Origin of the sequence: Serratia sp. MMO-28, assembly GCF_037199905.1 — a bacterium.
In the GTDB taxonomy this organism is placed as follows: Bacteria; Pseudomonadota; Gammaproteobacteria; order Enterobacterales; family Enterobacteriaceae; genus Chania; species Chania oryzae.
The window spans coordinates 1-53,043 of sequence record NZ_JBBCVB010000032.1; the positions used below are offsets into that span (position 1 = coordinate 1).

Below are 53,043 nucleotides of genomic sequence, written 5' to 3' on the forward strand. Positions count from 1 at the left end.
GCAGCTGCAGGGGCGCTGGCCACCGGCGCGGCTTCCTCCGGTTCTGCAGCTGCAGGTGCGCTGGCCACCGGCGCGGCTTCCTCCGGTTCAGCAACTGCAGGAGCGCTGGCCACCGGCGCAGCATCTTCAGGAACTACGGCAGCGCTGTTCGTCGGGGTGAGATTAACGTCAGTAATGTTCGGGTTATCAGTCGGCATAGTGTCTACCCTGTTAATTTGATTAATGGCCCCTTCTACCTGCGATCTGACTTGTTCCAGCCCTTCAGAAACATGCAAATCGTTGTAGTCAGTAAGCCCCTCTTTCGGGTTGCTGAAGACAGGGACCAGAACATGGCCGGCAGTCAGCTCTGCAGCTTCTGTCGCTTTATCAAGTCCAACGTTTTCGTCTTTATAAATGTCATTGTCAGCAAGGAAGTAATGAGTGCTGTTTGGAAAGGTGTCTTTAAGGTGGCCAGCAACTTCAACCATGTTGCCGGCATTAACCGTCATGATCACAGGCTGATTGATAGCTTCGCTGATACTGGCAGCGGTCGCATATCCCTCGGCATAAAGCAGGTTGTCACCATCCTTCAGTTGACCACCCACAACGAAAAAACTCCCCCATGCCTGGCCGTCTTTTTCAAGGTGTTTACTACCGTCGGACCAGATGCGCTCAAGGGTCCTGAACTCGCCATCAGCATTAAACAGGGGGATCACAACGTTGCCCCGCTCATCAGCTTTAAGGCCGTTAGCGGCAATGACCTGTTTGTTTTTCAGGTATGCCAGATCTCCCGTGGCATCCGGAAGCCGGTTATATTCTTCCATCAACCGGTTAGCGGTCTGATCAAACTTATCCGCCTGCGCTGCAGCTCTTTGTTCACGCCTTGCCGCAGCATCAGCACGGAGCATGGCCATTTGTTCAGGGTTAGGGGCTGCGCCGGTAGATACCCATTTCTGAATTTCACCACCGTTCTTATAGTCCCTGTACCACCCTGCAGGTCGGCCATCCAGGAAGGCGGCATACACCCCCTTTTTTGAACCGGCTTTACCATCCACGGTATCGACATAATGCTTCTGGCCATCGAACTCTATGGGGTCTTTGATAATGGCACCGCGCTCTTCAAGCCACGCCGTAAATTCATCTTCAATGGACTGAATATCCAGGGGGGGTTCTTCGATCACCTTATTGGGGTCAAAAATCCACTCTTTCAGCCGGCTCAGGTTGGCCCCCGGCTGTGCATACCACACCTTTTCTTCCTTCACGTAGTCCAGAGCATTACTGCCATCAGCCAGTTTGCCGGCCGCACGAATTGCACGTTGGCGATCGTCAAAGGGAATACTCAGACGGGTTCTTTCAGTTGCAATTTCAGGTTTCGCCATACTGTCTACCCCTGTAGGTATGTTTTATCGCTGAGAGCGCCGGTACCACCACGGACGCCCGGTAAGTTTTTTCCCGCGGATAACCCGGAGAATGACCTGGTACAGCACCGGTAACGTGTAGCCCATCATGGCCAGCAGAACGTAAAAGAGAACCACACAGGTGCAGATAACAAAGGTTTTTACTGACGGGAACGGAAACCAGATGAAGTACACAAGAAACGAGATAACAGGCACACCAAAAACCGTCAGTGGCCGGCCGGCATAACGCCATTTGTTAATGTCCATACTTGCCCTCTTTTAACGCCAGATAGTCCATATATCCTGCAACCTCTATGACTTCCGCTTCGTCGATCAAACCTTCCTGGTGCATTACCCAGGCGTTCTGAATCAGACTGCGGTTTTCAGCGATCAACAGGTCGTCGATGTAGCGGCCCCACTTGCTGTAATCAACGTCATAGAGTTTGCGGCGCAGACTGTTATCAATGACGAGGTATTCACGTACAGCCTTACGCCGGCCGTCTTTTGTTTTAAGCAAGCGTTGCACGATGATGTAAGAAAGGATGCTCAGCAGGTCAAAGGCGGCAGCTTCACGCATTTCCGGCGGATAGTTCTGCAATGATCGGGAAATGGCCTCTCCGACCGTTTTGACGTGCAGTGTTCCGAGACAAAAATGGCCAGATTTACCTGCCAGCACGGCAGCTTCAAATGACAGACGGTTAAGGAGCTCACCAACCCCCATGATTTTCGGAGAACGACGTAACCCGGAGAGAGTAATAAAATTGTGGAAGGAATCTATATCGCGCCCAATCTGTGACTGTGCCGGCGCCGGCGCAATCCAGTCTCTACTTCCCAGGCGATATTCGATGGGATCTTCAACCGTGATGATTTTCCGGTCCTGGTACGTTTCACCGCAATACTGGAAGATGCTGGCCATCAGGGTTGACTTACCCGATCCGGTTTCACCGCAAATCAGTCCGAGGCCGGAAGCCGGCAACAGAGAATTAAACAGTTCCGGCTCAATGCCCATTTGCTTAAGCTGAGGAATAAACTCATTCAGAACACGGAGTGTCAGAGACATTGCCGCTTCTGTTTTATAAATATCGGCCTGAGTGAAGTTCGCACGGAACCGGCGGGTTTCGCCGCGTCCGAGTCCAATCGTGCCCGCTTCATCACCTCTTAGCTGGATAGCGGTATTAACAACCGCAGCACTTTTCAGCGTCCCTTTGATCTCCTGCCCGAACACCTTATCAACGGTACGTTCCAGCTCCAGGGTGTCGATTGGGTAATCTGTCATGGGCAGCTGGCGCCCATGACGTTCTACCCAGATCTTATCCCCGCCCTGCAACAAGATATCGGACACTTCATTGTTAGAGCAGTGTACGAGAAAACGTTCCAGCGTCTGGGGCGTCAGCGTTGGACCAAAATTGAATGCTTCCATCTACTGCCCCTCAACGTATGGTCGGTTTCCAGCTGCGTTTGTTGATGTCAAACTCAGCTTGCTGCTTCATACGTTTCGTTTTATCGCCCAGCATGAGGCGGTTTTTATCCCCTGTAACTGTTTGCTGCTGCTGTGTGATGACAGGAGCCTTAATCATGCCCTGCTGCAGTAGCGTGCTGTAGCGCAACATGCCAGTGTAATCACGTGTGAGGCGATTGAAATTAGCAGTGAATATCTCATCAGCTTTTTGGCGGCCGTCAGACCAGCCCAGCGCGACAGCCTTTTTCCAGATATCACGTTGTTTGCCGTCTTTCGGCATCGCCGCCGGCTCTGGCAATTCGATCCGCTGCGCCATCAGTCCGGTCAGAAGATAGCTTTTCCATGTCGGAGGGTTACTGACAAAGCGTGCCGGCACAACAATGTCGTAGGCACGGTTGGCCGTTCGGATTTGCTCATTGGTAATGTGTGCAACGTCTTTAGCTTCAGCAATGACCGGTGGCAGGTAGCCTTCAGAAGAGATCAACGGCTGGAACGAATACATGTAATCAAGGTTGCTGCGCTGATTTTCCAGCGCGGCGCGAATTTCTTTAGCGCGTTCTGCCTTACCCCCGCGAAATCCAATGGTGTGCGCTGCGTCGTTTAGCATACTGCCAGTAACATCGGCCTCATCGTCACTTTGGCTTGGCGGGTCCATGTAGTAATCCAGACCTTTAACATCGGAGTCGTCCGCGCGTGCAACGTTCGCAGCAAGCAGCGGTAACGTCAGAAGCACGATCAGTTTAAGTTTCATGGGCGGGTCCCTCTGAGGAATGAACCTTTCTTCGATGGTGTGAGGTAAAGCAGCTGCAGTTCACCGGGTTTCTGGTTGATGGTGGCACGGTACTGCGTTTGTTGTCGGATCAGGGTCAGCAACTGTTCAAACGTAACCTTCGAACCACCAACATCGATATTGAGCGGAAGCGGTAACTTGATCCCCTGACTGGTGAATTGAAGGCCACGCTGTTTAGCCAGCTGCTCCAGTAATTCGTAAGCATCACCCTGCCAGCTCACACGAACATACTGGCTGTTTGCATTGATAATGGTAGGGAATTTGTAACGGGTCCTGTTAATGGCTCCGGCCTGATAAAGCTCATCCTGTGCGAGTTTTATCTTAATGGCTTGCTCACGCAATTCCTGATCAACCAGCTGCTGCGCTGAGATTTGTTTTTCCTTTTCGCTTTGAGAGGCACACCCGGCAAGAGCTAACACAGAAACGGCCGCGAGGACCGTTTGCATTTTGATTTTCATTTCTTACTCCATTTTACTTCGGATTGAATTTGTCGTCGTTTTCACTTCTGAATTGCATTTCATTTTTACTATTATTTTGCTCACGAATCAAACGATGTTTCTCGTTTTGAGCATACGCCTGCTGAGCGGCATCTGTGAAGGTAATACCCTGCGCGACAGGGTGATTATGGTTCACAGCTGCATCGACGATACGATTACAGCACAGTTCCTTGAACTCGCCGTCACCATCAACACGTAGAGATTTGGCTTTGCCTGCAATCGTTAATGCAATTGCAAGATCAGCCGTTTTCTCTTTGTCGATTCCATTACTTTCTGTCAGCACAATATGGCCACGATCAGCCGCTACCGGTTTACCGTCGCGCTCAAAGATAACTGTACCGTCCTTCAACAGCCGTGGCTTGACGCCATGACGAGCTGAGGCCATTACGGCCACATCATCACGATCATGACTGGTGATGGCGTTAAAGGTACGGTTGAACCCGATCTGCTCAACCAACTGCTGCTTATACTTCTCCTTCTTCCTGGAGGAATAGGCAAAGCCTCTCATTTGGCTGAGCGCAGCCTTATCACCCTTCAGGGCTTCTTGTTCTACCCACTCCCGGTAAGAAAGCCGTGGGTTAGCCGCCCTGAAACCGTTGCGTTCTTCACGCAAGCTAAGCCGCAGATTGGCAACTGCCTGCAGGCGTTTGAACTCAGCCAGGTTGTACATCAGCTTTCTGGTATATGGATCAGAAACTGAATGACGGACATTGTTTTTCACTAACCGGGTATGTTGCGCTATTTTCCGGTATTCATCAGCGATGCGATCCTTATCCGGCGAATAAGTCGGTAAATTATTACGGTAGGCACGATAGCGGCCTTTGAGCAGCATTCTTTCCTCTGCACGCTCAATTTTACGCTGCAGACGCTTATTGGCATCCCGCCGATAAGCACCAGGGGTATATGCAGTTTTAAATACCGAGACTTTCGCCGGTTCGATACGTGATGGCTGGTATTCACCAAAGCGCTCTTCCATCGACTTCAGGGTATATTGCGCCTTGTTAAATACCAGACTCGCCTTAACAGCCGTCTTCTGGTTTTGATGTTCGTGGGTAATGACGTAGCCCTTTTTCCCCTGTGCTTTTTCGACACGAAGACCGATGTCTGCAAATGTCTTATGCACATCATCCCAGCTTTTGGCTTCACGAAGCCCAGCTGAAACATGGATCAAGTTTTGACGACTACCGCCTACCTGTTCATCACCAACGATATAGCGATAGAGCGTTTCAACACCCTCTTTATTTTCCATCTTGTTGATGCGATCGAGTGAGCGCCAGTTCCCCCGCTCTTTCTTACTGTGAGGGTTCCGGACAATCTGTTGACGGTCATTAACCACATATGCGCCGTTTGAATGGGTCCAACCATTCTTCAATTCAAGTAAGCGGCAGGCCTGATGAAGTGTGTCTTTAGAGAAGCTCGATGAGGCGGCTTTATACGTTTGGGGATTAATGCGGTTAACGGCAACATGCACATGCAGGTTATCGGTATCACGGTGAATGGCTGCAACATACTGGTGATCGGACATGCCCATAGAGGCAAGAGTGAACTTCACCGAATCGAAAACCTGATCGTCATTCGGCTTCTCATAGTCTGGCCATGAGAGAACATAATGCATGACCGGGTCTTTGCAGCGTGTATTTTGCTGGGAAACAGAATTCATTTCCTGTGCTGCACCATCAAGCGAGAAGGTATTGTACTGGCAGGTAACATCACCAACCACAACACGCTGTACACCTGGCTCAACATCAACCGGTGTGCTGATCACCTTCTGCTTACGGATCAGATAATTGTTCAACCCTTCAAACATATCCGATTTAACAGCTAAAGCCGTCTCAGGAGTAGGCTGAACAGTATCAGTCAACTCCTGAGACGGCTTGTCTGCCATGTACTTAATCAGCTGAGCAAAGCTGGACTTTTTATCCCTTCGGCCCTCAATGATTTTAGGTATCACCATCCATCTCCTGTTGCAGTTTCTGTGCGGCCTTTTTCACCTCGATCAGAATCTCTGAATACTCCTTGCTATGAATCCCGGCACCTTCGTTAAACAGATGTTTTTGAAGGGCTGTTATCTTTACAAGAGCGGCAAGTGCATTGTAATTCCCTTTCGATTGAATGCGCTTTCCAAGCCCAGATTTGATAAGATATTGACTAAGACTAAGCCCTGCTTCATGGGCCTTTTCGGTGAGTTTAGCTTTCACTTCTGTGGAACATCTCACCTGGATTCGATCGTCTGTTTTTCTGCTCTCGCTACGGCTCATCAGATAGCTAACCTCGTTAGGGGGTGTCGGGGCTTGCCCTGACCAAGACGTTTTTGGATGGCCGCCGCGTGTCGGCGGTACTCCAAAAACACATCTTGTCCCGTACTTAAATACCTCATTGAATTCTACCATCGGCGCGGTTTGAAAGCCAGCAGCGAAGAGCCTGGCAGGAAGACCAATTGAATCGTACCGGGCATCATGTAAAATCACCTGAATAGCCTGGGGCAATTTTCTCCGGTTCGGCATGGCGATTTTTACATTATTGGGAGGGCATATGCCTGCAAAAAAGAAAGCATTCTATAGCAGTGAGGACATCGGAAAATTCAAAAGCATTCTCGACGACTTGCCTGATGTGACGTCAGAAAGGCTTGAGAAAAAGCACGTACTCGATGAGCTTAAGTCTGACATTAAAAAGCTGAAAGATTCGAAAGGATATGAAGATAAAGAGATACTGAAATTCCTCAACGATGCGGGTTTTTCAGATGTAACATTACGTGATATCAAGGACATTACCGCCGGACGAATTGGAAAAAAACGAACCAACAACAGCCGAAAAAAAACTACTGGAGTTGACGAAGAGCAGCGCACACAAAATGGCTCTACAGGTCAGAATCCTGACGCTTCAGGTCCGCAGTATTAACCTTCACCTTTCGCATATAGCATCCCACATTATGATATAGCTCCCGGCCTGTCAGGCCGGGCATGGGTGCGGCCTGTTCGTGTAATTGAGCGTGCATACTTGTCACCGTTCCGGTGACAAGGGCACTCATTGGCCGGAAAAATTTTTCCGGTTCCGCTGCGATGCAGCGCTCAATAGTGCGCACGTTCAGGGCCACGATCCGCCCTTGATCCCAATAAATTTACAGGGAAAGGAGTCGGGCACAGATATTAAAAAGGGGCGCATACAGCGCCCCTGAGACAGTTACAGATTACATCGCGGCTTCTTTAATCCGCCGGAACACTGCCAACCAGAAACGGAAGTGATCCCATTGCGCTGCGTTCATCGGATGCGACTTTGTTTGCACTCCGTTTGCGACATCTTCAGCATAGTGTATAATCCACAACGGCATTTTGAACCTCACAATTTAAATTGCCTACCCAGCCGGATTGTTGGCGCAATCCGGCACCTTTTCTGGTATTCAATGATTCTTCACCTCCTTCACGTCCAGTACCAAAAAGTTATCGTTAGCATGACGCTGCCCTACGATAAAGACAGCATCAAAGCGACTTACTGCTACCACGTTTAGTTTGCCTGTAACCTCCTTTCCATTGATGTTGATGGTTTCATAAATCACCTCGTATTCCTTCGCAGAATCGGAATACTTCTGCTCTTTCCAGTTTTCTATCTGTGCGATCAGCTCCGGGGCCAGCTGCTGACGAACACGGTTGAGTTCATAGTCACGATTGAGAATCAGGCGGTAATCTTTAATTAGCTGGTTGATAACCTTGTTCTCATCCCACTCGGATAGCAGTGGGCACTGTTCGCACTGTATAACACCATCTTCAATCAATTTTTCTCTGATGCCATTAACTACCTGTACAGCACTTAATTCACTGTCATAGTTCTTTTTAATTTCTTCGCTTCCCGGATATACCAAAGCGACATCATTAAAATGACTAACGACTAATTCTGACACAATAAGGGTATAAACCTCATAGGGGTATAAGGTCGCCATAATATTCTCTCCACGTTATTTACAGAGCGTTTTAATCAATACCATCATTTAAACTTCATGATTATTATACGACTAATGAGCCATGCTTATCAAGAAAAAAATGCCCCTTTTCGAGGCATATTTTTAACCAGTTCACCACTCCCAAACGGTCAGTTCTGGCACCTGTTCTGCATCCCGGTCAAACCAAATCCAGTCGAACCCGGCACCATTTAACGCGGCTATATTATCCAAAGCACTTGCACTGATCCCCGCCCTGGTTAATTCCACACGCCATTGTTCAGTAGCAGAAATACGCAATATCCACCCATAGCGATTTTTCTCGATCCAGAATAAACCTTCACCGGACAAGTCATCGTTACAGACCTTATCCAGTAGCTCCGCGTCTTCTTTTTTTACATGGCCGGTACTGACGACAGCCACACGATATTGTTCACTAATATTCATACTTCCCCCCTTCTGGGTTGGCGGCCCACGTCCTGCGGGCCGTTCTCACTCAAATACTCACTGCGGGTAATCATTCATATCCGGGAACGGCGGTTCATCATGATTTTCAGTACCTCCCAGACCTTCAGCACTGGTGTTACGTGGCCCAGCTCCCGGCAGCATCTGCATTTCGCCGTTATTATCGATCACAATTTCCTTATTGCTGCGCATTTTGCCGTCTGTCCCTTGCCATTTGTTATTACGAATGCGCCCGACAAAATACAGCATCATACCCTTTTTGAAGTACTTCCCAGCTGCTTCAGCTTTCTTTCCAAATATGACAATATCATGCCATTCCGTTTCTTTTTGCTCCTTCCCTTCGTTGTCGCTGTAGCTGATTTCAGTAGCCAGCGTCAGGCTCGCAATGGCCGTTCCGTTTGGGGTGTAACGCACTTCTGCATCTTTGCCAGCACGCCCCATCAGAATCACTTTGTTTTCGCCACGTTTCCACATAATACACCTCATATATTTGATGTTTATCAGTAAAAAATGGGAGGGTTAAGGGGGATTTCCCCCCCCTTTATCAGTAAAACTTCACGTTCGATTTCAGGGCTTTTTCAAAGTCTTTTACAAAGGAAATTGCAAAAGTGTAATCACGATGAATAAGCTGTTTTGTTTTAGGATTTCGCCACTCTACCTGCACTGATTCGGCTGAATATTCGATCACCTCGATTTGATTTTTTACACCGAGATAATCAGCAATTGCCATTACGGCATTCACTTTTTTTTGGTCTGCTTCTTTCATTTCAACTCCTTCGCCAGTCGGGGCGCTACCGCGAAAAGCCTCATTGCCTTTCGATGTAATAATTATACGTCTAATGAGCCATTTTATCAACTCATCAGACGTATTTTTTTAATTAAATTTGTTCAAATATGAACATTTAATACTACCAGAAATCTAACATAATGGCTTGAATTTGGCCTTGTTGTAGGTGATCCGGTAGTCTTTGCACTTCCCGTTCTGCCGCAGGAACTCCAGCGAGACAACGTTAGCAGCGGCAAAATTGATGCACATAATGCTTTCCAGCGCCTCGAACAGGTCGGCCCCATTGGCCAGCGGAAACCACAGATCGTTGTCGCTACCGCTTAATTTTTCATGCAGACAGAAATGCACAGCACGCACGCCGCCAAATTCCGTAACCAGCACCGTATTGCTGGCGCGAATATCAGTTAGTGTTAACATTTTTCCCCCTGTCAGTATTGGCCCCCTCGCGGGGGCCGCCGTTTCAGTCAATCGCGCGGTAAATCAAACCGGCTTCGGCGTGCTGGTCGGCATATAATTTGAGCTTTTCCTGCTGGGTGATCAGCATGTCGCAGATGTGCTGATAGCCTTCTTCATGTGCGTGCCAGATCATGTGGTTCAGGGTGAACAGGGTCAGCACGATACCGGTAGCTTCTGCGGACAGTTCCCCTTCGAACCAGTTACCGCTAACCGATACCGTGAAGCGCTCTGCGCTCAGTGGGTACATGAAGCCGCTACCGCAAGACAGTTCGACGAACTCCCAGGAACCGCCTTGATAATCGGCGCAGAGAGAGCGTGCGTGGTTGTAGACACCGGCCTCACCTGTGAGATACCAGGCGCCGAACAGGCGTGGCAGAAAGGCCATGCGGCGGTTATTGGGGATAATGCGTGCAGTGATGGCGGGTTGATTCAGTTCAGTAGACATTTTCTGTACTCCTGCGCCAGTCGGGGCGCTACCGTCGAAAGACCGGATTGCCTTTCGATGTGATTATTATACGTCTAATGAGCCATATTAATCAAGCAAAATATTCCCGCCTGCCTGAATATTTTCAGGCGGGAGAACTCTTTCCCCTGTCCATTTTTGGGGGCAGGATCACGCCTGCCCCCCTCTGATTCACATGATTACTATGACTTTGTTTCAGCGTTAAAGTGTACGGCTGCGATCCTGACCAACGGGATCACCGCGCTTTCCTCATCGAGCACACGAAAATTTATCGCTTCCCCCAGGTGCATCAGGTTAGCGATAAAATCAACGATGATTTCGGAAACCGGGTGTCCGTCGCTGCCCTGCTCATTCAGGCGCGCAAACAGCGCCAGCGCCTTAGCGGCCTTGATTGCCCGCTCTTCGTTTTCTTCGTCCATACTGCCGAAACTCCATTCCCCCTTTTCAATCAGGGCCAGCGTTTCATAATAGGCTTCATTCTGGGACATGTTTTTCCTCCTGCGCCAGTCGGGGCGCTGCCGTGAAAGTTCGCTGCGTTATTGCGTGAATTAGCCGTTAATCACTTTCGTGATGCACTCCAGCGCCTCAGACTCCTGCGGATAAAGTCGGCGTGCAGCTCCTTCACCAGACTGGATCTCTTCCAGCCGGATAAACTGCGCCGCCAGCGCCACGACTTTTTGCAATGCCTCGGCATTGACCTCAATTTTTCGATCGCGGGCGGCATCTTCGCGCACCTGCTTTGCCAGGCTCCAGACGGTATCTTTTCCGACGCCATAGCGGCTGTGTGAACTGCATTCCGCGATTTCTGCCAGAACGGCTTCGGCCTCATCGTCAGTGAGGCTCATACCACTGGTGCAGTCATGGACATCTTCAGCAGTCCAGATCAGCAGGCTGATCCGCTGCTGTGGTTCAAAACTATCGAGAAGCCTTGCGCAAATTTCATTTACGTTACCGTGCATTGTAAAACTCCTGCGCCAGTCGGGGCGCTGCCGCGAAAGACCGGGTGCCTTTCGATGTGATTATTATACGTCTAATGAGCCATATTAATCAAGCAATTTTTCACGTTCATAGCTGCTACAGGCAACGCTGTAGCCGTTTTCATCCAGTTCTGAAGGCCAGTCGTCACGCCCGCAACCTGACAGCAGGCAGGCGCTGAGGTGCCCAGGGCGATAGTCGAGATGCTGGCATGAGGCGCAAAGGTCATCATCTGAGATTGAGCGGCCTGCACAGATAGGCGGCGCGCCATCAGTGGGTATTTCTCGAATATGTAGCATTGTCATTTTTCACTCCTGCGCCAGTCGGGGCGCTGCCGGTTAGCGATGCAGGGGGCTGCCGCCCCCTGCGGCAGTTCAGTCCTTACCCTTATCCTTCATGACTTTAATCAGCCCGGTAATGGCTGTAATGAGGGCGGCCACGGCCGTGATAATCTGAGGGAGGTTATGGAGGATTTCAGAAGAGGTCATAATGCACCTGTAAGGCTGTTTAGGAAGGTACTGATTTGAATCAGTAAAATCATTATACGTCTAATGAGCCATGATTGCAAGCAAAAAAACGCCCCTCGTGGGGGCGCTGTGATTATTTTACATACTGCCAGACATGCGGCGGGATCTTATCCCAGATGCGTCCCGATGCCAGCTCTGCGCGGCGATGGTCGGCGGCAGCCTCAAAAGCCTCGGAGTCCTCCGGCGGCACCTGTCCACGATCCCGCATGGATTCGTACATTTTTTCCAGTGTGTCCGGGTTACGGCTGCGCCGAAAACGGAGAAGGTAAAAACGCCTCCGCGCCTGATAAACTGTTTCCGCCATGTATCTGCGTCCTGAGCGCCTTGTTATTTCTCATAGTATTCACGTTTTGGTTGAATAAGTCTTCGACTATACGCCCCTTGCGGGGCGTAGCAGGCGGTCAGCCCCAGGTGCTGTAAAAATGGCTTTCGTTAGGATCGGTCTTATAAGCCTGTTCGTACTCGTCAATGCTGACAGACGGATGCTCGTGGTTTTCACGAATGCGACGGGTCACGGGTTCGCCTTTAAACTCGTTCAAAACCGGCTTTAACTCGCCAGACATCGCACTGTCTGCTTTCACCTGCTGCGCAGCGATGCGGCGCAGTACGGCGGTTTTCTTACCGCGCAGGGCGATCACCTGATAGAAACAGGTATTTGTCTGCTCATAACCCCAGCTGGAAACAAAAACATCACCAAGAGAAACGGAGCCGTTACGGAACTGAAGGGATTGAATAGCCATGTTTATTACTCCTGCGCCAGTCGGGGCGCTACCGCGAAAAGCCTCATTGCCTTTCGATGTGATTATTATACGTCTAACGAGCCATAACAATCAAGCAATAAATACATGCCCGGCATGATTTTCTCAGGCCGGGGAATACTTCCTTTCCCTGTTTATATTTCAGGCCGCAAATGCGGCCTGCCGTCTGCATTACACGCGAGGGGGTAACATCCCAGGATAGTGACTGGCGACCAGATTATTGATCTTCTCAACCAGATCCGGGCGTTTAAACGTAATGTGCGCGCTGCCCTTTTTGTAATATCGCACGCTGAAGTAATCACTCTCGAACACCTTACCGTTGAACTGGTTTTCACTGAAAAAGGCATCCAGTTTGGCACCGTCAGAAACACGGTAATCAGGCACGTTACGCCCGTCCAGCACATAGAACGGCCGCGCCAGATCGTCAATTTTACTATGCCCGGCTGAGCTGAAGCGAACCCAGCCGCTGCGCCAGACATCGAGCAACGGCGCGATGATGATACGCTTGCCAAACATGCAGGGGTTATTGGTTTTATAATCCCATGACAGGGATTTAAAGATATCAATCAGCCCTTGCGTGAAGGTATCCGCCTTGCTTTCGTTCAGGTGCCGGAACGTGCTCATAACGTTATCCAGCGTTATCGGCGGCATTTCTTTGCCTGCCACCTGCCGATCCCATTCCTGACGTTGCTTGTTGCTCATCAGCGTATACATGCCGGTTTCCGTCATCAGCCGATCCCAGATTTTTCCGTCGATAACGCGGGAAATAGCCGTTTCGGCCAGGTCTGGCCTGCTATCACTCCTTCTGATAGCGCTCTCTACGGCGTTGTCGTAGTCATACAGGTACTCACAGCCTCCGGCCTGCTGCATCAGTGCGCGCGCTTCACGCAGCTTGTCTATGCCGTCGAGATAGACACGGATACCTTCATTCCGCAACGAGATGATGCGCTCAATAGCAATGGACGGGATCACGTCACCGCCATGCTGGCAGGACATCAGATCGACCGACGGGAGTGTATTTTTAGAGGACATTTCAGACTCCTGCGCCATGCGGGGCGCTACCGTTAGCGTTGAACAGGGCTGGCAATACCAGCCCATCAATGATTATTTGCAGCTCTGAAGCAGTTTACTGACCTGCGCGGCCAGCGCATACGTGGACGAATACGGACCACTTAAACGGCGGTTAGGGATTTCGTTGAGGGCATACAGGCACGCCTTCAGCAGCGCATCTTTCTGCGTGTCCAGTTCAGCTTTAAGCTGGGAAGGGGTCAGTGCTTTACTCATAATTTGTTACTCCTGCGCCAGTCGGGGCGCTACCGCGAAAAGCCTCATTGCCTTTCGATGTGATTATTATACGTCTAATGAGCCATAACAATCAAGCGTTATCTGATTAATTTCTTTTGTTTTTTCCCGGACTCCTTTCCCTGTAAATTTTGCTTTCAGATCCCCATCAGCCAGCTGGCAGCACTTTACCGGCATGGTGCAGGGGTTCAGGCATCAGACACTAGCGATAGCCCGAAACCCCGCAGGGGGTTCGGCGGAGCTGCCAGGCTTTGCCTGGCTAGCGGAGTGTGGCTGACGACTGCCCGACGGGCAGGAGCCGAAGGGGCCCAGAGGTGTTTTAGTACGACAGGCCTGCCAGAAAACGCCGGCAACTGAGCAGAAATGAACAGGGAAGACACACGGTACGGATGTCAGAAATAGGTTAACTGGCAGATGCCATGTCGGAATAACATCAGATAAGGCCAGAATGGCCGGCTGGACACGTCAAATCAATAGAGGCGAGTTGGGTACAGGTTTTTGAAACAAGCGCTCAGAGAGCGGCTCAGCGCGTTACAGGGCAATACGGGTTCGATGCCCGTATAGCCCTGCAGGCGGCAACCACCGCGTCAGCCTTCAGCCCCGGCCAGATAGCGGCTCAGTCCTTCACTGGAAGCCAGCACCGACGCTCTGAACTGCGGTTCGCCGTCACCCAGCGCCTTCAGCTTCTCCACGATATTTATCATCGGCACGGCAGTACGCTGCTTATAATTCTCGATGTCGTCTGCATATTTCAGTAATGCCATATCACTCGCCTCTTCAGCTGGCAGGTAATCACGCAACCATAGCGCATCTGCGAACGGATCTATCAGCTTTTGCAACGCTTCAGCCGTTGCTTCGAGCGCCCGCCTGTCGGTTTTGATGGTGCCAGTCTCCGGATCAACACACTTCCCTTCCCAGCACTCAGGTACAAACGACTCCCGATAATGAAAACCGTTGTCACCGTTTTCAGCACAGGCCAGTAGGTTCTCGATGCTTTCAGGGGTTCTGTGCCGTAACATCCTGGCCGTTGCCATACCGATCGCATTAATCATGATGCCATGCAGTCCCAGCGCCTCCTGACGGTACTCCGCGGCGATATCATCCTGGGCAATATCATTCCAGCGCATCGCCTGCGCCCAGGCAGTCCAGAGTCTTTCTGCCATATCACGCTGTTGCGGCGAGGGAATGCTGTTGGACCGCAGGTTGAGCATTTTTTTCGTCGCATCGTTCAGCGCTTTAAAGCTGATAAGCCGTGAGCTTTTCGCCGGGACCACGTTGTGTTCAAAATCCACTGTGCCCGCCAGCCCGGTGACGGTTCGGGCCAGATGCATTGCCAGCTGGTTGACCGGATCATTGTTGTTATATGCCATACTGATCGCCGCTGCCGGTTTGCTCGCGTTGTTATTAATATCTGCGAAAAACTGCTGGCGTAACTCAAGTGGCAGGCCAACGGTAAGCAACAAGCTGATCGTATCTTCCGTATTGGAATAATCGCGTACAAATTCAAAAATACCCAGCGCACGGTGCTGACCATCGAATAATTTTAAATCAGCGTCCATCGGAATTTTAAGAATACCCACTGCCGGCGAGAGTTCGCTGGGAAGGAATTCAACATGACTATCAATATTTCCGGTAATTGACGGCAAAATATAGGGGGCTCGTTTTGATGTCGCACCGGCGACATAATTGCGTATTTTTTTTGCCCGCGTTTTGTTCGCTTCTCGCTGGCTGCGATCCATAACATCGCCATCATTGTCCATAGCAAGAATACGACGTAACACGACCATAGGAACCGTCAGCATGTATTGTTCTATGCCGCCCTGTATTCCGCGTGTGGCCGGTACTCTGAAAAAATAGTTATCAGTATGCATAATATTTCCTTCGTATATCCGATACGTTCAGGAAGCACGTTTGCGCGTCGGTGTTTTGCGCGGCTATTTCCAGATCGGCGGTAAGCCGGCATCGATGCAAAGGACGCACCAGACGGAATACGCGATGTCACTTTCTCCGTTCACCCAGCGGCGCACCGTTCTGCCATTCACACCAACATATCGTGCCAGCCCTTCCTGACTCAGGTTGAGCACATTTTCCAGCAGATAGCGGAGCTCTTCCCCCGTCGGCGGGGTCCATTTGTCAGCGGGACGGAAACAGCTTTCGCGGATCGCGCCCACGTTAAGCGGCACGGTATATTTATTGCCCATAGCAAGCCTCCAGAGCCGGCCGCACCATCGTGCGGCCGCGGTTGTCAAATCAGACCATGTTCAGCAAAAGAGTAAATATCACTGCCGCCCACAATCAGGTGATCGAGGACTTTGACATCAACCATCCCCAGCACCTGCGCCAGACGCTCGGTGATCAGCTTGTCAGCCTGACTGGGTTCAGTGGAAGCGGAGGGATGGTTATGCGCCAGTACCACGGCGGCGGCATTATGATGCAGGGCGCGTTGCAGGACGATACGGGGATGAACGGTGACACTGCTGATAGTGCCCTTAAACAGTTCTTCAAACGCAATCACGCCGTTGTGGCAGTTCAGAAAGAAAACGCAGAATGATTCGCGTGATTCTGCAGCAAGACGAAACCGCAGTAAGGAACGGGCGGCGTCGGCACCGGTGATAAAATCCGTTGTGGTAATTTTGCCGGCAATAATGGCATCCGCCTGGCGGATAATGTTGAGTTCTTCTGCTGAAAATTTCATATATTTCCCTCGGTAGGGGACCTGAGCACCTTGCCCGGCCACAAATATATATTAGGACATTTTGTCCTAGATGTAAATACAGCAACATATAAAAAGCCCGATTTAACGGGCTTTTATGGTTTTATTTCTGCCCCCCGGTAATAACTTCCAGCATCGAATCTGAAACCATAATTCTCAGATAAGGTTTCGCGCGGCTGAGAAGTTCAATCGATCTTGTATCGAAGGCAAGGGTTTCGCAAAAATCATCTCCGCCACAGGCTGCCTCCATACGGTCCCAGAGTTCGTCAAAATCCGTTGTATCCGGATTGAAGCCATTGGCATAACAGACATTACGCATCCCTTTACTGTTTTTCTCACCTTTCGCCGCCATCACATACACGCCGTGATCTTTGACGAAAAGAAGCGGGCAATTAAAACGCTTAATTTCTGCTATAACGACGTTGAGCATAGGATCAGTAAATAAAAATTCTGATTGCATGGTCATAGTGTATTTACTCCCTGAAAGCTATTTGCTGACCGCAGCGGCGGTGAGAATGTCAGAAAGCGACCCCAGAAGATAAAGTTCGGTGAGCTCGCCTGTTTCATTCAGAAGAAATAGCCCTGCTGGTCGGCCATTATGAAAAATAATGGCTTCATGCGATTGATTTAATTCACACTGACACAGCGAGAAATAAATAAGTGTCCATTCAGGGGAAATAACGGTTTTATTGCCATATTCCCGGATATAGCGGGCAACATCAGCCTGTTGCTGAGAATTGAGAGCAGTCATAAGGTGACTCCTGCGCCGGTCGGGGCGCTACCGTCGAAAGTCCGGATTGCCTTTCGATGTAATCATTATACGTCTAATGAGCCATATAAATCAAGTTAATTTTGTTATTTTCCTGGTTTAAGGTGACTCCTTCCCCTGTAAATTTTTCCGTTAAACGGGGCTGTATGGCTAATACCTCGGTCTGCGCATCGCATATACCCCGGCACAGGGCGCGAGCAGCATCGAGGCGAGCAGGATCGTACCTGGCTTACACGGCAGGCTGACGATGAAGGGCAGCAGCCAGGCTACACCCAGCACGCCTATCGCCACCAGTGGGCCTCTGACAATGGCAGGCTGGCGGGTTCTGGCCCGGCGCTCAGCCCACATGCGCTGATATGGCTTCAGCGGATCATAACGCAGGTGCTTTTGTCGCACAGCACACCTCCTATAGGTTTGCCGCCATCACAAACGCGCCGTTCGGGCGCTGCAGGCGAATAATATCGCTCCGGTGAGCGTCTTTTTCCCGGATGATCCGCCAGGTTTCAGTGACGGCACCGGCTGGCTGATACATTCTGACCTTCACCTCGGAACGCTCAGCAGACAGCACAATGCAGCCTTTCTTATCTTGCGCAGCTGCGTGCCGGACTTCATCTTTTTCCTGCGGACAGTCATCAAATCCCGATATTCGGACCGGGTGGCCATCAATGTCAACCTGATAGCCAGGCGAAATCACGGGCACGGGCTGTGACACATTCGGGAAATAGTCAGACAGATCACACCCTGTCAGAGCCACTGGCATAAGGCAGGCATACAGCATTAACATTCGGCGTGTTGTGTTCATAAGGGGTCCTATCAGGTCGGCCGCTGGTCTTATTTCACTTTATCAACCAGCTGCAGTGACGGATGCTCACCGGCCAGCAGTAACAGGAAATTGAATTCCCCGGTCTTGAGCTTCACGCCACGCTGTCCCGCCTTCTCTTTGGTCTGCCATGACGCCGGCTTATAGCCAAACAGCGCTGCAATTTCAGCGTGTTTCAGCCCCAGCGCCAGACGCAGGCGGCGAACGTCTTCGGCCGTGGCGGGCTCTTTAACCATATCATCCGGGCTGAACGTCCTGTTCAGGCGGTAATCAGGATGCACGCCGGCGATCAGCATCAGCATGTTATATTCGCCTGGGCGAAGACTGGTCTTGTTGTACTGGCTGAGGTCGTCGCTGATAGCTTCCTTACGCTGCCAGGCGCGCAGTTCGTACCCCATGACTGCCCCTAATGCGGTTTCAGTCATGCCGATTTTTTCCCGGAGCGTCTTCACTGTTTCCGGCTGCGGAACGACGCTAACCATCTTAATCATTACCCTTCTCCCAGAAGTCAGAATTCAGAAAAATTTTCACCTGGCGCGTGCGGGGATAGTCCTGGTGCTTCAGCCCCTCCCGCGTGTCAGACAGGTACTGCGTTTCCTGCTGCACCTTGTTGATTTTGCCATTCCATTTGCGGGCCAGCGCCCGGTAACTCCCGTTCTCCAGCTGATAGACTTCAAACGTGTACTTGTTCGGACCGCTCCAGCCTTCGTTGTAATAGACCTGTTTCATATGTTCTGCCTGATCGATGCGCCCCGTAAACATGACATCCCGGCTGCAGTGCCTGAACCAGTAACCGCGGGGCATAGCCGGTGGCCGGTTGCTGATTTCCCGTCTGGATAGCGTGCAGACAGGCCGTGAACGCAGGTGACTTCCTGATCTCAGGTCAATCTGGCATGACGTGTTGTGCAGGGACCAGCGCCGCTGCCGCAGGCAATGGCCATTGGTGATCACCGGTACGACACGGGAAACGAACAGGGGGAATGATTGCATGGTTTACTCCTTCGCCAGTCGGGGCGCTACCGAAAAATGAGCTTTGATGATACGACGAATGAGCCATATAAATCAAGTTAAAAATAATGCGGCAGAGTTTCTGCCGCTGCTGTAGGTCAGTACCGTGGGGCCACGTCCTTTCCTTCGCCCCACAAACGGGAAAATTCGTTCACGTAGGCTTCAGTTACTGCTGGCGCGCCGCTGATCAGCACCACATTTTCCGCATTACGACTGACTGCGCTGGCGCTGAAGTTAAACGAGCCGGTCAATACGGCGCGACGGTCAAAGACCATGAATTTATCGTGCATGGCCTCGTAGTTATCGTTGATCCGCACCGCCACGCGGTTATTGGCCAGGAAGTTCACTTCGGTGTACCGGTTGTCGTTCGCTTTGCGATCGGCAACCACCACCACCGATACGCCCCGTTTTTTTGCAGCACGCAACGCGCCGGCTACAGGACGGCTGGTCAGGCTGTACGCTGCAACCAGAATCTCATGCTGCGCGTGATCGATTGAATCCAGAACCAGATTTAATGCGGTCCCGCCGGGTGAAAACCCGGTTTTCACTTCAGCTACAGGTTGCGCCTGAACATTGCCGGCCGCTGTTACCGGATTTGCTGCCACGGCGCCGGCGATGAGGGACAGGGTTAACAGTAAATATTTTTTCACCCTGCCCCCTTAATCATCATCCGGGAACAGATGCTGGACGTTCTTACGGGTTTCTTCCAGATTCTTATCCTCCGGTGCGGCCGGTTCGGGAGTCACGGCGGGACTGTTTTCCGGCGCAGCGCCGCCTGTCGGCGACACCGTATTGCTGCCACCGCCGGTGGCCTGCAGAAATGCCTCAACCAGACGCGCCACCTCTCCTGTATCCTGCTGCGGCAGCGTACTGCTGATAATCCGCTGAATATCCTGCATCGAGGTGCTCTCCGTCAGAAATTCAGCAATCAGGAACGGCAGGCGTTCGTCCTGTTTCATCAGCGCGGCGCCACAGAGCATCATGGCGCGCATCGCGCGGCCACGCTCTTTCTGAGGCAGTTTTTCAAGAAAGCCATCGGCTACCCGGTCCGCCGCATTGCGCTCCGGGTAGATATAAAACGAGCACTTACGGTTATCAGTCATACTCAGCCCTTCATTGCCACCATACCCAGAACCAGATCGAACTGCGGATTATCACTGACGAAGAAGCGATCGTCACTCACCCCCGTGGCCTGCTTCACTGCGCCGGCGACCAGGCTGGCACCGCCACCGACAACCATGACGTGCGTGAAACCGGCAAAGCGGCCAACTGAATCGGTGACACGGTGCGTCAGGGCTTTTTCACGCTCATGCAGTACCTTCATCACCTGGGCCCGCTGGTCAGCGTTCTGGAGGTAACGGGAAAGAAACGTTTCGTCATTTCGCGCCTGGATCAGACGGTCGGCAAAATACGAACTTGTACGGGTACTCACGCTGGTATCCAGTGCATGTTTTACGGCTTCGGTGATGATGGATACGCCGGTTTTAGGATCGCAATGCGTCTTGGTGAAGCCGGACATTTTGCTGCGAACGTGCGCGATATCCAGCGTGGTTCCACCGATATCCACAATCAGCAGGGAGTCCAGATCGTCCAGATCCTTCAGCACACTGAAGCCAGCGGGGACCGACTCTGGCAGCACACTGACTTTACGCACGGTAAAGCTCTCACGCCCCTGAACGGCCACCGCGCGCTTCACGTTCGCTTTTTTCCGCTCGATGTTGGCCAAATCAGGCTGATCGTTCTCATCCAGGTACTCGCCCAACGGCAGCGTCACCACAATGTCAACCGGCTGCGGTTCAATGCCGGACTGCATCAGCGCGTGGTGGATAGCGACAACGTTCACATCACTGTACTGATAGCGGGTTTCCGTGGTGCGCACGGCATCCGGGCTCAGCTGGTCAAAGCTGTACTTTTCCCCGTCAATTTCATAGTTGGCGGAAGCCGGCACCGTTGAATCAGCCAGCCCCTGCAGTGTCATGGACCATTCCGGTTTAAAGCTGTTCGGACTGATCAACGTTTTCACTGCGCCTTCTTCCATCCAGGCCAGTTTGATGTTGGTGGAACCGTCGTCAACAAAAATACGCATTTTGAACCTCACATTATTTAGAAAAAAACCGTAGCAATCAGGAAAAATACAGCTTTCAAATGGATTATTACGCATCCCTGTTGACGTGTAAAGACAAAAAGACGCACCAATATAGAAAAATACAGAAAAATAACGAATAAAAATCAACAAAAGACAGCCAGGCCGCCCTGAAAACGGCCTTATATAGAAAGATGAGGGGTTAATTTAGATTTATAAAGAAATAACAGGGAGAGATACGGATTACTCCGGAAGCGTTAAATGACTGTCTGGCAGGCTGAATCGGACGCCATACTGACGGCCGACATCGAGCGCAAACACGCGCGTGTAGGTTTCTGTGGTTTCCAGCCGGGAATGCCCGGCATAAGCCTGCACAACTTTCAGTGGAACCCCATGCTGGATCAGGTGCATACAGAAGCTGTGCCGGAACGTGTGGCAGGTAACAGGGATGCTAAAAGTGACAGAGTCACTTTTAGCGAGGTCCAGCGCCTTCCTGATCCAGTTACGCGGCGTGTTATCACTCTGCACCGGCCAGAGCAGCTGCTGTTTACCAATACGCAGCGTGGTCAGAAATTCACGCACCTTCCTGACATATTGAGGATCGGTCAGAGGAACAATACGGAACACCTCTTCATCCTTGCCCGGTCTGCCACGCCCGCGCTGACGCTGTTTAAGCGTCTTCAGCCGGACAAACGGTCGGGAACCGTCAAGCTGAAAGCTGGCGCCGGTCAGCGCCAGCGCCTCATTAATGCGTGCGCCCGTGTTCCAGAGGGTGTCGAAAAGGACCTGCTGGCGCAGGTCTGGCACATACCGCAGGAAAACCGACACCTCCGGGGCCAGCAGGTATTTGGGTAAATCAGCCTGGCTGGCCATCTCCCGCAGCGCCAGCGCATCGGCATAATCGAAGTAGGCATATGTCACGCGCCCGGTCCCGATGGCGTCGCTACGTAAATTCTGAGAAATTTGCAGGGGGAAAGTGTTCAATTTTTTAAAATCCGCTAATCAGCCATCAGGTGACTGAATTTTATTAAATTTCTCGCTGAAATCGACCGCTTCCTGCATATCAAACGTCATGCTCCGCGTTGAGGTGGTCGAGCTCCAGCTTTTTCCGCCTTCGATTCTGTAAGGGGGTAGGGTCAGTCCGCGTAACGGCTTGTCATGCCGGGCTGCAAAAACCAGCTGCCCGGCAGATATCTTCAGCATTATGGCAAACATATCCGCACTGATGCGGCGGCCTTTCAATCCACTCATAGCAACCTGTAACTGAAGCCGGCACCGCGGCTGTTATTGTAAATCTGCTGGCCAGACTGGCCTTCATCTTCACTGTACACCATCATACGGCGGCCGTTAGTCAGCGAATCCATTTTCCGCCGCGCGTTTTTATCGTCATAACGCACGGGCAGGCACGCGCCTTTACTGGCGCTCTCACTTTCAACACGGAACACCCTTACCCTGACGGCGTTTTTCCGCATCTGGTCAGGATCTTCACCACTGACAACGCCCGTCAGTTTCTGAAGCGTATCTGCCGGACTGCTGTACTCAGCCTGGCTGAGATAGCGGCCGTTCGGGGTTAACCAGAAGTCCTGGCTGTCACTGACACGGTAGGTTTCGCCGTGGCTGGCGATGCCAGAGACGTTACAGAAGCGGTCATAATCGGTGGATTGTCCGGGTAGCATGGCGCACCCTGTCAGCAGCAATGCCGGCAGGGCGGCAACGTATCCTTTCAGTTTCATGTCATCTCCTGTTCAGGATGAACCATTTCGGCCGGTGGCCGGTATCCCGGATAAGGGATAAACGGCGCATCGGTGGCAATAAGGTCAAGCAGCTTCTGGCCACTGACCAGGATCATGCGGCTGTCGCCACGAATGAGTTCTTTGGTGCCTTCGCGCGTTTTGCCGGTATGGCAGAAAAATCCGCGGCCTCCGGTGGCGTTCAGCAGGTCGCTGAAGTCACGAACGTGGCCAACGGCAATGTAGCTGGTATAGCGCTTGGCCTGGATAAGCCAGGTCTGGCCGTCAATCTTCACGCGGCCATCAATCCCGCCGTCACCGGTATACCGGCGGTTACGGATCACTTCAAAGCCCCTGCGTTCAAAACCTTCAAGCAGCAGCTCTTCGAACACAAACGGATCTATCTTGCGCAGATAGGCAATTTTCTGCCCGAAATGCGGGAACGTATTAATTTTATCGATCACACGCACCGCGCTGGCCTGTTTCCGTTCATGGCGTCGCCGGCGTCGCCGTGTGCCCTGCCAGAGGCCATACAGCAGGATACCCGCAAGGATAAATGAGCCGACTACATGGATAAACTCATTCATTATCGATCCTCAGCACTTCATACTTCAGCTGCCGCAGCAGCCTGTCTTTGCTCATGGTTTTCATGTTGGGCCATTCCGCTTTCAGCGTCAGCGCGACGGTGGCAAGTTGTATGGTCCGGGGTACTGTCTCACCGTCCTCATATTTTACCAGGCTGGTACGGCTGATACCGAGCTCAGCCGCGGCGCGCTCCTGGGTCCAGTTCAGCCCCCGTCGCCACAGGATCAAGTCAAAGCCGGTCAATCCGCCGCGCTCCCATGCTCAGTGCCGGGCTTCGTGCCGGCGGGTACGGCCTCTTCCCCCTGTGCCTTTTTTTCTGCCGGGGCCGGGTAAACCGATGCCAACTGTGCCCGGAAGTCACGCCACGCTGAAAGCCAGAGCGCATCAGATACCTGGTCTGACGACAGATTAAGGACCGCATGACGGCCACGCCAGTGGTCAAATGTCTGTACCGGCAGACCGGCACGCCGGCGCAACTGCTGCTCATCGAAATAGGCACACTGAACCAGGAGGCGTCTGACGTTCTGCGGGACGACTTCATCCCTGGCTTCTTCCGGCACGGTGAGCATCCCAGCGCTGCATATCCCCTGAATGCCCGCCTCCGTGTAAATCTGCTGCAGGTCCATATCATCACCCTGCGCAGCGCCGGCGGCGTGCGCCGCAACCAGCATGACGCCGGCAATAAGTTGTTTCTTCATTATCTCAGCTCCGTTCCGAATCCTGGGGGATTAGCCTGTCATATTCAGCCTGTATTTATAGCCTGAAAATGTTCATATTTGAACATTTTTTATGTATATTAAATCAACAAATTTTCCGTAAACACAACAGGAGACACGATGGATATCAACTACTACGATGAACATCAGGAAGAATTTGAGGCGGTTAAACTGGCGCTGAAGGGCGAAATGGAGAGGATCTGGGGCTCCATGCTGAAAGAACGCGGGGACAACCTGGATGATGAAGCCACGTACCTGGACCTGTTTGAAGAACTGCAGTATAACTTCTCTCCGTCCAGTTTCAGTAAGCTCTCCCCGGCGCAGGAACTGGATAAAGATAAAATAGCGGCCTTTGTGGCCAGAACCCGCGGCTATAAGCACGGCATCACGATCAAATGCCGGCCGGGTCGCCCGCAGAAGTGGCTGAAAGGCCGAATCAAACCACTTGAGGACGCGGAAGGCACAAACCTGTGCTGGATCGACACGGCCACCATCAGGCATATCGGTGCCGGTCAGCAGTTTGACGATCAGTATTACCTCACCGTGACCACACAGACCGGGCAGAGTTACCGCGTGAATGAACTCCGTCTGCCAGGTCGTCTGCTGGAAGCAGCCCAGGAAAGCCTGTTCAGGGCACTGGATTCAACCACCGGCGGTAATTTCTGATACGGAGTTGCACCACGCTTATCGGGGATTTATACTCGCAGTGATTAACAGATTAATTTTCCGTTTACTCCGACAGAAAGTTAAGTAGTAAAAATGTCTATAATTAAAAGGCGCCCTTCCTCACCAGTTGGACGCCTTTTGTGTATGCATCATCAGTTATCTGTAAACCCTGAAAGAAGTGTGATGGACACATCGTCTTCTTCACGCGCAACCATCACCGGTACATCCTCCCAGCGTGCCACGTTTTCTCCCCACTTTTGCAGGTCAGCGCATGACAGATTGTGCCTCTGACATAACCTCAGAATGGTGTCATTCGAATACCAGTCTATACGGGACAGGTGTTCACGGATCACCCATTCATCCCACGGCCGGCCGTCAAATGCAGGATCGCGCCGCCGCCATTCCGGATTTTTAATGACCAGATAATTGCCAACATAAAGACAGTCGGTCAGCTGATATATATCAACGTAGCCAACCTCACTGTCAGGGATCACCTCCAGAAAGAGATAACCCGCCACGGGGTGTACCGCGCCAAGAAGTACCATAGGCTGAGTCACCATGTTATTCCCCCTGTTCGTCTTCACCTGGCCGCCAGGCCCGCTGCCCTTTATAACCCAGCAGGGCTTCACACATCAGATCGGTTATACGCGCAATCGCGTAATCCGCACTGTCAGCCCGCAGGGAAATCACGGCCGTTTCCCCCCGGTGCGCGGCGTTCCAGAATCTGGGCAGCAGCGTCTGGAACCGGGCCCGGTCATCTCCCTCCGACAGCAGGGCTGCATCCGGCAGCCGTTCGCGGATCACCGCTTCACTGGCCTCGCGCAGGATATCATCGCGGCTCCAGATGCACAGTGTTGCGGGTCCACTGCGCAGGAGAACGGTTGCCGCATCTGCCATATTCAGCATATCCAGCTTCACCATCTCCTCACCCGGACGACGCAGCACAAATCCTATCGGCCGCCGGTACTTGCCCAGCTGCAGCAGATCGTCGTCCGTAAGCAGTTCCAGGCCACGCTGCAGGACCAGATGCAGTACTTCAGCCTCTTTAATCGGCCGCAGCAGCCCATGCATGGCGTTAGCTTTGACGGTCAGCGCCTCAATGCGATTCCAGAGCTCATCATTTATATGCTTGGTGGCCATCGAGCCTACACCTCCGATTCAAAAACGTGCATAACAAGGCTTACCCCGGCCAGCGTCATCTGCACGGTTCCGATGAACCGGGCATCATTGAAGCTCTCAGACAGCGGCATTCCCGTGCCGGCTACCAGGAAGCGCCGCGGCTCAGCCGGCGCGTCAGTGTCAACCTGCGCCCAGAGACAGATATCATCCCCCTGTGCGCCCACGCTCAGGATCGTTGCACCGACGGGCATATCCAGGGTGATTTGAGGTTCAAGTACGTATTTCCAGATAGTTTTCATTGTTATCCCGTTATTTTAGCGGTCAGAGGGCTTGCCGAAACGCAGCGTATGGCCCGTCCCGGCATGGTCAGCATCCATGTTAAAGGGGGCACCCTGCCGGTCAGCACAGACTTCAACCCCACCAGGGCCAGTCATGTTGAGAACTCTCTCAGGCTGACCGACCGGGGAAGTGTCAAAGCCGCAGGAAACTTCAATCAATACCTCAACATGGTGGTAGACCGCCTGCGCTTCCTCAGCACTGAGGCTACGGCCCAGCTCAAACTCCAGAGAGTCTACAATCAGCTGCACGTAGCCTTCAGTACAGCGGAACATCGCATCGTGTAATTCTCGTGTTTTTACCGTCATCTGTTATGGCTCCATCGCTACGACTTCACGTCCGTCAAATTCGTCACGATCCACAAACTCATCGTGTGCGTCGTAAACGTTTCCGACATAGTTGTTAAATTCCCCGGCGCCGTGATCGTGATCTTTCCAGATAACCAGCGCATCAGGTGGCATTTTTTTTAGCTGGTTAATCAGCTGCTTTACTGTTAATTGAGCCACTTTACACACCTCCTGGCGTCAACGAACGCATTTCATCCTGCGCTTCACACATCAGACGAGTGGCCTGCCGCTTCATCTCTTCGAGCATACCGGCAATGTGGTTCGCTTCTGTCGCTATGTACTCCAGCGCTTCAGCATAGGTTTCAAAAAATGAATAATGCTCATCGAGGTACATAGAGCCTTTATCGCCGGCATAACTCACTTTCAGGCGATAGCCTTTTGCGGTTCTTTTCATAACCTCGTACTGGCTAATCAGAGGTAAAGCGCCCTTTAGCGCCGGCGGTATGTAATTTGTACTGACTGGCTTTTTGCTGACGACATAAATAACGTTGCTCATTCGGATACCTCCGCGCGCAACTGCAGATCGCCAATGTAATTCATGAACAGTGCGCGAACAGTCATCGTTGAGGCCACGGTGTCCACACTGAGAACGGCATTCACAGCCTGCTCAATGGCTTTCACCTGAATTTCCACGCTGGCCACGTCATTTGATGCGGCTCCGGGTACGCCAGGCGCTGAAAGCGGACCGGTGTAAAGCACCCGCTGCTCGCCAAGACGACCGCCGGAATTGAACTGCTCATAAAACTCCTGACTGACATCCTCCCAGACCCACTCCGTTTCGCCAGAGTGATTCTTATAGGCGAACTGGCACTGATACACCGGCTCGCTTTCAAGACTCGCCAGCGCCGCCCTGAAGGCGGCCAGTGTCATATGCCCGTTCTCATCGGGTCGGTATGCGTCTTCACGCCGGCCGTCAGACTCAAGCTGTGCGATCTGCGCCTGAAGCCAGGATTTTGACAGCTGATTCATGGTTAAACTCCTTCTGTTGATACGTCATCAGTCGCCGGCCGAACCAGCCCCATATCGTAGCTGTCCGGCAGGTTATTCGGCAGACAGGCCCGCGAATAGTCATCCGCCGCCATCAGTGCCTCTTCCTCAGTAGGGTAACGGCCAATCAGGCCCGTAAAATCCTGTTTCAGTCCGAAGCCGTAGCCGCGAACCTTGTACGCTTCATATTTCATCCCGTTCACTCCGCTATCTGATTTGATGATATATTAACCATAATCTAATAAATTAGAATAATCATGCACAGTCTAAATATTTAGATTTAGCACTAAATGCTAATTCGTGAAATGCCGCACACAGGTAATCATCACGCTGCGTGACAGCTGCGCGATTTACCCCGCCGGATGATTCGCCCCCTTATCTTTTCACCCTGTGACTTTTACGCCCACAACCACCGGAAAATACCTTTTCGCCGGCGCCGCTATTGCGGAAAAAACGTAAATGCCGGTAAAAGCGAAATCAACAGGGAGGGGAAGTCAGGGGAACGGCCGCGCGGCTGCCGGCGCGGACACCATATCTTGTGCCGTTTCCAGCTGACGGAGCCACTACATATAGCGTTATCCACAGAAACGGTGGATAAGTGGCGGCGCTGCGGAGAATACCGCTAAACCGCAACGGTGAAAAAATGTGGTCCCGCGCGCAAAAGTGCGGTACAAATGGCTGTACATTATGTAAAGCCAAATGACTGTACAAAAAGGAAGGAGCATGACCGGTTTGTTTGAACGTAAAAAGCGGGCCAAAAACGCCCAGCTGACCGTGCGTCTCGATGAGCAGCTGAAGAAACGCGCCGAACTGCGTCTGGAAGCAATGGGGATGACCGCCACGGAAGCGGTGGAGCAGCTTTACCGCTTCATCGCCGATCACGGCCGGATGCCCGTCACGGAGCGTATCGTCACATTTGACATCCAGTCACAGCGCGGCCGCGCCATCGCCCTCAATCCCGCCGACGCTGTGACCGAAAACACCCGGCGGTTTCTGCAGTCGCTGGGATCTGCAGAAGTGGTCTGCTGCGATCCCGCTGCATTTGAACAGGCGGTACTGGAGTACTTCAGCCTGTATGTGGCCGACCAGGCTACCTGTTTACTGGCCGGTGTACTGAACGTCACGTTCATGGTTAATGCCGCCAGTCGCGTGAAAGATGACTGGCATGACAGGCTGCTGTCCCTGTTACAGCGCGACTTTGATTTCAGTGCAGAACAGTCAGTGACGTTCATTAACAGCATCGTAGACCGTGAACATGTCGATCCTGCCATCGTCAGTCGAAATAATGCGGCCTGGCGGAGCGGAGAAAGCGCCGGTTCCGGCGCCGGCGAATCGCCAGAGCCAGTCATCCCCGACAGGCACCATCACCCCCTGTATGGAGCCGGGAGTGTACAAACCTTACTGGACAACACCAACGCCAGGGTCTTTTATGCCTCCGGGGCAATGCCCGTCTCTGGCGAGATCGGCGTCGCCGTCCTGCAGCGTTTCCTGACGTTCCTGGCGGAGCAGGGCATCAGCTGCAGCGACCCGCAGAGGCTGACCGAAAGCGCCGGCCGTGTATGGGGCCGGCATGAAGATATGATCGGGAATATGCCCCCGGCCATGCAGCAGGCCATAAACGATGGCGTCATTTTTGAGGCCAGCCCTGACACACCGGACTTTTCCCCTGATCTGGCGGAGGCCTTTGGCTTCACACAGGTCCAGGCAGAAGCGGTGCTGAAACCCGCCCTGGTCGCCAGGGATCTCCCCGGTTTCCTGCAGCGCTTTCTGGCGTTTCTTGCCGAGCGGGGCATCAGCTGCAGCGATCCCCAGCTGTTTACCGGGAAGGTCACGGAACACGCCAGCCATGAGGGGCCGCACCGGGCTATTGCGCTGTTAATGCCGCGCGTTAAGGAAAAAGGGGTCCGTTTTGTCTACCACAATGAATCTCCGGAAGATCTGCCGCGTCTGGCCGCGTCACTGCCCGGCGAACTGGCCGATACCTTCGGGTTTACCGGATGGCAGGCAACAACAATACTGCATCAAATCCAGCCGGCACGGCCGGCGCAGGATTAGGGCCGGGAGCATAACGCGATGAAAACGACCTGTCATGCGGCCGGCATCACGGCGGCACCGCTTTCCCCGCAGGAGTGGCGGGCACTGCTCAGGGCGAAAGGCTGGAAGCAGAAGGAGCTGGCCCGCCGCTGGAATGTGTCAGAAACCTGGATTAGTAAGCTGGCCAATAACCCCGATCGGGGCACGCACTGGAACGATGCCTGCCGGGGCCTGCCCGATATCCGTGCCCGCCGGCCTGGCGAACCGCGCGCGGCAGGCACAGACGCACCAGAGCCGGGAGCCCCTGAATGAACAAACGCCTTCATCTCATCACCACCTGTACCCGGCGCAAGGCAGGCAGCGTGGAGAATACCGTTTTTCCGGGCGACGCTTCCCTTGATGACGCCTTTGACGGCTGGTACAGGCTGATCGCCCAGGCCGCCCGCCGTCCTGGCAGATTGCGTGAAGCGGGAGAGCTTTACCGGGGCGCACACTGGCTGCGTGCCCGCGGTATCGCGTCGCGGTGGCCGGGCATCGAGCTGTGGGCCATGTCGGCCGGTCTGGGGCTGCGCCACCATACCGATCCGGCAGTTGCGTATGAGGCAACGTTTCACGCTATGCCCTTCGCGCCGGCGGCAGTATGGGGCTCACTGACGGCACGGCCCCCGCTGGCGGGTCGCTGCGCCTCCCTGGCTGAGCTGATGCAACGCTGCCCGGACGATCGCGTTGTGATCGCCGGTTCACCCGTGTATATCAGCGCGGCTGAGCAGGATATTCTGGCCGGCGTGCCGGCACTGCGTGATGCGGCCGCTCAGCTGGTTATCGTGACCTCACAGGGCTATCGTGGCCCGCTGCAGCCGTTTCTGAAAAGAAGCCGCGCGGACATGATGACAGCGCTGAAATCGAACATGACGTGCCTGAATATTGCCTGCGCCGGTGCCCTGATTGACGACATGATGCAGGCAGACGCCCGGCAGGCGGCGACCATTTAATACAGGCTGAGACAGGCGATACCGTTGCCAGAAGGGGGTTTTACATGTTCAGCATCATTTTTCACGCCGGCACGGCCGTCTTTTTTCTGGTCATGAGCCTGGCGGCCGGCGCCGGCATCCTGCTTTATGGCCATGAATATACGACAGGCCATTTCTGGAACATGACGGGACTGTGCATTGTGTCCTCTCTCGTCTGGAGCTGGGAAGTTGCCCAGGCAAAAGAAGCCTGGTACATATTACGAAACGACAAAAAAGGACTCTGACCATGAAAGATGAAATTCGCCACGAAATACCCGTTGAAGTGAATATACAGCTGACACACAGAGAAGCGCAGGCTTTGGCGCAACTGGTTAAGCGGCTGGGATTCAGTGACTGCCGCGGCCTGGCGACGTCAGACACGGAGGCCTACCTGATGATGGATGGAATCAACCAAATCATGAAAGTACTGGCTGAAGAGGGCTATGCACCCCGATAAGAGGTCGGGACTATGTGGAACAGGCCGAAAATCCGGCCATATCATGCGGACAGTTAGGGGATGTTTTAATGTTATACATGGCTTTATGCTGCTTTATGATGATCATGGCGTTCAGTGAGATGATCCGCACGATGACGGCGCTTGGCAATGGGAGCTTTACCGGCAACCGCTTCTTACCCCTCGTCTTCGTTCTGCTGACGCTGGGGCTGGCTTCACCTTTCCTTGTCACATTTTATGCGCTGAGCCGGCCGTTCTCAATGGATGCACTCTCCAGCCTGTCTGTCGGTGCGCAGTGGGCAGGTATCGCTGCCGCCATTCTGCTGTGCATTCTGTATGGCTATCGGGCCTGGAAAAAGGGTCGTTTCTGGTATACCGGTGCGGCCATTGCCTCAGTGGTGATTGCCGTTATTTTTGCCAACAGCCTGCTTTTTGTGTCCAGGCCCGATGCCGGCACTGTGGCCACTTTTGTGCTGAACAACGATGACAGTCATGACGTGCAGTGCGATCGTTCGGTACTGCTGGTTCATTACAACAAGGGAACCCCCACGGAGTGGCGCTGCCCGACCGGTATCATGTTCATGTCTGATGCGTCAAAACCCTTTCTTCCCTGGCCGGATTATCACGGCGGGCGGAGTCAGCATCTGACGGCAGCACTGGATCAGATCACAGACAGCGCCATGCGCCTTGAGCCAGGCCAGAAACCATAATTCTCCCGACACCAGGGAAAACAAGCCGCCGTGCATGGTATCGATGAGCCGGCACTCAGCGGCGCACCATCCTGGCCAGATGTGGCGCTGCAGCTGCGACACGCCATCGGGGCCCGGCCAGTGATTATCTTTAACGCCCCCTTTGATACCCGCATTCTGAAACAGACGGCCGCCGCACATGGCGATCCGGCCGACTGGCTGGGAGAACTGACAGTATATTGCGCGATGGAGCTGGCAGCAGGGTATTTTGGGGCCACCAATCGCTACGGCACCATTTCGCTGGCCAGCGCGGCCAGTCAGGCCGCATTGGCCTGGGAAGGGGAGGCACACTCGGCGATCGCCGATGCACGGATGACGGCCGGAGTGGTGAACGCCATTGCCGCATACCATCTGGCATTGCTGCAGGAGCAGGAACGGCTGCAGGGCTGACAGACAGGCCTGCACATCGCTGTTATCGCATAAACGCCGCGGGAATATCCTTCCACTGCGTGGTGTAGGCCGGAGACAACATTTCACGGCGCATGGCATATTCCGGATCAATACCTTCCCCGGCGAAGAAGACCCTTGACCTTCCTTCCCTGTTTATTTTGTCGATGGTGGCCATCAGTTTTTCGCTGCCCGGCCGCACTGCAGCCGGCGCAAACAGATCCAGCTGGGTTTCATGTCCCTGCAGATCGCTGAGCATCACGCCGGCTTTTGCATACCGCACGCCCTCACGCCAGATACGCGACAGCCCCAGCTGCGCCGCGGCGATGATGTCGCGGGTATCCTGGCTTGGCACGGAAAGCACTTCCGTAGCCTGGTTACTGTAGGGCACACCGCCGGCGTCATAAGCACTGCTGCGGATAAAGACCGTTACCACCTTCGCCAGACGGTTTTCCTGGCGCAACTTTTCCCCTGCCCGTGTGGCATATTTAGTCACCGCCTGCTGCATCTGCGCCAGTTGCGTGACCCGCGATCCAAACGAACGGGATACAACAAGCTGCTGTTTCGCGCCGGTCCCTTCTTCCAGGGCAAAGCAGGCCTCGCCACGCAGCTCACGGATGGTCCGTTCCAGCGTCACACCGTACAGCCGGCGTGCCAGTCGGATATCCATCTCTGCGAGCGCCAGCGCCGTTTTGATCCCCATTGTCGCCAGCCCTTTTTCGGTACGATGGCCAACCCCCCACACATCACCGGCCGACACCAGGCTCATCAGCCTTTTCAGTCTCACAGGATCACTGAGCGCTACAACCCCCCCGGTGGCAGGCCACGTCTTCGCGGCGTGGTTGCACAGTTTGGCCAGCGTCTTCGTTGGCGCGACGCCCACTCCACAGGTGAGCGTTGTCTGGCGCAGCACTTCAGCCCGCAAAAGCTGGCCAAACGCCTGCGGCGACATCACGCCCTCCATGTGAGACGCATCCGCAAAGAGCTCATCAATTGAGTAAACAAACGTCCGCGGCGCCAGACTTTCCACTACGGTTGCAAATCTGGCGGAGAATGAGGCGTAAAGGGTGTAGTTGGAACTGAATACGGCGACGTTATGCTGTTCCAGCAGGCGACGGCAGCGGAAATAGGGTTCCCCGCGGCGCACGCCCAGCGCTTTCGCCGCGCGATTGACCGCAACAAGCGCCCCGTCGTTGTTGCTGAGGACGACCACAGGGCGCCCCCGCAAATCAGGGCGGAACGCCTCTTCGCAGCTGCAGTACATCGAATTGACGTCGATTAAGGCGTACACGGACGGTGACTCATAACAGTGAACGTAACCACACCCCATATCTGCAGCGCCTCCGGATCAAACCTGATTGGCGGAAAAGCCGGATTCAGCGGCATCAGGCAGGGGTAAGGGCGGAGCTGCAGCTGCTTGACCGTAAATTCATTATCGATGCTGGCAATCACGATGCTGCCGTGCCGGGGTTCTTCTGCCCGATCGACAACCAGTACATCGCCATCATGAATGCGCGCATCACGCATGGAATCGCCGGACACGCGCAAGAAGTACGTCGCGGCCGGACGCCGCACGCAGTAATCATGCAGGTTAAGTTCATTGGCCTCATAGCCTGCGGCCGGGCTGGGAAAGCCGGCCGCAACGGGCTCGGCAAAAAAAGGAAGTGCGGCGCCTTCCACTGAAGGCCGGGGATAAACGAGATCCAGCGCCATAATCTAGCCTCCAACAACTGTTTTTATATACAGTATATTGCAGACTTCAGGAAACAGGCAATGCCGGCATAAATATCGGGCCGGCAGGCTTTTATTTATTGCAGAAACACCGCAGCTCCTGCGCAATGCGAGTGACCAGGATAAGGACAATCGCCGTACCAAACCCGGCCCCGATTGGCCTCAGAAAGCTGGTAAAGGCGGAGGACAAAGTTCTGTCATCATATGGATTAACCATGCTGCATAAATACGCCATCACCAGGCATGTGACAACGCAGATAAAAAACCACAAATACCTTATCAAATTTCCTGATTTCATCGTGATGGTTCTCTGTCGAAACAATGGGTCAAGTCAGAATCGTGGCCAGACGACCAAGAACGTCATCCATGATAGCCTCTGGCACCCGTTCGAGTCGTTTGCCGCCGCGGGCTTTCATATCGATCGTCCGGGGTTGATCGCAACGCACAACGCCGGTGGTACGTATGCCGGCGCCGTCCAGCGACACCGCAAAGCCAGCAGTGCGGGCAAAATTGCCTCCGCTGGTCACGGACACAACAACAGGCAGACGGGTCACGCGGTTAAAAGCAGCCGGCGTGACAATCAGCACCGGCCGTGTTCCCTGCTGCTCATGACCTGCGGTAGGGTCAAGCGAGACAAGCCAGATTTCCCCTCTTTCCATGTCAGATTTCCTCCTGACCAGCCGCCGGCGCATCCAGCCATTCACGTTCTTCAGCCGAGATTTCAGCATTCGGATCGCACTGCGCCAGTAGCTCAGCCAGTGAATACTGCGGGCGTCTGTGCGGCTCCACAATCAGCCGGCCATTATCAATGACCATGCCAACTTCATTATCTGTACCCAGCGACAGCGCATTCAGCAGTGCCGGTGGAACGGTCAGCATAACTGAGCCGCCAACCTTCTTCAGTCGGGTGGTATGCATTTTTCACCTCCATAAAAGTTATATTTAAATATAACATCCACTAAAAAAACATACCAGGCTTTAATGCGCAATGTTTAATAAAAATATAACTTTCAGCCAAACAGTAAACCCAGCGCGGTTGCTTCCATATGCAGCAATACCGGCAGCAGCAGGCCGCCGCTTCTGATCCGGGCAGCTGATGTAATCAACCCCACCAGGAACAGTTCTGCCAGGGTCAGCAGGTTCTGATACTGGCTGTGCGCGGCGACGAACAGCAATGACGTTATCAGCGCCCCCAGCCACATCGTCCAGCGGTACCGTGAACGGAAGACGTTCAGCATGATCCCCCGGAACAGCGTTTCCTCATTCAGCGGTGCAAGGATAAAGATGGCCAGCAACGTCAGGATCACGTCGGGTATGGATTTATCGGCAAAAAGTTTCGTCATAAACGGCTCAGCGGGCAGGTCCAGCACTTTACCCAGCAGAAATTCTCCGACATACACCACGGCCATCGCACCGACCAGCCACGGTGCGCCAACGTTACGCAGCTGGCCAACAACCGGTAGCGGTGCGACCCAGCGGCGGTAAACCAGGAACACACACAGCAGGTACACCAGAACAGCACCATGAATGAAGAACAGCGTATTTTTCCCCAGCCCATAGAGCAGAACGGTCTGCCCCATGACAAACAGGGCCCCCCAGGCTATGGCCCAAGCTGCCAGCAGAACCAGCATAAATTGCAGATATTTATTACGTGACTGAATCATTTTATCCCCTGTTAATTTTTAAACAGAATCGGCTTGACACTCAGGCCGGTTTTCAGACCTAATTTAAATGATCCAGAAAATGATTACCGATTTTTTTAATGGAGAAAGTGAAATGAAATCCAACACGAAGATTACTCTCATTCTGACCGCATCCGTAATCAGTTGCAGTGCCTTTGCTCAGAGTGTATCTGCGCCGAAAACCGATTCGTTGCTCAGCAGCATTCTGGGTGAACAGGTACAGACAAACCAACATCTTGTACAACTGCTGGCAAAGGATCAGAATGCCAGTCTTACACTGACCCCAGAACAAAAGAAAACCGCCTGCCTGTATGAAAGTCATTACTACAGCAGTGGCGCACGGCTTACCGTCGGAAAAGAGACGCTTCGCTGCACGCTGAGTGGCGAAATCCCGACATGGGAAAATGCGAATGAGGGCAACATTGTCTCTGTCGAAGGCAAATAAAATTCCTCTGACACCCTCTCAATTATGCGCACCAAAATGATTTAAAAAAATCTCCTTTTGATGGTATATTTTTTACTCGAAATAGAAATCATTAGGAGATTGTTATGGTTGATGCCCCGCCCTCAATCCCGCTGCCAACCTGCATGGTTGAAGCAGCACAGATTTATCACATTCCTCTCCGTGGATTCCTCGCCTTGTGGCTGACTGAAGGCGGGAAACCGGGAATGAAAAATAAAAACAAAAATGGCACTTACGATTACGGCGCTTTCCAGATAAACACCATCTGGGCGAATAAGCTGGCGGCTGATTTTGGTGTGAGAGCGGAGCAGCTGCAGCACGACTTTTGCGCCTCTGCAATGGCCAGTGCTTACATCCTCAAATACAACATCATTCTCGAAGGGGGAGATTTCTGGCAGGGTGTCGGCCGCTATCACTCCAATACGCCGGCGCGTAAGGCCTGGTATATCGGGAAGGTTTACCAAAATTCTCTGAGGTTCTGATGCAAAACCAGCCACAACGGAAAGGGGGAGGGGATGATGGCCTGATGATTATCGGGGCCCTTCTCATCATGATCACAGTGATGTGGTTTGGCTTTCGTGATTATGTGATTTACGGAGCCTGTCGCCTGCTTTACTGGATCTACGGTGTACTGCCGGACGCCATTACACCGGGTAATGCAGCCGAGCGCCGGGACATGCTGCTGTCGGCGGCGCGGTATAACCACCAGGTTTCGCTGTGGGACTTTATCAGCGTGATGAACGACACGGCCAGCGTGCTCTTTCCCCTGTTCATTTTAATCATCGGACTGTTCGTCTGGGTTATCTCGCGTAATCCTTACTACCGTCTGACCCGTAAACTGACCATCCGGAATCTGCCCTGGGTGATGGTAAAAAACTATCCGGGGATTGCCCATATCCTCGCCCGGTTTGGCCATCTCGATCAGCTACTGCTGAATGAAGATCCGGAAGAAGCCCGCAGCGCGCAGTCACCCGTTGAGTTTGCCCAGGAACATAACCTGATTGATACCGCTAAACGCCGTCTCCGTAAAAAAGCCGCACATAAAGTCTTCCTGTCACAGGTAAACCTGGCTCCCGAAGGGGCGGCCCTTTCCCTTACTCCCTGGGAAAAAGCGCTCGCAGCCTCGTTTGTACATCTGCGGTTCATGGGCGACCGGCCAACGGCCAAAGCCATTCTCGACGATCTCAACCGCTCCTGCCTGCGGACTAAAGACGGCTTCCCTGATTATTCGCTGGCCGCCGGGCTCTGGACCGTAGCCAGCCAGTGCGAAGCGTTCAGAGAATTTGCAAAGGGGCGCCGCAGCTCCCGTTCGCTACTCTACGCACTGTTCGATGATGACCTGCAGCTGCCATCCGCAAATTTCCGGTGGCTGAAAGGCGTGGACCGCACGTTATGGTATGCACTTTCAAGCGCCGGCCGCGGCAAGTTCTTCATTGAGGGAGGTGGCGTTATTGCCTGGAGTCAGTGCGAAAGTTACCGGCTGACGCTCGATGAAGAAAAGGCGGCGAAATTCCCGCCGACCGTGCGGGCGGCCGTGCTGGGTCTTGAACTGGATCTGCTCCATTACCGCCATATTGACCGCCGTGACCCCTCCATCCCGGTCGCTCACCGGCAGGAAGACGTAATACCGCCATTTGCATTTGAATCTGACGCTGAAGCGGAAGACGAGCTGGATACGCCGCCTGCAGCTCCGCACGATAACCCAAACAACAGTCTGCGACTGACAGACGATGAACCCGCACCGGTTAAACCTCAGCCGGCAACCCGTCCCGATCACCTGGAACTCTAAGCGAGGAAGTATGAAACTCACCGTAAAAACCGATCGCAACACACTTTATCTTTCCGCTGACGGAAACTACCAGGAACAAGCCCTGCACTCCTTCCCCCTGTCAGCCTGTCATTTTGGACTTGGCCACGATGCCGGCAGCGGCCACATCCTGACGCACAATACGTTTTCTGGTGAAGCGGTGCAGCTGTTCCGCTTCGAAAACGAATATCAGGCCATCGAGGCACTGAACAATATCCGTAAAAAGCTGAAACAGCAGCGCGGACTCAATGCCGTGCGCCGGTTGTCTAACTTTATCTTCTGGCCAGTCGCCGCGCTGGGCTTTATCGTATCCATCAACGGCGCGTTGATGAATATGCATCAGCCGGCACAGCCACTGCAGGCAAACTCGTATGTTCCCGCGCCGGCTCTGCAGCAGCCAGCCACTGCGCCGGAGCAGCTGCAGGTTCAGGCAGCGCCTGAAGCCCCAAAAAAACTGGCTGATAACGACTTGCTGTCACTGAAAGATGCCGTCACCAGCGGGCGCTTTACGATCTCGCTTTCAACCGGGCATAAACACACCCTGTATGTGTTTTCCGATCCGATGTGCCCGCATTGCCGCGCGCTGGAACCCCGACTGCAGGAACTGAGCAAACGCTATAACGTCGAGATTTTCCCCGTGTCCGTTTATGGCGACCTGCGCTCGATGGTCCGCGCCGCTCCTGTACTCGATACCGGGAAAGCTACCCGCCTGAAAAGCTGGGAAGACACGATTAACATGGGATACACCACCATGAACCCGAAAATTGACGATCCGAAATCCGCCCCGGATACCACCGGCGCCCGCCTGGTTGATGCGAACAATATGGCATTTGCGAAATTCGGGTTTATCGGCACCCCGTCCATCGTTGCCGATTCGGGTGATGTGATCCCGGTTTCCGTCGTCAAAGACGATGCCCGCCTGCAGCAGGCAATAGGAGAATAACCCGGAGCCGCTATGCAACAGGAATCTGTAGACAGTAAAAAAGTCATCCGCCCTGATGGTTCGTTCATGGAGTGGTTCCTCACTCCGAACGTACAGTTTGGCCTGCTGGCCATACTGACCGTACTGGGTCTGTTTCTCCCCTTTACCATGCTGCTGAGCATCCTCATCCTTCCGCCGCTGATGGTGGCATTCACGGATCGTAAATTCCGGCCACCGCTGCGAATGCCGAAGGACTGCGAAATGTTCGACGACACCCTGACCACGGAAACCCAAGCGGAATACCGTCTGGGGCCCATTCGCATCCCGCATAAGGTCCGGGAGCGAAAGAAAGCGAAGGGAATTTTATATGTCGGGTATGAGCGGGGACGCCTGTTCGGCCGCGAGCTGTGGCTGAACATGACGGACCTGCTGCGCCACATGGTATTTTTTGGTACCACCGGGTCGGGTAAAACCGAAACCTTCTATGGGTTTATCGTTAACTTCCTGCTGTGGTGCCGTGGCTACTGCCTCTCTGACGGTAAAGCAGATAACAAGCTGGCCTTCGCCACCTGGTCGCTGGCGCGCCGTTTCGGCCGTGAGGATGATTATTACGTCCTCAACCTGCTGACCGGCAGTATTGACAGGTTCGTGAACCTGGTGAAGCAGGAAAGCATCCCCGCGCAATCCAACTCAGTCAACCTCTTCAGCGTTGCCCCGCCTACCTTCATCATCCAGTTGATGGAATCCATGCTCCCCCAGGTGGGCGGGGATTCGGCACAGTGGCAGGATACGGCAAAAGCCATGATGTCGGCGCTGATCAATGCCCTGTGTTATAAGCGCGCCCGCGGCGAACTGCTTTTGTCACAGCGCACCATTCAGAAAAACATGTCGCTGCCGGCAATGGCCGCGCTGTACGTTGAGGCAAAGAAAAACGGCTGGCACAGCGAGGGTTACGCCGCGCTGGAAAGTTATCTGGAAAATACACCAGGCTTCCTGCTGGCCAACGCGGAATACCCGGAAACGTGGGAAGCCCGCGCCTTCGAACAGCATAACTACATGAGCCGTCAGTTCCTGAAGACGCTCTCCCTGTTCAATGAAACTTATGGCCATGTTTTTCCGGAAGACAGCGGCGATATCCGGATGGACGATATTTTCCACAATGACCGCATTCTCATCGTCATGATCCCGTCGCTGGAGCTGTCACGCGGTGAAGCGGCCACGCTTGGCCGTTTATATGTGACGCTGCAGCGAATGACCATCAGTAAGGACCTGGGCTACCAGCTGGAAGGGAAAAAAGAGGAAGTCCTGCTCACTCACGCGCTGAATAATCAGGCGCCATACGGGCTGATTTATGACGAGCTGGGCCAGTATTTCACCAGCGGTATGGATACGCTGAGTGCGCAGATGCGTTCACTGGAAAAAATGGGCGTATTTTCCTCCCAGGATCACCCGTCGCTCGCCCGCGGCGCGAACGGCGAGGTGGATTCGCTGATCGCCAACACCCGCGTGAAATATTTTGAGTCGATTGAAGACCGGAAAACCTTTGAAATACTGCGCGAAACCGTCGGCCAGGACTATTATTCCGAGCTCTCCGGGCAGGAAGCGGAACACGGCACGTTTTCCAAAACGGTCCGGGAAGGGGATCTGTATCAAATCCGTGAAAAGGACCGCGTAAACATTCGTGAGCTGCGTAAGCAGACCGAAGGTCAGGGTGTGATTTCTTTTCAGGATGCCCTGGTACGCAGCGCCGCCTTTTACATTCCGGACAATGAGAAGTTTTCCAGCGAACTGCCGATGCGGATAAACCGCTTTATCGAGGTATTGCCGCCATCGCCGGCAACGCTGTACAGCATTTATCCGGAACGCAAGGATGATGAACTGGCGGAAACCAACCCGGATGCAATGCGATTCCCGCCGATCAAGCTGTTCGGCTACGACAAAGCGGCCAACAGCCTGCTGGAAAAAATTGAGGTCTTCTACGAGCTGCAGTGTGGCGCAATTTCACCGGAGGAAATGTCGGTGTGCCTGTTTGAACTGTTCGCTGAATGGCTTGATGGAACGGAAACGGACGACGTGCTTTACCACCAGGAAGATGATCTGTTCCCGATGATCGAGATGTAACCCTGTTAAAAGGCGGGGAGTGGTCCCCCCGCCTTTAGTTACGTTTCCGGTCAGTCAAAATACTGCCGGATCAGCTCCAGGACCGCTATCACAGCGTTAGACACTGCAACAACCGCCCGCAGAACGACGATTAACAAGTTAATCATCCGTTTGCTCCATACAGAGCAGGAACACCGCTGATCGCCCTTACGTTGCCTGTCACAGCGGCTACCTCAACGTCAATAGTTTAGGTGTTCCCGCTCCAGCCTGGGCATTGAAACAGCACCACCTGTTTTTCAACCAGGACTTTAATCCGTTCCTACCGCATATGCGGGAAGCAGGAGAAAGAACACCAACAGATTGACCCGCGCAGTATACCCTATTCCGGGTGGTTTGCATTTACTGAACTCATGGCGTAATATTTAACCGTCAATAGTTTAGGTGTTCCCGCTCCAGTCTGGGGCAAAACAAAAAGCCCGATCTCACCAATCGGGTTTTTTTGTGCCTCTCTCTTATGGCTGAAATCACATTTCCGTAGACTACTACCAGTTTCTTTAAAAAGTCCTGTATTCATCACTGAAGCAACCGTGTTCATCATGAAAGTTATTAAGTTCTTCCAGAGCTTCGCGGTTATCTTCCTTCCACTTGTCCGCTTCATACTGTCGTAATTTATCATCCAGGGCAGTTGTCAACGCGGTAGCAGGAGTTATAACTCGTTGTTTTACAGGCATAGCAGACCTCATGTTCGTACCCGTTTAATCACGTAGGATGGTAATCGTATAGTGGTATATTTACCAACCATCTTAGCCGCACTTTCTCAAATCGGCCCATTCAGCATAATAAGCGCCTAAAACGCTCTCTGTGGCCTTCACTGCAAAAAGAGCAATATTCCCCTGTCTTACCCTGTTTAACGCGCCAGAGAGCGGCTGACGTGGATAACCGCGGCTAAATCGATCCTCTTTTCCCTGTTAATTTTAAAACTGACAGCTGACACTTGCGTTGACTGCCTGAAAGGCATTGCACGATATGGCAGGCGATTTACCTGCCAGACTGCCCTGCAGGTAAATCTGTGGCCACATTGCCCCCTGGCTACTGCGAGCGGGCGGTGTGACGTTAGCGGCACACCGGGCGCGTGGGTAGTAGCGTTGACGTCAGGGCTGCGTGTCGCAGCCCTGACGTCTTACGGGGGTGTTCATAGTTACAACATCCATCATGCTTTTTTCTGCCGAGCCGTTGGCTCGGCGGGGAAAAGCACGGTGGGGCAAAGAAGAATCCGTCCTGGAGGTTTCTGCTGGCCACCCTGCCCGGCATTTGCCGGGTGCTAACCTGGGAGCATAGCGACCATTCTGGCCGTCGTGCCGCGTAGCGGCGCTGAAAGGCCAGGCATATCCCCATAATCCACAGAAAATTGTGCCTGAATAACAGTGATCTCTTTATTGAATAAACATCTTTTTAAAGAAGTTAAGAGTGTATTGCAGCTTGCTTTGACCACGATTGCAGGTCACTTTATTTCCTCCTTTGCGGATAACTGTGGATAGTGGTGATTTCGCTGCCGGTTATCCACCGGCGGCGCCAGAACGTCAAAAAATCACGATGGCCACACGTTAGAACTGGAGGAAATTTGAGCAGGTCGCGCCGGCTGGCCAGCACGAAAACCGCCAGGCGGCGGTTAGAAAATTACAGGGGGAGAAAATCAGTGATAAGCAGGGGGGCCTGCTTCCCTCTCCAGCCCCAGATCGAGCTGATAAAGGTGGCTGAATACGCGTTGCGTGAACTGTTCAGGCGACAGCGCGTGCAGTTCGTCTTTCGGCAGCGTCCGCATCAGATGAACGGACATGGCATATACACGGTCGTCAAAGGGCTGTTCGGCCAGCGCTTTCAGCTTCTTCTCGCGCTTCCCCTTCAGGGCGGCTTCACGCCGGCGAACCAGCGTTGCGTGCATCATGTTCTCATACCAGCGCCGGCGCGCCGCCTTGACAGATATTTCTTCCGCCTGGCCATGCTCATCGCGGGTTATCCATCCTTCAGCTTCAGCGGCCACCTGTTCGGCCTGCTCCGCATACAGCTTATCGAGATCAACGCCGATTATCTTCCAGAGCCGTTCCGTCAGCACGACATGCTTGGGGAACCACTTGCGGTTAAACGGGTCCCATGTGACGCCTTCAGGCAGCGCCAGTAACCCGTACTCCATCATGTGCTGCAGCAGCCGGCAAACCCGCGGAACCGTCACCTTCCGGATCACGTTCCCTTCACTGTCCTTTTCGCTGAGCTGCCACGCCATTTTGCTGAGGTTGATAGTGTCTATATGTGTTGCCCGGTCAACCGTGCTGACCATAAGCGGCACGATGGCATCAAGCAGATTCTCCCGCTCCGGGCGGAAGTCCCGCTTCCGGCCGGCCTGCTCGCGCAGCTGCACAAAATACGGGTGGCGGCTGATCCGCATCCGCAGACTTAAAGCCCCGGTTTTGCGATCGCGGCGAACAAGGCGGTTGTAGGCATGGCCAAGCTGGCCAGGGAGCTTTTTGAAGTTGTCCGGTCGGTACCAGCTGGGTTCCGGGCAGAGACACGCCGTTGAGTGCGTACCGCGACGACGGCGGGTTTTGCGCGCTGGTTCAGCACCTTCATTTAAAGGCAGTTGCCGGGGTGATTCTTTAGGGGATTGGCTTTCAAGCCAGGAGATGAACTCCGGCGAAAGACCTTCTACTGACTCAATGTCAGAAAGCTGTAGGTATGGATTCTTTTGATTCACCAGCCCCTGCACATATTGGCCGGGCTGTATTGCAATAGGGTATGCATTTGCTATAATCCTTTCTGCCAGTGGGCAGTTTGCACCCCCTGATTCCTGAGAGACCGGCCAAAGTTTCCTACAGGGATCAGGGGGTTTTACTTTTTGTGGCTCCTGCCACTCCTAAGCGGTACATCTCCGGGCCGCTCTTCCCGTGCTAAATTCTGTAATAACCCCGTAAGGTTATGTAAACGCCGCTTAACATATCATGCGTTTCTTAGCGGGGCAATACCTGCGATCCCGCTTTTACATAGTAAGATCACTCTTCAGAATCGTCAAATTTTAAGCCGTCATAATAACTTTTGACAAGAAATTCAATAACTTCAGCCTGAGTGAGTTTTTTAACTTTTGTGATCTCTATCAACATTCTTTTTGCATCTTTGGGGAGATAAAGGTTTAACTGGTCGTGTGTTTCCCGGATACGGTTCCGGTACTCTCTCTGGAACTCCGGGTTACTCTTCTGTTCCTGACGCTCAGTAACTCTGTTCACTACTTCCTCCCACAGCATACGACTATAACCACCTGAGTATACATGAAAAAACCGCCTTTTCAGGCGGTTTGGAAGTAAACATCAATACGTTCGCGGCAGCATCCAACCTTCATCAAGCATTGTCTTTCGCCACTGGAGATATTTTTCTCCCCTGTATTTTTTATGTTGCTCATGCATCCTGGTTAACATTTCTAGCTGACGATATGCTGTGCCGGCATTGAGCAAAATAATTTCAACAGTAGGTACATGTCGGTTCCGGAGATTCACGACAAGTTTACTATCAGTATACTCCCAAGACTCAATTGTCTCGGCCTCAAATAAAATTCTCTTTTGCTTAATAGAGGCCTGTACAGCATAAAGGGCGGCAATCCCAACAACACCAGAGTCTATGTCTATACCAAAATATGTTTTCTGTGCTGGCATGTATTGTTCCTCTTTAGCCGATGGATTAAAGCATCCATAAACTCTCATACCTGCAACAACCTTTTTGACTCCTTTACTTTTTACCTGGCGAACAACATATGTGATCAGTACGGCATCGAAAACAAGTAGAGCAACAAACCACGCCAATGCCAGGGTTCCACCTAAAGTAAGAAAACCAGAATAAACAGTCAACGGAAGACTTATGGTTAAAATAACTATACTTATGGCTACAGACAGGCGTGACAGATAATAGCCAACACCTTTCGATTTAGCCATGTTGTTATCGACAACAGTATACGAATATCCTTTCATATTACGCCCCCGCTATACCATCTTTATCTTTATCAACCGTATTGGTTGGGTTGAAGTTCTTCGGCCCAGAAGGACGTCCACCTGTATTTTTTGCTCCACGACCAAATGCAGCAAATAGGTCGTGAACATGATTCTGCATATCACCAAGAATTGAATCGTTATGCTTGTTACCAATCCAGCTGATGACGTAGTTAGGCATCCTTGCAGGCAATGCAAATACCCTAGCAACCATACCTGTACACATCCTTGCGTAGACAAACAGGATACCTATCATTGACCAAAGGCCAGTTGTTGAATCTGCCTGTACATTTTCCATTGCTGTTTTAAAAATATAGTTAAGCGCGGTGCCAAGAGCCACAATGGCCAATGATGCAAAAATGAATCCCATTACCATCAACAGTGGTCGAATCATCACATCTATCAGGAAAATATATCCATACGTTGACCGGTCCTCATTAGTTTGGCCAATGTTAATATGGGTAGCGGCCCACAATGAAGATGCAACGATACCAGTCAGCAAAGTAACTAACCAATCAGCCATTGCAACAAACCAATAGATAAATGGAACAAATGGAAGCCAAATTGAAAGCGTTAACCCTATACAGAACAGAGCGACTAAAATCATGTATACGATCGGAGCCGCCGTTTTAATTACACCCTTAATAATATCCTTGCCGGATGTGAAGAAATTAAGTAATCCCGCCCCCATTCCGGCAGCGTTATTACCATCTGCAACACTCATTGCGACATTAACAGCACCCCAAGCAGCTAGACCACTCTCAGCAGTAAACATGGTGTAATCACCAATGGCTTTCATTTTCAACAAGGGATTTGTTACATCGCTGTATCCATCGCCAGTGCCGTAGTTTCTAGTGGCAAGCCATGAAGTAACATTAAAGTTGAAAATTTTGGTAATCAACGAATCCGCATCACCACTTTTTGCCGCTTCTTCGATGCCTTTATTGTCAATGTTCTGAGCTAAAGCATTATCAGCAGTACCTAAAGGGGGAGTGTAGGTACTGTTTTTTAGTTGTGAATGATATGCTTGGAACAGACCTTTATAATAGTCCGTAGAACCTACATCACCATCACCACTTATCCCAGATACAATAGGTTTCAGATTAGCAACGTCCTTCAACTCAGTGTTAGCAGTTGCCAGGGTATGATAATAAATACCAAGATATAGCCATCCTTTTTCCTTTATATCAGACTCCATTTTCTGGAGCATATCATTGCTTCCGGCAGCATTGTCTGCAGCTTGCTGAACTTGTTGTTGGTAATCTCTTGCTGCTGTCTGAATTGCAGTTTCAACGTCAGGCAGTTGCCCATCTCCTGAACGCATTTTAGACATATAAGCAGAGTTAAATTGCTCTGCTGTATTCTTCATCTTACTCCAAAGCGAGTCTGTAGCCTGCTGTTGAACTGCATAAACAGAATCAGCGTAACCACTGGAGAATACCGAAGTCCAACCTGTAGGCTTTTGTGGTAATTTAACAGTCCCACAAACAGCAGAACCATTGTCAACTGAAATTGAGTAACTAGAATCACCAGTATTAAACTTCATCTGGCTATTACTTTCATAATGTTGGCCTGAAGCCTCCATCTGAGCTAACCCTTGATTGACACCAAGAGCGCACAAGTTCATTTCGAACATTCCTTTAGCCACAGAAGCCATTTCTGGCATCACTGGCGTTATATAAACAGCTTTGCCGCTCGCTAGTTCCGACGCTGTTTTATCTGCAATAACATTGGCAGAACCTACACCTATGATGGACCCACACCACAGGAAGAGCAGTTGTGCAACGGACCATCCAACAGCAGTTGGAACCAAAAGGAGCCAGCCGAATGTTGTTTTAACAAAATTGAAGGCATTATTCCCATCACCCTCTATAAACTTCCCAAGCTGCCCTGCCTGATGTAGCTTTTTAATACTGATTATCGCCATATAAATCAGCGCTAATATGGCGATAACCTCATTCACCGTGAAAAATACGTTATTTAATAATCCATCACCTGACGGACTGAAAGGATTGTTTACCACTTCACCAAAAACCGTATGCAGCATCTGACGTGACAAATCACCAGACCGTTTAGCAGCCTCTGTAATACTATCAATTCCGAGATCTGCAGAATATGCCGGGGTAATGAAAAACGATAGCGGCAACAATGCGACCAATGTGTTTCTTGACTTATTCATGCGCCCCCCGACTCTGGCCAGCTTGTTCAAAATTAAATGTATTGCGCACACCGTTATCGTTAATAAAATGTCTCAATGTACCGAATTCTTCTTCAGAATGGGCCTCATTCCGTAATTGCCAACCTAAAAATTCATAAGTCATTGCTTTTACAAACGAGTAGATACAAACAGCAAACATTAAACTGAGCGTTAATGTCACCTTCAGAAGGCTTACATTGTATTCAGCATTAACAATCAATTTTACACAGCCAGCGATTAAAAACAGGGAAACAAAAACAGCAATAAATAAGCAACATAACCAATATTTCTTATACTTACCGGCTTTAGCTAGATGTTGTTCTAAGGGAATGGAACTATTTTTAACAACATCCTCAAACGATTGATTCGAAGCTGATTTTTCGGCCGGGGCTTCCAAATTTTTGATCTGCTTCTTAACGAAAGAAGCCCGCTCATTGAGCAGGCTGATAGATTCTCTTAGTGATTTCCACATAAACTGAATATCACTAATTCCGGTAATATGATAAACCGCTTTTTTCATGCGGCCAGGGGATTTTGTAACTTCTTCCCCTGTTTTATTTTCGTCTGTCATTTTCTGGATACCCCCGCGTTCACACTCTCCAGCTGTGCTGCCAGCATCGGTTTGTATGTTTGATATGCGTCGTTCGCCAGGATCTGGCCAAGCAGCACATTTTGTTTCTCCAGCTGCTGTTTGGTTTTCAGCACTAACCAGTTGTTCAGGTTGGCGATATTGATTTGCTCACGTATCAAATCTTCGGTGTTCTTGTTGGTCAGCGTCGCCTGGTAAGCAGGGTTGCTGTAACGGCGACCTACTTCGAATTCCTCAAACTCTCTGGCAGACATACGGTTAAGCTGTTTCGCTCTGTTACTGGCCGTCGCCTGGAAATAGGATTCGACTTCCGGCACTTTGCGCGCGTCTGCAAGTGCGGCATCAGTGGCCGGGTTCGGTTTGGAATTGGCGATCATTTCCATCTGAGGTTGTGCGGCCGCGTCGGTGAGCGCCTGGTATTGCTGAATCATGCCCAGGTAAATTCGCCCGCTGGCGCCTTTAACTTCCCCACGGCTCAGCTGACGGCCAGCACTGCGCAACGCGGTATTTTTCATATAGCGCAGCGCCGCATCTGTCTGCTCATCTGTAAACGTCAGATCAGGTGCCTTGCCTTCTTTGCCGGCGCCATAAAGCAACGAGCTCAGCGACGTATCTGCCCGCGGCATGTCAGAGACACTTGGGCAGAATGAAGTCCCGCCAAATGCAGCATAATCCGAACTGTCGCAGTACTGGCTGTGAACTTCAGCCGTTGACGAAGCGTCCACGTCGGTTGCGCGTGCCGGCACTTCAAAAATGGCCTTAACATCTTTCGCAGAACTGGCGCTTCCCAGCGTTCGCTGACCGCCAGCGGCCGCAGAGGATACCCCCGCAGCGCCACCGCCAATAGACTGCGCACAGATATCATCCGGAACACGGTACTTATCCTGTGCCTGCAGCAGCCGGTCATTACGCTTTTGCTCGACTTCGAACTGTCGGTTAGTTTCAGCCACCTGCTGCATTAATGCTGCCTGCCGATCGCCCTGCTGGCTGATTGCCGTACCAATGTTAATCAGCGTGGCCTGGATGTTACCTAACAGGCCATTAGCTGTGCTCAACGCCGGCATAACCTGCGTTGAGATGGGAATGCTGCTGTTAACGTTGACCGTATAGGCAAATGCTGACTGCACGCTGAAGGCCAGAATTGAAACGGCCATCACTGACCGTTTTGCTTTTCCGATTTTTATCATCTGAATCCCCTTCTCACATCAGAAATGATTTCTTTAGCGAGCTTCATCGCCATAGTTTGTGATTCTTCTTCTGAATCACGCTCACCACCCTGATTGACTACCATTTCATCTATGATACTTGATGCACTGCCCATAGGGAATCTATTTGCTAATACTTCCCTTGCTTGTTTCGTTCCCAACTCTTCATAAAGCACATCCCTGAGCGCCCTGTCTTTTGCAGATGAGTTCAATGCCCAAAGCAGTTTTGGACCTAATGTATTTTTCAGAATATGGCAAATCAGACCGCGTTTTGTTTTAAAAATACCGAGAAATGCAGTACCACTTCCGTCCGGATAAACCCCTTGCGGAAGCTGTCTGAAACGACGCAGGATATCGGCCGGGATGTTGATCTCTAATTGCTTCAGATACTCTTCATCTCCTTCCGTCAGGCGCATCATAAACAGGCTGTTCATGGTTTTAAGCACACTCGAAGGCATATGGCTCAGATACTGAGACGAGAACGCAGTACGAACGTTGAATTTACGATCTTCAAGGTCAGCTGTATTCAGCGCATTTTGAATGAAGTCGATGCCGGCAAAGTTATGACACTCATCATAAAAGGTATGTTTAACCTCTTCTGAGAGTTCCCTGATACGCGCCTGGTGATAAGCCCTGTACTGGTCCGGTAAAGCTGGAATGAAGGTTTCTGCGGACTGAGGCAGGTAGTAGTTACGCACAGCCATCTGGCGTGCAAAAAGATACATAATGCCGGATTTGAGCTTACCTGCAGGTGTCGTTCTGTCACCGAGGACGTTTTGCATATCCAGGATCGCAATGCGAGTCTCAGGGCTGAAATCATAAACCGTAATACCTGAGAAAATGGCATAGTCAGCTGCTGCAGCCTGGAAACAACGTGCAACGAAATTTACTACAGGCTCACTTCCATTGACTTTTACATCAGCGTATTGGCTACTAAAGCCTTCTGTTTGTAGTTCGCTAATGAAATCGTATATGGTCGGCACTGCGTAACGCTGGGCTACAGTTGCAGCATGAAGATATTTTTTTGCGAACAGCTTATCAACGACTTCCCACCATGTAGCATTTTCAAACCAGTCATCGCCGAGCTCCATATCCAGACCGGATTCTTTCAGAGCTTTATTAACAACTGGATCGTTATACTTAAACTTATTTGCATCGGAATGAGCTTTTGCTTTGTATACCTTTGATACAACCTTACTGACGATTTGGCCAACGCTCATTGCATCTGGCGGCTGGCCAATTGCTGGATCAATACAGAATGCGTTAAGCATCTGTTTTAAGAATACTTCCTCAAACTGCGTCAGATACCTTGAGCCTAACTGCGTATCGCAGATGTTAATACAGTGCGATTCGTCATTGTTAAGGGTGATACTGGCAATCTGGTGGCGTTTCTCTGCCGGCAGCTCAGCGCTAATCAGATCGGCGATACCTTTTGCACTGTAGCCCTTATCAATGATGGTCAGATAAGGCAGTTTTTTATCAGCCCGGTAAATCGAACTCAGGTTAAGGCGGTTGGCCAGCACGCTTTTACCTGAACCAGGAACACCGGTGATGACATCCGTAAATTTCTCCTGCAGGGGACTGGCGATTTGATAGGGGAACAGCTTGCCATCGAGCGTGATGAAGTTAATATTGCCTTTACCATGCCAGGGGCTGGCCGGACGTTCAAAAGGTAACATCCGCAAGCCTTCACTCAACGGCGGATAATGCAATGAACCAGGTGTGGCCGTCGTTAGCCCCGGAACGGATGCAATCAGTGCGCTACCAGGATTGCCATATGTCTTGGACACACCTGATACGCCCCAGCCTTCAATCGCCTTAGTTAAAGCCGCCAGGTTGCGTTTGGCTTCATCCTTAGTGTCACCCCAGGTGGCAAAGTTGATGGCCATGATAGCCGTTGGATCGGTTTCGCTCTGGGCCCCGACATAATCCATATCACGCGCGATAGTACCGAGTGAGGGAATGAAACGAAGGAAAGAGATTATCACTGATGGCCAGAACAGTGCTTTTTTGCCCCCGCCCATAAAATCATATTTTATCCGGTACGGGATTTTCCGGTTAATCGCGTTGAATAACTGCTTAAATTTGACAGGGTGAAGTGGTGGCAACTCAAGGGCAACAGAGCCGTAATATTTGCCATCGCAGTAAATCAGGCCACCATCTTCTTCCAGTTCCCCTTCCATGATCTGGATATTCAGCCGCGGCGGCAACACGGAGTCGATATTGTCTTTCCGTGGGGCGCCATAAATTCGCAGATTTTGGTCAAACGGCGTGCGAGGGTACCAGTTTTCTGATGTTGAGTTCCGGAACAGCATCTGACGCATCATTGCGCCAGCGTGTTTGACATCGAGCACATCAACCAGAAGCCCCATACCCGACTCATCATCCCCCTGAAGCATACCAATCAGGCGCCACAGCATCGCGTCATGAGTGATCTTCAAACCTTCAAGCTGAAATTCGATTGGGTTCTGACTGAAGCGAGTCTGCGGGATATCCTTCAGTACGCCGGCAGCTTTTGCCTGCTCGTTTTTAAGTTCATCCTTCGCTATCATCCCCTTCGAGGTATACAGCACGATGTAAGCGCGTTCACGGCTGTAATGGGCAGCGATTTTTTTTGCGTCATCGGCAATCAGGTCTTTAATGTCTATCTGTAGGCGCTCTATTGCTGCTACCTGCGGTTTATAAACATTATTCAGCTCTTCCTGGTTCTTGGTAAAGTCGCGCTCAAACACCACAGACAGCTTATGGCCACTGTTAATAAAGGAATTCGACAACGAGTTTGAAAGGTGCATAATGAAGTCATTAAACGACTTATCGTCAAACGATGATTTAGCGCCCTGAACCTCAATAACGGTAAGAAAATCGTTGTTCTTCGTGGTCAGTATGTACGGAGCCCTGATTTCAGGATGCTCAACGCGATCCTGCGACGTAAGCCCTACAACCGTTGTCAAATCACAGTATTTTAACGAGTCATTTGACGTAAGATTGCGTGAGATACCTTCGATCACATCCTCAAAGAAAGAAATCATTTAAAACCTCTCTTACCCTTGTAAATTTCATTCCAGTCACTTACATCCGGCAATTCGTCTGACTCTGCGACAGAAGTGACAAACTCATCGTCAAAATTCATGGGAAGTAACTGATGGTGTTTTTTTATCAGGTGCAGTAAATCGTATCCGTCATCACTGCCGGTTTCGTTTAGAACTACGTCAGTTGTGCTTAGCAATATCTGTTTAAGTTTCTGTGCCTTTTCACGGTAAGAATCGTCCGTTGACTTTTCCGCCTTTGCAATTGAACGAAACAACAGGCTGTAGAGTTTTCGGTTTGTATTTCTCTTCAGCAGAAGTCCGGTTTGAGTCTCTAGTTTCATTTTCTCCGGGTGTTCGAGCGACAGGCATACAGAGCAAAGCATTCTCTCTTTCTGTCCATCTTCTGCGAGGGAGAAAACATCTTTGCTCTTTATCCCGCACACATGGCATCTGGCAGGTTGTTCATTCCTGGTGAGCTTAAAATCTTTCATGGGGGAACTCCGGTATTGGCCCCGCAAGGCGGGGCCGAAAGGACATTACAGGGTTGCGTCAACGCCAACAGTTGAACCAACAGAAGAGATCCATGCGGTCAGGCCAACCAGACAGGCACCAACAACCATTGACCAGAAGATGAAGCTGCCACTGATATCTTTCCCGCGTTTGTTTTTGAGCCATAGAGCTACAAGACCTACGATAAAGCACACAACACCAACCACTTTACCAGCGGTAATCAGACCAGGCTGGGTACTGGCCATACCTTCAGTGAAGGTATTGATCTTTTCCCAGATTGTCGTTTCAGCTGCAGCCTCTTTGCTCAGTAATGCCAGCGGCAATATCACTAACGATTTTGCTACCGTTCCGCGCAGTTGATACGCTGCGATGGATGCAGATAATGCCTTGTCTTTGATAAATTTAACAATTTTCATAAAGTATCCTTTTTGATTACCAGTGAATGTTTAATGTGCTCTGCAACGCATCGAGCGTTTGTGTA

General features: G+C 51.9%; 77 protein-coding genes and 1 pseudogene (1 of these 78 only partly in view). 14 read left to right on the plus strand and 64 right to left on the minus strand.

What is annotated here, in order from left to right; all coding sequences use genetic code 11:
* The 7 genes from WG891_RS22255 to mobA form a co-directional block, all read right to left on the minus strand.
* Window positions 1-1,358 (minus strand): toprim domain-containing protein (locus tag WG891_RS22255; RefSeq protein WP_443006495.1); only part of this gene is annotated, 1,358 nt, incomplete at its 3' end.
* Window positions 1,359-1,382: 24 nt separating this feature from the next.
* On the minus strand, window positions 1,383-1,643 hold the full coding sequence (gene icmT, locus WG891_RS22260; RefSeq protein ID WP_336819747.1) for an IcmT/TraK family protein: 261 nt from the start codon (window positions 1,641-1,643) through the stop codon (window positions 1,383-1,385).
* Window positions 1,633-2,796 (minus strand): plasmid transfer ATPase TraJ, encoded by a 1,164-nt coding sequence (traJ, locus tag WG891_RS22265; RefSeq protein WP_040027864.1) that lies wholly within the window; start codon window positions 2,794-2,796, stop codon window positions 1,633-1,635. The genes icmT and traJ overlap by 11 nt, the downstream gene beginning before the upstream one ends.
* A gap of 10 nt (window positions 2,797-2,806) precedes the next feature.
* The gene (locus tag WG891_RS22270; RefSeq protein WP_004187315.1) at window positions 2,807-3,586 is read right to left on the minus strand and encodes a type IV secretory system conjugative DNA transfer family protein; all 780 of its coding nucleotides are present in this window, start codon (window positions 3,584-3,586) and stop codon (window positions 2,807-2,809) included.
* Window positions 3,583-4,083, minus strand: coding sequence for a DotD/TraH family lipoprotein (locus WG891_RS22275; protein ID WP_004187320.1), 501 nt, complete (start codon window positions 4,081-4,083; stop codon window positions 3,583-3,585). Before WG891_RS22275 ends, WG891_RS22270 begins: the two co-directional genes overlap by 4 nt.
* Window positions 4,084-4,096: 13 nt before the next feature.
* Window positions 4,097-6,076 carry a TraI/MobA(P) family conjugative relaxase gene (gene traI, locus WG891_RS22280; protein ID WP_336819748.1) on the minus strand — a complete coding sequence of 660 codons (1,980 nt, stop codon included), beginning with the start codon at window positions 6,074-6,076 and terminating at the stop codon, window positions 4,097-4,099.
* A complete protein-coding gene (mobA, locus tag WG891_RS22285; RefSeq protein ID WP_336819749.1) occupies window positions 6,063-6,608 on the minus strand; it encodes a plasmid mobilization protein MobA in 546 nt (181 codons plus the stop codon). Before mobA ends, traI begins: the two co-directional genes overlap by 14 nt.
* A 16-nt stretch (window positions 6,609-6,624) precedes the next feature.
* Between mobA and WG891_RS22290 the strand changes: the two genes are divergently transcribed.
* Window positions 6,625-7,020 carry a MobC gene (locus tag WG891_RS22290; protein ID WP_336819751.1) on the plus strand — a complete coding sequence of 132 codons (396 nt, stop codon included), beginning with the start codon at window positions 6,625-6,627 and terminating at the stop codon, window positions 7,018-7,020.
* 499 nt (window positions 7,021-7,519) lie between these two features.
* Here WG891_RS22290 and WG891_RS22295 read toward each other — a convergent pair whose 3' ends face one another.
* The 31 genes from WG891_RS22295 to WG891_RS22445 form a co-directional block, all read right to left on the minus strand.
* Window positions 7,520-8,056 carry a hypothetical protein gene (locus WG891_RS22295; RefSeq protein ID WP_336819752.1) on the minus strand — a complete coding sequence of 179 codons (537 nt, stop codon included), beginning with the start codon at window positions 8,054-8,056 and terminating at the stop codon, window positions 7,520-7,522.
* Between the two features lie 132 nt (window positions 8,057-8,188).
* On the minus strand, window positions 8,189-8,500 hold the full coding sequence (locus WG891_RS22300; protein ID WP_011091065.1) for a DUF5983 family protein: 312 nt from the start codon (window positions 8,498-8,500) through the stop codon (window positions 8,189-8,191).
* A 57-nt stretch (window positions 8,501-8,557) separates the two neighbouring features.
* Entirely contained in the window at window positions 8,558-8,992 is a 435-nt protein-coding gene (locus tag WG891_RS22305) for a single-stranded DNA-binding protein (protein ID WP_011091064.1), read from the minus strand.
* 70 nt (window positions 8,993-9,062) lie between these two features.
* Window positions 9,063-9,284: a hypothetical protein gene (locus tag WG891_RS22310; protein ID WP_011091063.1), complete on the minus strand. Its 222-nt coding sequence runs from the start codon at window positions 9,282-9,284 to the stop codon at window positions 9,063-9,065.
* 153 nt (window positions 9,285-9,437) lie between these two features.
* Entirely contained in the window at window positions 9,438-9,722 is a 285-nt protein-coding gene (locus WG891_RS22315) for a hypothetical protein (RefSeq protein ID WP_011091062.1), read from the minus strand.
* 43 nt (window positions 9,723-9,765) lie between these two features.
* Window positions 9,766-10,206 (minus strand): antirestriction protein, encoded by a 441-nt coding sequence (locus WG891_RS22320; RefSeq protein ID WP_040027871.1) that lies wholly within the window; start codon window positions 10,204-10,206, stop codon window positions 9,766-9,768.
* Between the two features lie 200 nt (window positions 10,207-10,406).
* Window positions 10,407-10,712 carry a hypothetical protein gene (locus tag WG891_RS22325; RefSeq protein WP_060436722.1) on the minus strand — a complete coding sequence of 102 codons (306 nt, stop codon included), beginning with the start codon at window positions 10,710-10,712 and terminating at the stop codon, window positions 10,407-10,409.
* Between the two features lie 60 nt (window positions 10,713-10,772).
* Window positions 10,773-11,183, minus strand: a complete 411-nt coding sequence (locus WG891_RS22330; protein ID WP_060436720.1) for a DUF1380 family protein — start codon at window positions 11,181-11,183, stop codon at window positions 10,773-10,775.
* Between the two features lie 84 nt (window positions 11,184-11,267).
* Window positions 11,268-11,504, minus strand: a complete 237-nt coding sequence (locus WG891_RS22335; RefSeq protein WP_241365211.1) for a hypothetical protein — start codon at window positions 11,502-11,504, stop codon at window positions 11,268-11,270.
* 295 nt (window positions 11,505-11,799) lie between these two features.
* The gene (locus WG891_RS22340; RefSeq protein WP_011091057.1) at window positions 11,800-12,030 is read right to left on the minus strand and encodes an Hha/YmoA family nucleoid-associated regulatory protein; all 231 of its coding nucleotides are present in this window, start codon (window positions 12,028-12,030) and stop codon (window positions 11,800-11,802) included.
* A 97-nt stretch (window positions 12,031-12,127) separates the two neighbouring features.
* On the minus strand, window positions 12,128-12,466 hold the full coding sequence (locus WG891_RS22345) for a hypothetical protein (protein WP_011091056.1): 339 nt from the start codon (window positions 12,464-12,466) through the stop codon (window positions 12,128-12,130).
* A 189-nt stretch (window positions 12,467-12,655) separates the two neighbouring features.
* Window positions 12,656-13,516 (minus strand): DUF4942 domain-containing protein, encoded by an 861-nt coding sequence (locus WG891_RS22350; RefSeq protein WP_336819754.1) that lies wholly within the window; start codon window positions 13,514-13,516, stop codon window positions 12,656-12,658.
* A 72-nt stretch (window positions 13,517-13,588) separates the two neighbouring features.
* Window positions 13,589-13,768: a hypothetical protein gene (locus WG891_RS22355; RefSeq protein WP_023285836.1), complete on the minus strand. Its 180-nt coding sequence runs from the start codon at window positions 13,766-13,768 to the stop codon at window positions 13,589-13,591.
* Window positions 13,769-14,373: 605 nt separating this feature from the next.
* The gene (locus WG891_RS22360) at window positions 14,374-15,657 is read right to left on the minus strand and encodes a DGQHR domain-containing protein (protein WP_336819755.1); all 1,284 of its coding nucleotides are present in this window, start codon (window positions 15,655-15,657) and stop codon (window positions 14,374-14,376) included.
* Between the two features lie 63 nt (window positions 15,658-15,720).
* Window positions 15,721-15,987 (minus strand): helix-turn-helix domain-containing protein, encoded by a 267-nt coding sequence (locus tag WG891_RS22365; RefSeq protein WP_336819756.1) that lies wholly within the window; start codon window positions 15,985-15,987, stop codon window positions 15,721-15,723.
* Between the two features lie 44 nt (window positions 15,988-16,031).
* Window positions 16,032-16,481: a JAB domain-containing protein gene (locus tag WG891_RS22370; RefSeq protein ID WP_336819757.1), complete on the minus strand. Its 450-nt coding sequence runs from the start codon at window positions 16,479-16,481 to the stop codon at window positions 16,032-16,034.
* 121 nt (window positions 16,482-16,602) lie between these two features.
* Entirely contained in the window at window positions 16,603-16,965 is a 363-nt protein-coding gene (locus WG891_RS22375; protein ID WP_064645549.1) for a DUF3085 domain-containing protein, read from the minus strand.
* 21 nt (window positions 16,966-16,986) lie between these two features.
* Window positions 16,987-17,250 (minus strand): hypothetical protein, encoded by a 264-nt coding sequence (locus tag WG891_RS22380; RefSeq protein WP_336819758.1) that lies wholly within the window; start codon window positions 17,248-17,250, stop codon window positions 16,987-16,989.
* A gap of 168 nt (window positions 17,251-17,418) precedes the next feature.
* Window positions 17,419-17,664, minus strand: coding sequence for a hypothetical protein (locus WG891_RS22385; RefSeq protein ID WP_336819759.1), 246 nt, complete (start codon window positions 17,662-17,664; stop codon window positions 17,419-17,421).
* Window positions 17,665-17,674: 10 nt separating this feature from the next.
* Window positions 17,675-18,070 (minus strand): hypothetical protein, encoded by a 396-nt coding sequence (locus WG891_RS22390; RefSeq protein ID WP_336819760.1) that lies wholly within the window; start codon window positions 18,068-18,070, stop codon window positions 17,675-17,677.
* A gap of 29 nt (window positions 18,071-18,099) precedes the next feature.
* A complete protein-coding gene (locus tag WG891_RS22395; protein WP_336819761.1) occupies window positions 18,100-18,579 on the minus strand; it encodes a hypothetical protein in 480 nt (159 codons plus the stop codon).
* The gene (locus tag WG891_RS22400) at window positions 18,572-19,078 is read right to left on the minus strand and encodes a hypothetical protein (protein WP_232565548.1); all 507 of its coding nucleotides are present in this window, start codon (window positions 19,076-19,078) and stop codon (window positions 18,572-18,574) included. The genes WG891_RS22395 and WG891_RS22400 overlap by 8 nt, the downstream gene beginning before the upstream one ends.
* Window positions 19,079-19,194: 116 nt before the next feature.
* Complete coding sequence (locus tag WG891_RS22405) at window positions 19,195-19,746, minus strand: phospholipase D family nuclease (protein ID WP_241365194.1); 552 nt, start codon at window positions 19,744-19,746, stop codon at window positions 19,195-19,197.
* A 9-nt stretch (window positions 19,747-19,755) separates the two neighbouring features.
* A complete protein-coding gene (locus WG891_RS22410) occupies window positions 19,756-20,199 on the minus strand; it encodes a plasmid partitioning/stability family protein (RefSeq protein WP_336819762.1) in 444 nt (147 codons plus the stop codon).
* Between the two features lie 2 nt (window positions 20,200-20,201).
* Window positions 20,202-21,182 (minus strand): plasmid segregation protein ParM, encoded by a 981-nt coding sequence (locus WG891_RS22415; RefSeq protein WP_064645555.1) that lies wholly within the window; start codon window positions 21,180-21,182, stop codon window positions 20,202-20,204.
* A gap of 240 nt (window positions 21,183-21,422) precedes the next feature.
* Window positions 21,423-22,100, minus strand: coding sequence for a tyrosine-type recombinase/integrase (locus tag WG891_RS22420; protein ID WP_259902839.1), 678 nt, complete (start codon window positions 22,098-22,100; stop codon window positions 21,423-21,425).
* 81 nt (window positions 22,101-22,181) lie between these two features.
* Window positions 22,182-22,430: a hypothetical protein gene (locus tag WG891_RS22425; RefSeq protein ID WP_064645557.1), complete on the minus strand. Its 249-nt coding sequence runs from the start codon at window positions 22,428-22,430 to the stop codon at window positions 22,182-22,184.
* The gene (locus WG891_RS22430) at window positions 22,427-22,912 is read right to left on the minus strand and encodes a hypothetical protein (protein WP_064645558.1); all 486 of its coding nucleotides are present in this window, start codon (window positions 22,910-22,912) and stop codon (window positions 22,427-22,429) included. The genes WG891_RS22425 and WG891_RS22430 overlap by 4 nt, the downstream gene beginning before the upstream one ends.
* Window positions 22,909-23,496, minus strand: coding sequence for a restriction endonuclease (locus tag WG891_RS22435; RefSeq protein ID WP_040119733.1), 588 nt, complete (start codon window positions 23,494-23,496; stop codon window positions 22,909-22,911). Before WG891_RS22435 ends, WG891_RS22430 begins: the two co-directional genes overlap by 4 nt.
* Window positions 23,489-23,737: a helix-turn-helix domain-containing protein gene (locus WG891_RS22440; RefSeq protein ID WP_040119734.1), complete on the minus strand. Its 249-nt coding sequence runs from the start codon at window positions 23,735-23,737 to the stop codon at window positions 23,489-23,491. The genes WG891_RS22435 and WG891_RS22440 overlap by 8 nt, the downstream gene beginning before the upstream one ends.
* The gene (locus WG891_RS22445; protein WP_176603171.1) at window positions 23,734-24,192 is read right to left on the minus strand and encodes a hypothetical protein; all 459 of its coding nucleotides are present in this window, start codon (window positions 24,190-24,192) and stop codon (window positions 23,734-23,736) included. The genes WG891_RS22440 and WG891_RS22445 overlap by 4 nt, the downstream gene beginning before the upstream one ends.
* Before the next feature lie 138 nt (window positions 24,193-24,330).
* On the opposite strand from WG891_RS22445, the gene WG891_RS22450 reads away from it, so the two are divergent.
* The gene (locus tag WG891_RS22450) at window positions 24,331-24,876 is read left to right on the plus strand and encodes a hypothetical protein (RefSeq protein WP_336819765.1); all 546 of its coding nucleotides are present in this window, start codon (window positions 24,331-24,333) and stop codon (window positions 24,874-24,876) included.
* 152 nt (window positions 24,877-25,028) lie between these two features.
* Here WG891_RS22450 and WG891_RS22455 read toward each other — a convergent pair whose 3' ends face one another.
* The 8 genes from WG891_RS22455 to WG891_RS22490 are packed head-to-tail and all read right to left on the minus strand — an operon-like array spanning window position 25,029 to window position 27,859.
* Entirely contained in the window at window positions 25,029-25,436 is a 408-nt protein-coding gene (locus tag WG891_RS22455; protein ID WP_064645562.1) for a hypothetical protein, read from the minus strand.
* A gap of 1 nt (window position 25,437) precedes the next feature.
* Window positions 25,438-26,016, minus strand: coding sequence for a hypothetical protein (locus tag WG891_RS22460; protein ID WP_336819766.1), 579 nt, complete (start codon window positions 26,014-26,016; stop codon window positions 25,438-25,440).
* Window positions 26,017-26,021: 5 nt separating this feature from the next.
* Window positions 26,022-26,294: a DUF7352 domain-containing protein gene (locus WG891_RS22465; protein WP_064645564.1), complete on the minus strand. Its 273-nt coding sequence runs from the start codon at window positions 26,292-26,294 to the stop codon at window positions 26,022-26,024.
* A gap of 15 nt (window positions 26,295-26,309) precedes the next feature.
* Window positions 26,310-26,639, minus strand: a complete 330-nt coding sequence (locus tag WG891_RS22470) for a hypothetical protein (RefSeq protein ID WP_064645565.1) — start codon at window positions 26,637-26,639, stop codon at window positions 26,310-26,312.
* Between the two features lie 3 nt (window positions 26,640-26,642).
* Window positions 26,643-26,837, minus strand: coding sequence for a hypothetical protein (locus WG891_RS22475; protein ID WP_336819767.1), 195 nt, complete (start codon window positions 26,835-26,837; stop codon window positions 26,643-26,645).
* A 1-nt stretch (window position 26,838) separates the two neighbouring features.
* Window positions 26,839-27,174, minus strand: a complete 336-nt coding sequence (locus WG891_RS22480; RefSeq protein ID WP_336819768.1) for a hypothetical protein — start codon at window positions 27,172-27,174, stop codon at window positions 26,839-26,841.
* Window positions 27,171-27,647, minus strand: a complete 477-nt coding sequence (locus WG891_RS22485; protein WP_241365139.1) for a hypothetical protein — start codon at window positions 27,645-27,647, stop codon at window positions 27,171-27,173. Before WG891_RS22485 ends, WG891_RS22480 begins: the two co-directional genes overlap by 4 nt.
* 2 nt (window positions 27,648-27,649) lie before the next feature.
* On the minus strand, window positions 27,650-27,859 hold the full coding sequence (locus WG891_RS22490; protein WP_336819769.1) for a hypothetical protein: 210 nt from the start codon (window positions 27,857-27,859) through the stop codon (window positions 27,650-27,652).
* Window positions 27,860-28,388: 529 nt separating this feature from the next.
* Here WG891_RS22490 and WG891_RS22495 point away from each other — a divergent pair.
* The 7 genes and pseudogenes from WG891_RS22495 to WG891_RS22520 all read left to right on the plus strand — a co-directional run.
* The gene (locus tag WG891_RS22495; RefSeq protein ID WP_336819770.1) at window positions 28,389-29,720 is read left to right on the plus strand and encodes a type II toxin-antitoxin system RelB/DinJ family antitoxin; all 1,332 of its coding nucleotides are present in this window, start codon (window positions 28,389-28,391) and stop codon (window positions 29,718-29,720) included.
* An 18-nt stretch (window positions 29,721-29,738) separates the two neighbouring features.
* Window positions 29,739-30,011 (plus strand): helix-turn-helix domain-containing protein, encoded by a 273-nt coding sequence (locus WG891_RS22500; RefSeq protein WP_336819771.1) that lies wholly within the window; start codon window positions 29,739-29,741, stop codon window positions 30,009-30,011.
* Complete coding sequence (locus WG891_RS22505) at window positions 30,008-30,691, plus strand: hypothetical protein (RefSeq protein WP_336819772.1); 684 nt, start codon at window positions 30,008-30,010, stop codon at window positions 30,689-30,691. The genes WG891_RS22500 and WG891_RS22505 overlap by 4 nt, the downstream gene beginning before the upstream one ends.
* A gap of 44 nt (window positions 30,692-30,735) precedes the next feature.
* Entirely contained in the window at window positions 30,736-30,954 is a 219-nt protein-coding gene (locus tag WG891_RS22510; RefSeq protein WP_336819773.1) for a hypothetical protein, read from the plus strand.
* 2 nt (window positions 30,955-30,956) lie between these two features.
* Window positions 30,957-31,166 carry a DUF7706 family protein gene (locus WG891_RS22515; RefSeq protein ID WP_336819774.1) on the plus strand — a complete coding sequence of 70 codons (210 nt, stop codon included), beginning with the start codon at window positions 30,957-30,959 and terminating at the stop codon, window positions 31,164-31,166.
* Between the two features lie 68 nt (window positions 31,167-31,234).
* Window positions 31,235-31,873, plus strand: a complete 639-nt coding sequence (locus WG891_RS27110; RefSeq protein ID WP_442892490.1) for a hypothetical protein — start codon at window positions 31,235-31,237, stop codon at window positions 31,871-31,873.
* A 24-nt stretch (window positions 31,874-31,897) separates the two neighbouring features.
* A pseudogene (locus tag WG891_RS22520) lies at window positions 31,898-32,302 on the plus strand (3'-5' exonuclease); the annotation flags it as partial.
* A 22-nt stretch (window positions 32,303-32,324) separates the two neighbouring features.
* Here WG891_RS22520 and umuC read toward each other — a convergent pair.
* The 5 genes from umuC to WG891_RS22545 all read right to left on the minus strand — a co-directional run bounded on the left by umuC (window position 32,325) and on the right by WG891_RS22545 (window position 35,694).
* Window positions 32,325-33,590: a translesion error-prone DNA polymerase V subunit UmuC gene (umuC, locus tag WG891_RS22525; protein ID WP_040027898.1), complete on the minus strand. Its 1,266-nt coding sequence runs from the start codon at window positions 33,588-33,590 to the stop codon at window positions 32,325-32,327.
* Window positions 33,578-34,012, minus strand: a complete 435-nt coding sequence (locus WG891_RS22530) for a LexA family protein (RefSeq protein WP_011091030.1) — start codon at window positions 34,010-34,012, stop codon at window positions 33,578-33,580. The genes umuC and WG891_RS22530 overlap by 13 nt, the downstream gene beginning before the upstream one ends.
* 344 nt (window positions 34,013-34,356) lie before the next feature.
* On the minus strand, window positions 34,357-34,689 hold the full coding sequence (gene pemK-mt, locus WG891_RS22535; protein WP_442892491.1) for a type II toxin-antitoxin system toxin endoribonuclease PemK-mt: 333 nt from the start codon (window positions 34,687-34,689) through the stop codon (window positions 34,357-34,359).
* Window position 34,690: 1 nt separating this feature from the next.
* Window positions 34,691-34,948, minus strand: coding sequence for a type II toxin-antitoxin system antitoxin PemI (pemI, locus tag WG891_RS22540; RefSeq protein WP_004187429.1), 258 nt, complete (start codon window positions 34,946-34,948; stop codon window positions 34,691-34,693).
* 92 nt (window positions 34,949-35,040) lie between these two features.
* Window positions 35,041-35,694, minus strand: a complete 654-nt coding sequence (locus WG891_RS22545) for a CPBP family intramembrane glutamic endopeptidase (protein ID WP_011091025.1) — start codon at window positions 35,692-35,694, stop codon at window positions 35,041-35,043.
* Window positions 35,695-35,806: 112 nt separating this feature from the next.
* On the opposite strand from WG891_RS22545, the gene WG891_RS22550 reads away from it, so the two are divergent.
* The 5 genes from WG891_RS22550 (at window position 35,807) to WG891_RS22570 (ending at window position 41,025) form a co-directional block, all read left to right on the plus strand.
* The gene (locus tag WG891_RS22550) at window positions 35,807-36,157 is read left to right on the plus strand and encodes a DUF1496 domain-containing protein (protein WP_337264529.1); all 351 of its coding nucleotides are present in this window, start codon (window positions 35,807-35,809) and stop codon (window positions 36,155-36,157) included.
* Between the two features lie 104 nt (window positions 36,158-36,261).
* Window positions 36,262-36,657 (plus strand): lytic transglycosylase domain-containing protein, encoded by a 396-nt coding sequence (locus WG891_RS22555; protein WP_012579092.1) that lies wholly within the window; start codon window positions 36,262-36,264, stop codon window positions 36,655-36,657.
* Window positions 36,657-37,964 carry a secretion/conjugation apparatus DotM-related subunit gene (locus tag WG891_RS22560; RefSeq protein WP_336819778.1) on the plus strand — a complete coding sequence of 436 codons (1,308 nt, stop codon included), beginning with the start codon at window positions 36,657-36,659 and terminating at the stop codon, window positions 37,962-37,964. Before WG891_RS22555 ends, WG891_RS22560 begins: the two co-directional genes overlap by 1 nt.
* 10 nt (window positions 37,965-37,974) lie before the next feature.
* Complete coding sequence (locus tag WG891_RS22565) at window positions 37,975-38,925, plus strand: DsbC family protein (protein ID WP_336819779.1); 951 nt, start codon at window positions 37,975-37,977, stop codon at window positions 38,923-38,925.
* Between the two features lie 12 nt (window positions 38,926-38,937).
* Window positions 38,938-41,025: a hypothetical protein gene (locus WG891_RS22570; RefSeq protein WP_023302493.1), complete on the plus strand. Its 2,088-nt coding sequence runs from the start codon at window positions 38,938-38,940 to the stop codon at window positions 41,023-41,025.
* Between the two features lie 50 nt (window positions 41,026-41,075).
* Here WG891_RS22570 and dqlB read toward each other — a convergent pair whose 3' ends face one another.
* The 13 genes from dqlB to traQ all read right to left on the minus strand — a co-directional run.
* Entirely contained in the window at window positions 41,076-41,171 is a 96-nt protein-coding gene (gene dqlB / locus WG891_RS22575; RefSeq protein WP_004206884.1) for a DinQ-like type I toxin DqlB, read from the minus strand.
* A gap of 387 nt (window positions 41,172-41,558) precedes the next feature.
* Complete coding sequence (locus tag WG891_RS22580; protein ID WP_168397221.1) at window positions 41,559-41,747, minus strand: type II toxin-antitoxin system CcdA family antitoxin; 189 nt, start codon at window positions 41,745-41,747, stop codon at window positions 41,559-41,561.
* Window positions 41,748-42,697: 950 nt separating this feature from the next.
* A complete protein-coding gene (gene repA / locus WG891_RS22585; RefSeq protein ID WP_336819780.1) occupies window positions 42,698-43,753 on the minus strand; it encodes a plasmid replication initiator RepA in 1,056 nt (351 codons plus the stop codon).
* The gene (repB, locus tag WG891_RS27115) at window positions 43,750-43,800 is read right to left on the minus strand and encodes an IncL/M-type plasmid replication leader peptide RepB (RefSeq protein WP_349809140.1); all 51 of its coding nucleotides are present in this window, start codon (window positions 43,798-43,800) and stop codon (window positions 43,750-43,752) included. Before repB ends, repA begins: the two co-directional genes overlap by 4 nt.
* A 248-nt stretch (window positions 43,801-44,048) precedes the next feature.
* Window positions 44,049-44,279, minus strand: coding sequence for an IncL/M type plasmid replication protein RepC (gene repC / locus WG891_RS22590; protein ID WP_011091085.1), 231 nt, complete (start codon window positions 44,277-44,279; stop codon window positions 44,049-44,051).
* Between the two features lie 81 nt (window positions 44,280-44,360).
* Window positions 44,361-45,014 carry a hypothetical protein gene (locus tag WG891_RS22595; RefSeq protein ID WP_272637912.1) on the minus strand — a complete coding sequence of 218 codons (654 nt, stop codon included), beginning with the start codon at window positions 45,012-45,014 and terminating at the stop codon, window positions 44,361-44,363.
* Window position 45,015: 1 nt separating this feature from the next.
* Window positions 45,016-47,211 carry a DotA/TraY family protein gene (locus tag WG891_RS22600; protein WP_336819781.1) on the minus strand — a complete coding sequence of 732 codons (2,196 nt, stop codon included), beginning with the start codon at window positions 47,209-47,211 and terminating at the stop codon, window positions 45,016-45,018.
* The gene (locus WG891_RS22605) at window positions 47,204-47,800 is read right to left on the minus strand and encodes a TraX-like protein (RefSeq protein WP_336819782.1); all 597 of its coding nucleotides are present in this window, start codon (window positions 47,798-47,800) and stop codon (window positions 47,204-47,206) included. The genes WG891_RS22600 and WG891_RS22605 overlap by 8 nt, the downstream gene beginning before the upstream one ends.
* Entirely contained in the window at window positions 47,797-49,005 is a 1,209-nt protein-coding gene (gene traW / locus WG891_RS22610) for a conjugal transfer protein TraW (protein ID WP_336819784.1), read from the minus strand. The genes WG891_RS22605 and traW overlap by 4 nt, the downstream gene beginning before the upstream one ends.
* A complete protein-coding gene (locus WG891_RS22615) occupies window positions 49,002-52,052 on the minus strand; it encodes a conjugal transfer protein (RefSeq protein ID WP_336819786.1) in 3,051 nt (1,016 codons plus the stop codon). Before WG891_RS22615 ends, traW begins: the two co-directional genes overlap by 4 nt.
* Window positions 52,049-52,543 carry a hypothetical protein gene (locus tag WG891_RS22620; protein WP_004187480.1) on the minus strand — a complete coding sequence of 165 codons (495 nt, stop codon included), beginning with the start codon at window positions 52,541-52,543 and terminating at the stop codon, window positions 52,049-52,051. The genes WG891_RS22615 and WG891_RS22620 overlap by 4 nt, the downstream gene beginning before the upstream one ends.
* A 45-nt stretch (window positions 52,544-52,588) precedes the next feature.
* Window positions 52,589-52,978, minus strand: coding sequence for a DUF6750 family protein (locus WG891_RS22625; protein WP_040027852.1), 390 nt, complete (start codon window positions 52,976-52,978; stop codon window positions 52,589-52,591).
* A gap of 16 nt (window positions 52,979-52,994) precedes the next feature.
* On the minus strand, window positions 52,995-53,043 hold the 3' end of the coding sequence (gene traQ, locus WG891_RS22630; protein ID WP_011091077.1) for a conjugal transfer protein TraQ. The gene runs 482 nt beyond the window's last position; 49 of the gene's 531 nt are visible here — the last part of the coding sequence; the start codon falls outside the window, past its right edge; it ends in the stop codon at window positions 52,995-52,997.

Coding starts and splice junctions, on each gene's coding strand:
- pemK-mt (WP_442892491.1), bottom strand. CDS start 34,689: ATGGAAAGAGGGGAAATCTGGCTTGTCTCGCTTGACCCTACCGCAGGT.
- WG891_RS22485 (WP_241365139.1), bottom strand. CDS start 27,647: ATGAATCAGCTGTCAAAATCCTGGCTTCAGGCGCAGATCGCACAGCTT.
- WG891_RS22470 (WP_064645565.1), bottom strand. CDS start 26,639: ATGACGGTAAAAACACGAGAATTACACGATGCGATGTTCCGCTGTACT.
- WG891_RS22560 (WP_336819778.1), top strand. CDS start 36,657: ATGCAAAACCAGCCACAACGGAAAGGGGGAGGGGATGATGGCCTGATG.
- WG891_RS22375 (WP_064645549.1), bottom strand. CDS start 16,965: ATGACCATGCAATCAGAATTTTTATTTACTGATCCTATGCTCAACGTC.
- WG891_RS22390 (WP_336819760.1), bottom strand. CDS start 18,070: ATGAACACAACACGCCGAATGTTAATGCTGTATGCCTGCCTTATGCCA.
- WG891_RS22270 (WP_004187315.1), bottom strand. CDS start 3,586: ATGAAACTTAAACTGATCGTGCTTCTGACGTTACCGCTGCTTGCTGCG.
- WG891_RS22315 (WP_011091062.1), bottom strand. CDS start 9,722: ATGTTAACACTAACTGATATTCGCGCCAGCAATACGGTGCTGGTTACG.
- WG891_RS22565 (WP_336819779.1), top strand. CDS start 37,975: ATGAAACTCACCGTAAAAACCGATCGCAACACACTTTATCTTTCCGCT.
- WG891_RS22355 (WP_023285836.1), bottom strand. CDS start 13,768: ATGAGTAAAGCACTGACCCCTTCCCAGCTTAAAGCTGAACTGGACACG.
- WG891_RS22300 (WP_011091065.1), bottom strand. CDS start 8,500: ATGAATATTAGTGAACAATATCGTGTGGCTGTCGTCAGTACCGGCCAT.
- traW (WP_336819784.1), bottom strand. CDS start 49,005: ATGATAAAAATCGGAAAAGCAAAACGGTCAGTGATGGCCGTTTCAATT.
- WG891_RS22370 (WP_336819757.1), bottom strand. CDS start 16,481: ATGAAATTTTCAGCAGAAGAACTCAACATTATCCGCCAGGCGGATGCC.
- WG891_RS22425 (WP_064645557.1), bottom strand. CDS start 22,430: ATGAGTGGATTGAAAGGCCGCCGCATCAGTGCGGATATGTTTGCCATA.
- WG891_RS22615 (WP_336819786.1), bottom strand. CDS start 52,052: ATGATTTCTTTCTTTGAGGATGTGATCGAAGGTATCTCACGCAATCTT.
- WG891_RS22580 (WP_168397221.1), bottom strand. CDS start 41,747: ATGAGGTCTGCTATGCCTGTAAAACAACGAGTTATAACTCCTGCTACC.
- WG891_RS22495 (WP_336819770.1), top strand. CDS start 28,389: ATGACCGGTTTGTTTGAACGTAAAAAGCGGGCCAAAAACGCCCAGCTG.
- WG891_RS22380 (WP_336819758.1), bottom strand. CDS start 17,250: ATGACTGCTCTCAATTCTCAGCAACAGGCTGATGTTGCCCGCTATATC.
- WG891_RS22480 (WP_336819768.1), bottom strand. CDS start 27,174: ATGAGCAACGTTATTTATGTCGTCAGCAAAAAGCCAGTCAGTACAAAT.
- WG891_RS22275 (WP_004187320.1), bottom strand. CDS start 4,083: ATGAAAATCAAAATGCAAACGGTCCTCGCGGCCGTTTCTGTGTTAGCT.
- WG891_RS22550 (WP_337264529.1), top strand. CDS start 35,807: ATGAAATCCAACACGAAGATTACTCTCATTCTGACCGCATCCGTAATC.
- WG891_RS22515 (WP_336819774.1), top strand. CDS start 30,957: ATGAAAGATGAAATTCGCCACGAAATACCCGTTGAAGTGAATATACAG.
- WG891_RS22320 (WP_040027871.1), bottom strand. CDS start 10,206: ATGTCTACTGAACTGAATCAACCCGCCATCACTGCACGCATTATCCCC.
- WG891_RS22310 (WP_011091063.1), bottom strand. CDS start 9,284: ATGAAAGAAGCAGACCAAAAAAAAGTGAATGCCGTAATGGCAATTGCT.
- WG891_RS22395 (WP_336819761.1), bottom strand. CDS start 18,579: ATGATTAAGATGGTTAGCGTCGTTCCGCAGCCGGAAACAGTGAAGACG.
- WG891_RS22465 (WP_064645564.1), bottom strand. CDS start 26,294: ATGAAAACTATCTGGAAATACGTACTTGAACCTCAAATCACCCTGGAT.
- WG891_RS22595 (WP_272637912.1), bottom strand. CDS start 45,014: ATGAAAGGATATTCGTATACTGTTGTCGATAACAACATGGCTAAATCG.
- WG891_RS22345 (WP_011091056.1), bottom strand. CDS start 12,466: ATGGCTATTCAATCCCTTCAGTTCCGTAACGGCTCCGTTTCTCTTGGT.
- traJ (WP_040027864.1), bottom strand. CDS start 2,796: ATGGAAGCATTCAATTTTGGTCCAACGCTGACGCCCCAGACGCTGGAA.
- WG891_RS22400 (WP_232565548.1), bottom strand. CDS start 19,078: ATGCAATCATTCCCCCTGTTCGTTTCCCGTGTCGTACCGGTGATCACC.
- WG891_RS22325 (WP_060436722.1), bottom strand. CDS start 10,712: ATGTCCCAGAATGAAGCCTATTATGAAACGCTGGCCCTGATTGAAAAG.
- WG891_RS22510 (WP_336819773.1), top strand. CDS start 30,736: ATGTTCAGCATCATTTTTCACGCCGGCACGGCCGTCTTTTTTCTGGTC.
- WG891_RS22555 (WP_012579092.1), top strand. CDS start 36,262: ATGGTTGATGCCCCGCCCTCAATCCCGCTGCCAACCTGCATGGTTGAA.
- WG891_RS22350 (WP_336819754.1), bottom strand. CDS start 13,516: ATGTCCTCTAAAAATACACTCCCGTCGGTCGATCTGATGTCCTGCCAG.
- dqlB (WP_004206884.1), bottom strand. CDS start 41,171: ATGATTAACTTGTTAATCGTCGTTCTGCGGGCGGTTGTTGCAGTGTCT.
- WG891_RS22625 (WP_040027852.1), bottom strand. CDS start 52,978: ATGAAAATTGTTAAATTTATCAAAGACAAGGCATTATCTGCATCCATC.
- WG891_RS22335 (WP_241365211.1), bottom strand. CDS start 11,504: ATGACAATGCTACATATTCGAGAAATACCCACTGATGGCGCGCCGCCT.
- WG891_RS22570 (WP_023302493.1), top strand. CDS start 38,938: ATGCAACAGGAATCTGTAGACAGTAAAAAAGTCATCCGCCCTGATGGT.
- WG891_RS22450 (WP_336819765.1), top strand. CDS start 24,331: ATGGATATCAACTACTACGATGAACATCAGGAAGAATTTGAGGCGGTT.
- WG891_RS22455 (WP_064645562.1), bottom strand. CDS start 25,436: ATGGTGACTCAGCCTATGGTACTTCTTGGCGCGGTACACCCCGTGGCG.
- traI (WP_336819748.1), bottom strand. CDS start 6,076: ATGGTGATACCTAAAATCATTGAGGGCCGAAGGGATAAAAAGTCCAGC.
- WG891_RS22460 (WP_336819766.1), bottom strand. CDS start 26,016: ATGGCCACCAAGCATATAAATGATGAGCTCTGGAATCGCATTGAGGCG.
- WG891_RS22620 (WP_004187480.1), bottom strand. CDS start 52,543: ATGAAAGATTTTAAGCTCACCAGGAATGAACAACCTGCCAGATGCCAT.
- pemI (WP_004187429.1), bottom strand. CDS start 34,948: ATGCATACCACCCGACTGAAGAAGGTTGGCGGCTCAGTTATGCTGACC.
- WG891_RS22295 (WP_336819752.1), bottom strand. CDS start 8,056: ATGGCGACCTTATACCCCTATGAGGTTTATACCCTTATTGTGTCAGAA.
- WG891_RS22415 (WP_064645555.1), bottom strand. CDS start 21,182: ATGCGTATTTTTGTTGACGACGGTTCCACCAACATCAAACTGGCCTGG.
- WG891_RS22365 (WP_336819756.1), bottom strand. CDS start 15,987: ATGGGCAATAAATATACCGTGCCGCTTAACGTGGGCGCGATCCGCGAA.
- WG891_RS22545 (WP_011091025.1), bottom strand. CDS start 35,694: ATGATTCAGTCACGTAATAAATATCTGCAATTTATGCTGGTTCTGCTG.
- WG891_RS22330 (WP_060436720.1), bottom strand. CDS start 11,183: ATGCACGGTAACGTAAATGAAATTTGCGCAAGGCTTCTCGATAGTTTT.
- WG891_RS22530 (WP_011091030.1), bottom strand. CDS start 34,012: ATGGCGCTGGATCTCGTTTATCCCCGGCCTTCAGTGGAAGGCGCCGCA.
- WG891_RS22430 (WP_064645558.1), bottom strand. CDS start 22,912: ATGAAACTGAAAGGATACGTTGCCGCCCTGCCGGCATTGCTGCTGACA.
- WG891_RS22605 (WP_336819782.1), bottom strand. CDS start 47,800: ATGACAGACGAAAATAAAACAGGGGAAGAAGTTACAAAATCCCCTGGC.
- WG891_RS22290 (WP_336819751.1), top strand. CDS start 6,625: ATGGCGATTTTTACATTATTGGGAGGGCATATGCCTGCAAAAAAGAAA.
- WG891_RS22435 (WP_040119733.1), bottom strand. CDS start 23,496: ATGAATGAGTTTATCCATGTAGTCGGCTCATTTATCCTTGCGGGTATC.
- WG891_RS22340 (WP_011091057.1), bottom strand. CDS start 12,030: ATGGCGGAAACAGTTTATCAGGCGCGGAGGCGTTTTTACCTTCTCCGT.
- WG891_RS27110 (WP_442892490.1), top strand. CDS start 31,235: ATGTTATACATGGCTTTATGCTGCTTTATGATGATCATGGCGTTCAGT.
- WG891_RS22505 (WP_336819772.1), top strand. CDS start 30,008: ATGAACAAACGCCTTCATCTCATCACCACCTGTACCCGGCGCAAGGCA.
- WG891_RS22600 (WP_336819781.1), bottom strand. CDS start 47,211: ATGAATAAGTCAAGAAACACATTGGTCGCATTGTTGCCGCTATCGTTT.
- WG891_RS22490 (WP_336819769.1), bottom strand. CDS start 27,859: ATGAAATATGAAGCGTACAAGGTTCGCGGCTACGGCTTCGGACTGAAA.
- WG891_RS22500 (WP_336819771.1), top strand. CDS start 29,739: ATGAAAACGACCTGTCATGCGGCCGGCATCACGGCGGCACCGCTTTCC.
- WG891_RS22410 (WP_336819762.1), bottom strand. CDS start 20,199: ATGACTGATAACCGTAAGTGCTCGTTTTATATCTACCCGGAGCGCAAT.
- WG891_RS22445 (WP_176603171.1), bottom strand. CDS start 24,192: ATGAAGAAACAACTTATTGCCGGCGTCATGCTGGTTGCGGCGCACGCC.
- WG891_RS22360 (WP_336819755.1), bottom strand. CDS start 15,657: ATGCATACTGATAACTATTTTTTCAGAGTACCGGCCACACGCGGAATA.
- WG891_RS22305 (WP_011091064.1), bottom strand. CDS start 8,992: ATGTGGAAACGTGGCGAAAACAAAGTGATTCTGATGGGGCGTGCTGGC.
- icmT (WP_336819747.1), bottom strand. CDS start 1,643: ATGGACATTAACAAATGGCGTTATGCCGGCCGGCCACTGACGGTTTTT.